The sequence below is a fragment of the Bradyrhizobium brasilense genome (assembly GCF_029714345.1).
GTDB classification, from domain to species: domain Bacteria; phylum Pseudomonadota; class Alphaproteobacteria; order Rhizobiales; family Xanthobacteraceae; genus Bradyrhizobium; species Bradyrhizobium australafricanum.
Genome location: NZ_CP121669.1, coordinates 5,020,702 through 5,077,520 on the forward strand (window position 1 = coordinate 5,020,702; position 56,819 = coordinate 5,077,520).

The 56,819-nt window shown below is 64.3% G+C and carries 56 protein-coding genes (2 of these 56 only partly in view); 26 read left to right on the plus strand and 30 right to left on the minus strand.

The window, feature by feature from the left end; all coding sequences use genetic code 11:
- The 5 genes from QA635_RS23635 to QA635_RS23655 form a co-directional block, all read right to left on the minus strand.
- Nucleotides 1-1,287: the 5' portion of an efflux transporter outer membrane subunit gene (locus QA635_RS23635; RefSeq protein WP_076832244.1), read on the minus strand. Its footprint begins 186 nt before the window's first position; 1,287 of the gene's 1,473 nt are visible here — the first part of the coding sequence; it begins with the start codon at nt 1,285-1,287; the stop codon falls past the left edge of the window.
- Nucleotides 1,288-4,572, minus strand: a complete 3,285-nt coding sequence (locus QA635_RS23640) for an efflux RND transporter permease subunit (RefSeq protein WP_283061719.1) — start codon at nt 4,570-4,572, stop codon at nt 1,288-1,290. It abuts the gene before it with no gap.
- Between the two features lie 3 nt (nt 4,573-4,575).
- Complete coding sequence (locus tag QA635_RS23645; protein WP_283061720.1) at nt 4,576-7,683, minus strand: MdtB/MuxB family multidrug efflux RND transporter permease subunit; 3,108 nt, start codon at nt 7,681-7,683, stop codon at nt 4,576-4,578.
- Nucleotides 7,680-8,996, minus strand: a complete 1,317-nt coding sequence (locus QA635_RS23650; RefSeq protein WP_425249048.1) for an MdtA/MuxA family multidrug efflux RND transporter periplasmic adaptor subunit — start codon at nt 8,994-8,996, stop codon at nt 7,680-7,682. The genes QA635_RS23645 and QA635_RS23650 overlap by 4 nt, the downstream gene beginning before the upstream one ends.
- A 178-nt stretch (nt 8,997-9,174) precedes the next feature.
- The gene (locus QA635_RS23655; RefSeq protein ID WP_225162515.1) at nt 9,175-10,620 is read right to left on the minus strand and encodes a DASS family sodium-coupled anion symporter; all 1,446 of its coding nucleotides are present in this window, start codon (nt 10,618-10,620) and stop codon (nt 9,175-9,177) included.
- A gap of 221 nt (nt 10,621-10,841) precedes the next feature.
- On the opposite strand from QA635_RS23655, the gene aat reads away from it, so the two are divergent.
- Nucleotides 10,842-11,522, plus strand: coding sequence for a leucyl/phenylalanyl-tRNA--protein transferase (aat, locus tag QA635_RS23660; protein WP_283061722.1), 681 nt, complete (start codon nt 10,842-10,844; stop codon nt 11,520-11,522).
- A gap of 107 nt (nt 11,523-11,629) precedes the next feature.
- Here the strand turns inward: aat and QA635_RS23665 are convergent, their stop codons facing one another.
- On the minus strand, nt 11,630-12,628 hold the full coding sequence (locus QA635_RS23665) for a DUF2155 domain-containing protein (protein ID WP_283061723.1): 999 nt from the start codon (nt 12,626-12,628) through the stop codon (nt 11,630-11,632).
- Nucleotides 12,629-12,885: 257 nt separating this feature from the next.
- On the opposite strand from QA635_RS23665, the gene QA635_RS23670 reads away from it, so the two are divergent.
- The 4 genes from QA635_RS23670 (at nt 12,886) to QA635_RS23685 (ending at nt 16,581) form a co-directional block, all read left to right on the plus strand.
- Nucleotides 12,886-13,665 (plus strand): SDR family NAD(P)-dependent oxidoreductase, encoded by a 780-nt coding sequence (locus QA635_RS23670; protein ID WP_283061725.1) that lies wholly within the window; start codon nt 12,886-12,888, stop codon nt 13,663-13,665.
- 36 nt (nt 13,666-13,701) lie between these two features.
- Nucleotides 13,702-14,643, plus strand: a complete 942-nt coding sequence (locus tag QA635_RS23675; protein ID WP_283061726.1) for an alpha/beta hydrolase — start codon at nt 13,702-13,704, stop codon at nt 14,641-14,643.
- 165 nt (nt 14,644-14,808) lie between these two features.
- Nucleotides 14,809-16,032, plus strand: a complete 1,224-nt coding sequence (locus tag QA635_RS23680; protein ID WP_016844518.1) for an SLC13 family permease — start codon at nt 14,809-14,811, stop codon at nt 16,030-16,032.
- Between the two features lie 9 nt (nt 16,033-16,041).
- Nucleotides 16,042-16,581, plus strand: a complete 540-nt coding sequence (locus tag QA635_RS23685; protein WP_225162509.1) for a hypothetical protein — start codon at nt 16,042-16,044, stop codon at nt 16,579-16,581.
- 247 nt (nt 16,582-16,828) lie between these two features.
- Here QA635_RS23685 and QA635_RS23690 read toward each other — a convergent pair whose 3' ends face one another.
- Complete coding sequence (locus tag QA635_RS23690) at nt 16,829-17,047, minus strand: hypothetical protein (protein WP_016844520.1); 219 nt, start codon at nt 17,045-17,047, stop codon at nt 16,829-16,831.
- 123 nt (nt 17,048-17,170) lie between these two features.
- Nucleotides 17,171-18,109, minus strand: a complete 939-nt coding sequence (locus tag QA635_RS23695; protein WP_016844521.1) for a GlxA family transcriptional regulator — start codon at nt 18,107-18,109, stop codon at nt 17,171-17,173.
- A gap of 155 nt (nt 18,110-18,264) precedes the next feature.
- On the opposite strand from QA635_RS23695, the gene QA635_RS23700 reads away from it, so the two are divergent.
- On the plus strand, nt 18,265-18,951 hold the full coding sequence (locus tag QA635_RS23700; RefSeq protein ID WP_076832220.1) for a DJ-1/PfpI family protein: 687 nt from the start codon (nt 18,265-18,267) through the stop codon (nt 18,949-18,951).
- Between the two features lie 371 nt (nt 18,952-19,322).
- Here QA635_RS23700 and QA635_RS23705 read toward each other — a convergent pair whose 3' ends face one another.
- Nucleotides 19,323-19,733, minus strand: coding sequence for an NADH:ubiquinone oxidoreductase subunit NDUFA12 (locus tag QA635_RS23705; protein WP_225162506.1), 411 nt, complete (start codon nt 19,731-19,733; stop codon nt 19,323-19,325).
- Nucleotides 19,734-20,002: 269 nt separating this feature from the next.
- Between QA635_RS23705 and QA635_RS23710 the strand changes: the two genes are divergently transcribed.
- Nucleotides 20,003-20,566, plus strand: coding sequence for a BA14K family protein (locus QA635_RS23710; RefSeq protein ID WP_283061729.1), 564 nt, complete (start codon nt 20,003-20,005; stop codon nt 20,564-20,566).
- A 66-nt stretch (nt 20,567-20,632) separates the two neighbouring features.
- Here QA635_RS23710 and QA635_RS23715 read toward each other — a convergent pair whose 3' ends face one another.
- Nucleotides 20,633-21,529 carry a DMT family transporter gene (locus QA635_RS23715; protein ID WP_225163069.1) on the minus strand — a complete coding sequence of 299 codons (897 nt, stop codon included), beginning with the start codon at nt 21,527-21,529 and terminating at the stop codon, nt 20,633-20,635.
- A gap of 180 nt (nt 21,530-21,709) precedes the next feature.
- Between QA635_RS23715 and QA635_RS23720 the strand changes: the two genes are divergently transcribed.
- A complete protein-coding gene (locus tag QA635_RS23720) occupies nt 21,710-22,114 on the plus strand; it encodes a response regulator (RefSeq protein ID WP_028332273.1) in 405 nt (134 codons plus the stop codon).
- A gap of 19 nt (nt 22,115-22,133) precedes the next feature.
- Entirely contained in the window at nt 22,134-24,371 is a 2,238-nt protein-coding gene (locus tag QA635_RS23725; RefSeq protein WP_283061732.1) for a CHASE3 domain-containing protein, read from the plus strand.
- Between the two features lie 212 nt (nt 24,372-24,583).
- On the opposite strand, the gene QA635_RS23730 is transcribed toward QA635_RS23725, so the two are convergent.
- On the minus strand, nt 24,584-25,477 hold the full coding sequence (locus QA635_RS23730) for a DMT family transporter (protein ID WP_283061733.1): 894 nt from the start codon (nt 25,475-25,477) through the stop codon (nt 24,584-24,586).
- 820 nt (nt 25,478-26,297) lie between these two features.
- Here QA635_RS23730 and QA635_RS23735 point away from each other — a divergent pair.
- Complete coding sequence (locus tag QA635_RS23735; protein WP_283061735.1) at nt 26,298-30,071, plus strand: vitamin B12-dependent ribonucleotide reductase; 3,774 nt, start codon at nt 26,298-26,300, stop codon at nt 30,069-30,071.
- Between the two features lie 89 nt (nt 30,072-30,160).
- Nucleotides 30,161-31,828 (plus strand): AAA family ATPase, encoded by a 1,668-nt coding sequence (locus QA635_RS23740; RefSeq protein WP_283061736.1) that lies wholly within the window; start codon nt 30,161-30,163, stop codon nt 31,826-31,828.
- Between the two features lie 84 nt (nt 31,829-31,912).
- Here the strand turns inward: QA635_RS23740 and QA635_RS23745 are convergent, their stop codons facing one another.
- Nucleotides 31,913-32,539: a ClpX C4-type zinc finger protein gene (locus tag QA635_RS23745; RefSeq protein WP_283061737.1), complete on the minus strand. Its 627-nt coding sequence runs from the start codon at nt 32,537-32,539 to the stop codon at nt 31,913-31,915.
- Nucleotides 32,540-32,680: 141 nt separating this feature from the next.
- Here QA635_RS23745 and QA635_RS23750 point away from each other — a divergent pair, with 141 nt between their 5' ends.
- Nucleotides 32,681-33,094, plus strand: a complete 414-nt coding sequence (locus QA635_RS23750) for a DUF952 domain-containing protein (protein ID WP_283061738.1) — start codon at nt 32,681-32,683, stop codon at nt 33,092-33,094.
- Here the strand turns inward: QA635_RS23750 and QA635_RS23755 are convergent.
- The 3 genes from QA635_RS23755 to QA635_RS23765 all read right to left on the minus strand — a co-directional run bounded on the left by QA635_RS23755 (nt 33,091) and on the right by QA635_RS23765 (nt 35,286).
- On the minus strand, nt 33,091-33,276 hold the full coding sequence (locus QA635_RS23755) for a hypothetical protein (protein ID WP_283061740.1): 186 nt from the start codon (nt 33,274-33,276) through the stop codon (nt 33,091-33,093). The genes QA635_RS23750 and QA635_RS23755 overlap by 4 nt on opposite strands.
- A 251-nt stretch (nt 33,277-33,527) precedes the next feature.
- A complete protein-coding gene (locus QA635_RS23760) occupies nt 33,528-33,923 on the minus strand; it encodes a lysozyme inhibitor LprI family protein (RefSeq protein WP_283071779.1) in 396 nt (131 codons plus the stop codon).
- 238 nt (nt 33,924-34,161) lie between these two features.
- Nucleotides 34,162-35,286, minus strand: a complete 1,125-nt coding sequence (locus tag QA635_RS23765; RefSeq protein ID WP_283071781.1) for a metallophosphoesterase — start codon at nt 35,284-35,286, stop codon at nt 34,162-34,164.
- Nucleotides 35,287-35,723: 437 nt separating this feature from the next.
- On the opposite strand from QA635_RS23765, the gene QA635_RS23770 reads away from it, so the two are divergent.
- Complete coding sequence (locus QA635_RS23770) at nt 35,724-36,554, plus strand: hypothetical protein (RefSeq protein ID WP_283061741.1); 831 nt, start codon at nt 35,724-35,726, stop codon at nt 36,552-36,554.
- Between the two features lie 451 nt (nt 36,555-37,005).
- Nucleotides 37,006-38,001 (plus strand): LLM class flavin-dependent oxidoreductase, encoded by a 996-nt coding sequence (locus tag QA635_RS23775; RefSeq protein ID WP_283061742.1) that lies wholly within the window; start codon nt 37,006-37,008, stop codon nt 37,999-38,001.
- 18 nt (nt 38,002-38,019) lie between these two features.
- Here the strand turns inward: QA635_RS23775 and QA635_RS23780 are convergent, their stop codons facing one another.
- Nucleotides 38,020-39,237, minus strand: a complete 1,218-nt coding sequence (locus QA635_RS23780) for a S1C family serine protease (RefSeq protein ID WP_283061743.1) — start codon at nt 39,235-39,237, stop codon at nt 38,020-38,022.
- 273 nt (nt 39,238-39,510) lie between these two features.
- Between QA635_RS23780 and QA635_RS23785 the strand changes: the two genes are divergently transcribed.
- A complete protein-coding gene (locus QA635_RS23785) occupies nt 39,511-39,861 on the plus strand; it encodes a zinc ribbon domain-containing protein YjdM (RefSeq protein WP_283061744.1) in 351 nt (116 codons plus the stop codon).
- Nucleotides 39,862-39,872: 11 nt separating this feature from the next.
- Here the strand turns inward: QA635_RS23785 and panD are convergent, their stop codons facing one another.
- From panD to QA635_RS23820, 7 genes are all read right to left on the minus strand, one after another.
- On the minus strand, nt 39,873-40,262 hold the full coding sequence (gene panD / locus QA635_RS23790) for an aspartate 1-decarboxylase (RefSeq protein ID WP_157346549.1): 390 nt from the start codon (nt 40,260-40,262) through the stop codon (nt 39,873-39,875).
- 240 nt (nt 40,263-40,502) lie between these two features.
- A complete protein-coding gene (locus tag QA635_RS23795) occupies nt 40,503-40,805 on the minus strand; it encodes a putative quinol monooxygenase (RefSeq protein WP_057019963.1) in 303 nt (100 codons plus the stop codon).
- Between the two features lie 113 nt (nt 40,806-40,918).
- Nucleotides 40,919-42,202, minus strand: a complete 1,284-nt coding sequence (locus tag QA635_RS23800) for a cystathionine gamma-synthase family protein (RefSeq protein WP_209945436.1) — start codon at nt 42,200-42,202, stop codon at nt 40,919-40,921.
- 183 nt (nt 42,203-42,385) lie between these two features.
- Nucleotides 42,386-42,646: a PepSY domain-containing protein gene (locus QA635_RS23805; protein WP_283061745.1), complete on the minus strand. Its 261-nt coding sequence runs from the start codon at nt 42,644-42,646 to the stop codon at nt 42,386-42,388.
- A gap of 128 nt (nt 42,647-42,774) precedes the next feature.
- On the minus strand, nt 42,775-43,512 hold the full coding sequence (locus QA635_RS23810; protein ID WP_283061746.1) for an ROK family protein: 738 nt from the start codon (nt 43,510-43,512) through the stop codon (nt 42,775-42,777).
- A 228-nt stretch (nt 43,513-43,740) separates the two neighbouring features.
- Nucleotides 43,741-44,478 carry a DUF6065 family protein gene (locus QA635_RS23815; protein WP_141342626.1) on the minus strand — a complete coding sequence of 246 codons (738 nt, stop codon included), beginning with the start codon at nt 44,476-44,478 and terminating at the stop codon, nt 43,741-43,743.
- Nucleotides 44,479-44,487: 9 nt separating this feature from the next.
- Entirely contained in the window at nt 44,488-46,200 is a 1,713-nt protein-coding gene (locus QA635_RS23820; protein ID WP_283061747.1) for an outer membrane beta-barrel protein, read from the minus strand.
- A gap of 5 nt (nt 46,201-46,205) precedes the next feature.
- On the opposite strand from QA635_RS23820, the gene QA635_RS23825 reads away from it, so the two are divergent.
- Both QA635_RS23825 and QA635_RS23830 read left to right on the plus strand, forming a co-directional pair.
- Complete coding sequence (locus QA635_RS23825; RefSeq protein ID WP_283061748.1) at nt 46,206-46,388, plus strand: hypothetical protein; 183 nt, start codon at nt 46,206-46,208, stop codon at nt 46,386-46,388.
- A 565-nt stretch (nt 46,389-46,953) separates the two neighbouring features.
- Nucleotides 46,954-47,376 carry a hypothetical protein gene (locus tag QA635_RS23830; RefSeq protein WP_283061749.1) on the plus strand — a complete coding sequence of 141 codons (423 nt, stop codon included), beginning with the start codon at nt 46,954-46,956 and terminating at the stop codon, nt 47,374-47,376.
- A 106-nt stretch (nt 47,377-47,482) separates the two neighbouring features.
- Here the strand turns inward: QA635_RS23830 and QA635_RS23835 are convergent, their stop codons facing one another.
- Nucleotides 47,483-48,421, minus strand: a complete 939-nt coding sequence (locus tag QA635_RS23835; protein ID WP_283061750.1) for a LysR family transcriptional regulator — start codon at nt 48,419-48,421, stop codon at nt 47,483-47,485.
- A 116-nt stretch (nt 48,422-48,537) separates the two neighbouring features.
- On the opposite strand from QA635_RS23835, the gene QA635_RS23840 reads away from it, so the two are divergent.
- Complete coding sequence (locus QA635_RS23840) at nt 48,538-49,341, plus strand: alpha/beta fold hydrolase (RefSeq protein ID WP_283061751.1); 804 nt, start codon at nt 48,538-48,540, stop codon at nt 49,339-49,341.
- 273 nt (nt 49,342-49,614) lie between these two features.
- On the opposite strand, the gene QA635_RS23845 is transcribed toward QA635_RS23840, so the two are convergent.
- Both QA635_RS23845 and QA635_RS23850 read right to left on the minus strand, forming a co-directional pair.
- Nucleotides 49,615-50,283: an FMN-binding negative transcriptional regulator gene (locus tag QA635_RS23845; RefSeq protein WP_283061752.1), complete on the minus strand. Its 669-nt coding sequence runs from the start codon at nt 50,281-50,283 to the stop codon at nt 49,615-49,617.
- An 86-nt stretch (nt 50,284-50,369) separates the two neighbouring features.
- A complete protein-coding gene (locus tag QA635_RS23850) occupies nt 50,370-50,612 on the minus strand; it encodes a hypothetical protein (RefSeq protein ID WP_283061753.1) in 243 nt (80 codons plus the stop codon).
- A 587-nt stretch (nt 50,613-51,199) separates the two neighbouring features.
- Here QA635_RS23850 and QA635_RS23855 point away from each other — a divergent pair.
- The 7 genes from QA635_RS23855 (at nt 51,200) to QA635_RS23885 (ending at nt 54,362) form a co-directional block, all read left to right on the plus strand.
- A complete protein-coding gene (locus QA635_RS23855; RefSeq protein WP_016840760.1) occupies nt 51,200-51,373 on the plus strand; it encodes a hypothetical protein in 174 nt (57 codons plus the stop codon).
- A 10-nt stretch (nt 51,374-51,383) separates the two neighbouring features.
- Nucleotides 51,384-52,256 (plus strand): pyridoxal kinase PdxY, encoded by an 873-nt coding sequence (pdxY, locus tag QA635_RS23860; protein WP_283061754.1) that lies wholly within the window; start codon nt 51,384-51,386, stop codon nt 52,254-52,256.
- An 18-nt stretch (nt 52,257-52,274) separates the two neighbouring features.
- A complete protein-coding gene (locus tag QA635_RS23865; protein ID WP_283061755.1) occupies nt 52,275-52,904 on the plus strand; it encodes a LysE family translocator in 630 nt (209 codons plus the stop codon).
- Complete coding sequence (locus QA635_RS23870) at nt 52,904-53,248, plus strand: tRNA-binding protein (protein WP_229163130.1); 345 nt, start codon at nt 52,904-52,906, stop codon at nt 53,246-53,248. The genes QA635_RS23865 and QA635_RS23870 overlap by 1 nt, the downstream gene beginning before the upstream one ends.
- Before the next feature lie 140 nt (nt 53,249-53,388).
- Nucleotides 53,389-53,619 carry a DUF6894 family protein gene (locus QA635_RS23875; protein ID WP_028332292.1) on the plus strand — a complete coding sequence of 77 codons (231 nt, stop codon included), beginning with the start codon at nt 53,389-53,391 and terminating at the stop codon, nt 53,617-53,619.
- Between the two features lie 9 nt (nt 53,620-53,628).
- The gene (locus QA635_RS23880) at nt 53,629-53,802 is read left to right on the plus strand and encodes a hypothetical protein (RefSeq protein WP_283061756.1); all 174 of its coding nucleotides are present in this window, start codon (nt 53,629-53,631) and stop codon (nt 53,800-53,802) included.
- Nucleotides 53,803-54,125: 323 nt separating this feature from the next.
- A complete protein-coding gene (locus QA635_RS23885; RefSeq protein WP_016840755.1) occupies nt 54,126-54,362 on the plus strand; it encodes a hypothetical protein in 237 nt (78 codons plus the stop codon).
- An 85-nt stretch (nt 54,363-54,447) separates the two neighbouring features.
- Here QA635_RS23885 and QA635_RS23890 read toward each other — a convergent pair whose 3' ends face one another.
- A complete protein-coding gene (locus QA635_RS23890; protein WP_016840754.1) occupies nt 54,448-54,633 on the minus strand; it encodes a hypothetical protein in 186 nt (61 codons plus the stop codon).
- 128 nt (nt 54,634-54,761) lie between these two features.
- On the opposite strand from QA635_RS23890, the gene QA635_RS23895 reads away from it, so the two are divergent.
- Nucleotides 54,762-55,490, plus strand: coding sequence for a class I SAM-dependent methyltransferase (locus QA635_RS23895; protein ID WP_283061757.1), 729 nt, complete (start codon nt 54,762-54,764; stop codon nt 55,488-55,490).
- A 104-nt stretch (nt 55,491-55,594) separates the two neighbouring features.
- On the opposite strand, the gene QA635_RS23900 is transcribed toward QA635_RS23895, so the two are convergent.
- From QA635_RS23900 to QA635_RS23910, 3 genes are all read right to left on the minus strand, one after another.
- Complete coding sequence (locus QA635_RS23900; RefSeq protein ID WP_057019948.1) at nt 55,595-55,801, minus strand: hypothetical protein; 207 nt, start codon at nt 55,799-55,801, stop codon at nt 55,595-55,597.
- Between the two features lie 104 nt (nt 55,802-55,905).
- Nucleotides 55,906-56,310, minus strand: a complete 405-nt coding sequence (locus QA635_RS23905; RefSeq protein ID WP_283061758.1) for a hypothetical protein — start codon at nt 56,308-56,310, stop codon at nt 55,906-55,908.
- Between the two features lie 218 nt (nt 56,311-56,528).
- On the minus strand, nt 56,529-56,819 hold the 3' portion of the coding sequence (locus QA635_RS23910; RefSeq protein WP_283061759.1) for a septal ring lytic transglycosylase RlpA family protein. Its footprint extends 291 nt past the window's final position; the window shows 291 of its 582 coding nt (coding positions 292-582); its start codon lies off the right edge, out of view; its stop codon occupies nt 56,529-56,531.

The window sequence follows — 56,819 nt, forward strand, 5'->3', positions numbered from 1 at the left end:
GGCGACCTCGAACGCCTTGCGCGAGGCGGCGACGACGTCGGACTGCAGGCGCTCCTGCAATGTGTACTTCTGCAACGCGATCAGCGCCTTCTCGACATCGGCGAAGGCCGACAGCACCGCCTTGCGATAGGCCTGCAGGTTTTGCAGCTGCTGGCCCTTGGCGAGCTTGAGCTGGCTCTCCAGCAGGAAGCCGTCGAACAGCGGCTGGGTCAGCCCGGCGGCGAGCGTGTAGTACCAGGCGCCGGGCGCGAACAGCGCGGCAAGCGCCGCGCTCTGGAAGCCGGTGGTGCCGGTCAGCTGGATCTGCGGAAAGAATGCCGCGCGCGCCGCGTCGACGCTGAAATTGGACGACGCCAGCTGCGCCTCGGCCTCGCGGACGTCAGGCCGCTGGTAGAGCAGTTCCGACGGCAGTCCCGGCGTGACGCGCGGCACCGCGATCTGCGTGGTGGAGCCGCCGCGCACCTTGAAATCGGCCGGCGCGCGCGCCACCAGCACGGCGAGCGCCGCGGTGTTCTGCCCGACCGTCACCTCGAGCGGCGGGATCGCCGCGCGCTGCGTGGCGACCAGCGCCTCCTGCTGCGACAGATCGAGCTGCGAAGCGGTGCCGCCGGCGAATTGCGACTTGATCAGCGCAAGGATGCGCTCGGCCGCCGCGAGGTTGCGGCGGGTGACCTTGATCTGGTCCTGCGCCGCCAGCAGCTGGAAATAGGTATTGGCGACCGTCGCCATCGTGGTCAGCGCGACTACCTCGCGATTGTAGCGCGCGACGGTCGCACTCTCCTCCGAGGCCGACAGCGTCGCGCGGTTCTTGCCCCAGAAATCGACGATGTAGCTTGCGCTCAGCCCCAGGCTGTACTGCGAGAAAGTGCCGCTGGTGCCGAACGACGAACTGGATCCCGTTGCCACACGCTGACGCTCGGCATTCGCCGATCCGGAGATGGACGGCAGCAGCGCGGCGCCGGACACGCCGACCTGGGCGTCGGCCTGCACGATCTGGGCGATCGCCACCGCGATGTCGAGATTGTAGAGCTGCGCGGACTCCATCAGCCCGGTCAGCTCGGGCGAGCGGAAGCCGCGCCACCAGGCAAGCGCCGGAACAGCCGCGTCGGCATCGCCCTTGGCCGCAGTCTTGTAGCTCGCCGGCACTTCGAGGCTGAGCTCCGGCTTCTCCGCCCCGGGAATACAGCCGGACAGACCGAGGCTGAGGCCGCCGAACGCCGCCACGCGCAGAAACCGGATCGGCTTGCGCATCAACTGAAGATTTCGCAACGCTGTACCTGTCGGCATTTACTCGCCCGGTTGAAGTGAGGAGCCCGGTGTCCGCATCGCGCCGCCGCGGCGCACGCGCTGGGCCCACAGGCGGAACCGGTCGAGATAGAGGTAGATGATCGGCGTCGTGTAGAGCGTGAGGACCTGGCTCAGGATCAGGCCACCGACGATGGCGATGCCGAGCGGCTGCCGAAGCTCGCCGCCGTCGCCCATGCCGATCGCCAGCGGCACCGCCCCGAGCAACGCGGCCATCGTCGTCATCATGATGGGGCGGAAGCGCAGCAGGCAGGCCTCCCGGATCGCCTCGAGCGGTTCCAGCCCGCGCCTGCGTTCCGCCTCCAGCGCAAAGTCGATCATCATGATGGCGTTCTTCTTCACAATGCCGATCAGCAGGATGACGCCGATCAGCGCCATGATACTGAACTCGGTCTTGAATGCCATCAGCGCCAGCAAGGCGCCCACACCCGCCGAGGGCAATGTGGACAAGATGGTCAGCGGATGGACGTAGCTCTCATAGAGCACGCCCAGCACGATGTAGATCGCCACCAGCGCCGCCAGGATCAGGAACGGCTGGTTGCTCAGCGAGTCCTGGAACGCCTTGGCGGTACCCTGGAAGGTGCCGCGGATCGTGGCCGGGACCCCGATCCGGTTCATGGTCGCCTCGATGCTGCCGACCGCCGTGCTCAGCGACACGTTCGGCGGCAGGTTGAACGAGATGGTGTTGGCGACCAACAGGCCCTGGTGATTGACAGCAAGCGGCGTCGCGCCCTGCTTGAACGCTGCAACTTCCGACAGCGGGATCATGGTCTCGCTGCTGGTGGAGACGGCCGATCCGGTCGAGGCAACGCCCTTCCCGGTCGAACCGATCGAATTAGTTGCCTGGTTGCGCGCGGCCTGGGCGTTGGCCGCACTGGCCGCACTCGAGCTGCCTGGGGTGACGACCGTGCCTGCCACCGCGTTGGTCGATTGCGAGCCGCCGACCGAACCGCCGGACGTGCTGATATAGACGTCCTTCAACGTCTCCGGATTCTGCCAGTAGCGCGGCGCGACCTCCATGATGACGTGATACTGGTTGCGCGCGACATAGATCGTCGACACTTGCCGCTGGCCGAAGGCGTCGTAGAGGGTGTTATCGATCTGGCTCACCGTGATGCCGAGCCGGGCCGCCGCGTCGCGGTCGATCACGAGATCGGATTCCAGGCCCTTGTTCTGCTGGTCGCTGTTGACGTCGGCGAGATCAGGATCGCGCTGCAGGGCCGCCGCGATCTTCGGCGTCCATTCATTGAGCTCCTCCAGCGTCGATCCCTGCAGCGAGTACTGATACTGCGCGTTCGAGACCCTGCCCCCGACCCGGATGTCCTGCACCGCCTGCAGGAACAGGCTCGCGCCCGGCACCACCGACATCTCGCGGCGCAGCCGCGCGATCACGCCGTCGGCACCGATCTTGCGCTCATCGAGGGGACGCAGCGAGACGAACACGAAGCCGGAATTGGTCTGCCCACCGCCGGTGAAGCCGACCGCCGTCTCCACCGCCGGATCGCGCTTGATGATGCCGACGAACTGCGCGAGCTTCTGCTGCATCAGCTGGAACGACACGCTCTGGTCGGCCTGGATCGAGCCGACCAGCCGGCCGGTGTCCTGTTGCGGGAAAAAGCCTTTCGGGATCACGTCGTAGAGATAGAAGTTGAGGCCGAACACCGCCGCCAGGATCAGCATCACCGACAGCGGATGCGCCAGCGCCGCGGTCAGCGTTCTGCGGTAGAAATTCAGCATCGCCTCGAAGAACCGCTCGCTCGCCCAATAGAGCCGGCCATGGCTGCCGGCGTCGGGCTTGAGCAGCACGGCGCACATCATCGGCGTGGTCGCCAGCGAGACCGCGAGCGAGATCAGGATCGAGATCGAGATCACCATCGCGAACTCGCGGAACAGCCGCCCGACGATGCCGGCCATCAGCAGGATCGGGATGAACACCGCGATTAGCGAGATGCTCATCGACAGCACGGTGAAGCCGACCTCGTTGGCGCCCTTCAGCGCCGCCTCGAGCGGGCTCAGGCCGTCCTCGATGTAACGGGTGACGTTCTCCAGCACCACGATGGCGTCGTCGACCACGAATCCGGTCGCGACCGTCAGCGCCATCAGGGAGAGATTGTCGAGGCTGTAGCCGAACAGGTACATCGCCCCGAAGGTCGCGACCAGCGACACCGAGACCGCCACCACCGGAATGAAGGTGGCCCGCGCATTGCGCAGGAACGCGAACACCACGATGATGACCAGCAGCACCGCCAGAACGAGGGTTCGTTCGACGTCCCGGAGCGAGGTGCGGATGGTGGTCGAACGGTCGACCGCAAAGCCGATGTCGATCGCCGGCGACACCGATGCCTGCAGCTGCGGCATCAACCCCTTCACGAGGTCGACGGTACTGATGATATTGGCGTTCGGCTGCCGGTAGAGGATGATCAGCACCGCCGGCTTGCCGTTGGCGAGCCCGGCATTGCGCAAATTCTCGACGCCGTCGGCCACCTCGCCGACATCGGAGAGATGAACCGGTGCGCCGTTGCGGTAGGCCACGATCAGCGACTTGTAGTCGTCGGCCTTGTTGGCCTGGTCGTTGGCGTAGACCTGGTAGCGCTGGTCGCCGACGTCGATGCCCCCCTTGGGGCTGTGGGCGTTGGCGCTCGACAGCGCCGCGCGGACGTCTTCCAGCCCGATGCCGTATTTGTAGAGCGCCTGCGGGATCAGATCGACGCGCACGGCCGGCAGCGAGCTGCCGCCGACCACCACCTCGCCGATGCCCTCGACCTGCGACAGCTTCTGCGCCAGCACCGTGGAGGCGGCGTCGTAGAGATCGCCGCGCGTCAGCGTATCCGACGTCAGCGTCAGGATCAGGATCGGCGCGTCGGCCGGGTTGACCTTGCGGTAGGTCGGATTGCTGCGCAGGCTGGTCGGCAGGTCGGCCCGCGCCGCATTGATCGCGGCCTGCACGTCGCGCGCCGCGCCGTTGATGTCGCGGTTCAGCCCGAACTGCAGCGTGATGCGGGTCGCGCCCACCGAGCTCGACGACGTCATCTCGGTGACGTCCGCGATCTGGCCGAGATAGCGCTCGAGGGGACTTGCGACCGTGGTCGCGACATCCTGCGGGCTGGCGCCGGGCAGCGTCGCCTGCACCGAGATGGTCGGGAAATCCACCTGCGGCAGCGGCGACACCGGCAGCTTGAAGAACGCGACAATGCCGGCCGCCGCGAGCCCGAACGTCAACAGCGTCGTTGCGACCGGCCTACGGATGAAGGGCGTTGACGGATCCATGGCTCAACGCGACCCGCTCGCCTCGCCGATCTCGTCCGCCCGCCCGGCAAACCGCAGCGCGAGGCGATCGAACCAGAGGTAGATCACCGGTGTCGTGAACAGGGTCAGCAGCTGGCTCACCAGGAGGCCGCCGACGATCGAAATGCCGAGCGGATTCCGCAGCTCGGACCCCGCGCCGCTGCCGAGCATCAGCGGCAGCGCGCCGAGCACAGCTGCCATCGTCGTCATGACGATCGGCCGAAACCGCAGCAGGCAGGCCTGATAGATCGCCTCCCGCGGCGGCTTGCCCTCGTTGCGCTCGGCATCGAGCGCGAAGTCGATCATCATGATCGCATTCTTCTTCACGATGCCGATCAGGAGGATGATGCCGATGATCGCGATGATGGTGAGATCCTGTCCGGCCATCATCAGCGCCAGCAGCGCGCCGATCCCGGCCGAGGGCAGCGTCGAGAGGATGGTTAAAGGATGGATGAAGCTCTCATAGAGCACGCCGAGCACGATATAGACCGTGATGATCGCGGCGAGGATCAGGAACAGCTGGTTGGACAGCGAGGACTGGAACGCCAGCGCTGCCCCCTGGAAGCTCGTGATCATGCCGAGCGGCTGGTTGATGTCGGCCTGCGCCTGCTTGATCGCCGTCACCGCCCCGCCGAGGGAAGCGCCGGGCGCCAGGTTGAACGACACCGTTGCCGACGGGAACTGGCCGAGATGCGAGATCTGCAGCGGCGCGGTCTCCACCCGCATCTTGGCCATGACCGACAGCGGCACTGGCGTCGAGCCCACCGATGACGGCAAATAGATCGACGACAGCGAATCCAGCGAAGTCTGCAGCGACGGATCGGCTTCCAGGATCACGCGGTACTGGTTCGAATTGGTGAAGACGGTCGAGACGATGCGCTGGCCGTAGGAATCGTACAGCGCGTTGTCGATCGTCGCCGGCGTGATGCCGAACCGCGCCGCCTGGTCGCGGTCGATGTCGACGAATACCGAGAGCCCCTGCGCGGAGATGTCGCTGGTGACGTCGCTGAGCTGGGGCAATTCCCGGAGCTTGTCGACCAGCTTCGGCGTCCATTCCGCAAGCTCGTTCGGATCGGCATCCTGCAGGATGAACTGGTACTGCGTCCGGCTCACCGTGCCTTCGATGGTGAGGTCCTGGACCGGCTGCATGTAGAGCGCGATTCCGGTCAGCGCCGCTGTGCTCGCCTTGATCCGGTCCATGATCGTGGAGACATTGGCCTTGCGCTGCGCATGCGGCTTCAGATTGATCAGGATGCGGCCGCTGTTCAGCGTGGTGTTGGTGCCGTCGACGCCGATGAACGAGGACAGGCTCTGCACGTCCGGATCCTTCAGGATCGCGCTGGCGAGCCGCTGCTGCCGTTCGGCCATCGCCGCATAGGACACCGATTGCGGCGCCTCCGAGATCGCCTGGATCACGCCGGTGTCCTGCACCGGAAAGAAGCCCTTGGGAATGACGACATAGAGCAGCGCCGTCAGGCCAAAGGTGGCGAGCGCGATCAGCAGCACGAAGGTCTGGCGATCCAGCACCCAGTTGAGCATCCGGGCGTAGATCGCAATGACGGCATCGAAGCCTTCGCGGCTGAGCCGCTGGAAGGTGTTTTCCCGCGCCATGGCCTCCGGCTTCAGTAGCTTGGCGCAGGCCATCGGCACCAGGGTCAGCGACACCACGGCCGAGATTAGGATCGTGACCGACAGCGTGATGGCGAATTCGCGGAACAGGCGGCCGACGACGTCGCCCATGAACAGCAGCGGGATCAGCACCGCGATCAGCGATACCGTCAGCGAGATGATGGTGAAGCCGATCTGCTCCGACCCTCGCAGCGCCGCCTCGAGCGGCGACTCGCCCTCCTCGATGTAGCGCGAGATGTTCTCGATCACGACGATGGCGTCGTCGACCACGAAGCCGGTCGCGATCGTCAGCGCCATCAGCGACAGATTGTTCAGGCTGAAGCCGAACAGATACATCGCGCCCAGCGTGCCGACCAGCGATAGCGGCACCGACAGGCTCGGGATCAGCGTGGCGCGGGTCGAGCGCAGGAACACGAAGATGACAAGCACGACCAGGATCACGGCGAGCGACAGCTCGTATTCGACGTCGCGCACCGAGGCCCGGATCGTGACGGTGCGGTCGGTCAGGATATTGAGGTCGATCGCGGCCGGCAGCGTGGCCTGCAGCTGCGGCAGCAGGTCCTTGATGCCCTGCACCACCGAGATCACGTTGGCGCCGGGCTGACGCTGGATGTTGAGGATGATCGCCGGCGTCTCGTTCATCCAGGCGCCGAGCTTGTCGTTCTGCGCGCCGTCGACGACGTTGCCGACATCGCTGAGGCGGACCGGCGAGCCGTTCTTGTAGGCGATGATCAGCGAGCGGTAGTCACTGGCATTGCGGATCTGGTCGTTGGCATTGATGGTGTAGGCGCGCATCGCGCCGTCGAAATTGCCCTTCGGCGTGTTGACATTGGCGTTGCCGAGCGTGGTACGGAGATCGTCGATGTTGAGGCCGTAGGCCGCGAGCTTGCGGATGTCAGCCTGGATGCGCACCGCCGGCCGCTGGCCGCCGCTGATGCTGACGAGGCCGACGCCGGGCAGCTGCGAGATCTTCTGCGCCAGCCGCGTATCGACGAAATCCTGCACCTGGGTCAGCGGCATGGTCTTCGAGGTCAGGCCGAGGGTCAGGATCGGCGCGTCGGCCGGATTGACCTTGGCGTAGATCGGCGGTGCCGGCAGGTCCGACGGCAACAGATTGCCCGCGGCATTGATCGCGGCCTGCACCTCCTGCTCGGCGACGTCGAGCGAGATCGACAGGCCGAATTGCAGCGTGATCACGGACGAGCCCGCCGAGCTCACCGAGCTCATCTGGGTCAGATTCGGCATCTGGCCGAACTGCACCTCGAGCGGCGCCGTCACCGACGAGGTCATCACGTCGGGGCTCGCGCCCGGATAGAAGGTCTGCACCTGGATGGTCGGATAGTCGACCTCCGGCAGCGCCGCGACCGGGAGAAATCTGAACGCCAGCATGCCCGACAGCATGATGGCGATCATCATCAGGGTCGTCGCTACCGGCCGCAGGATGAATGGCCGCGACGGGTTCATTTCTTCTGCCCGTCCTCGGACCGCTTGTGGCCGCCTCCGGGATCAGCGCCGTCCTTGCTATCTCCCTTGCCGTCTCCCTTCGTCGCGCCACTCGCCGTCCCCTTGGCCGCAGCGGCCGGATTGGCGGCATCGGCGGCGGAGCGCACGACCACCTTCGCACCCTCGCGCAGCTTGTCGGCGCCGTCGATCACGATGCGATCGCCGGCCACGAGCCCGGACAGCACCTCGACCCGGTCGCCGTCGGTGACGCCGAGCTTGACCGGCCGCACCGAGACCGTGCTGTCGGCGTTGACGAGATAGACGAAGGTGCCGGGGACGCCGCGCTGGATGCCGGCGGTCGACATCGTCGTCGCATCCTTGTGGGTATCGAGCAGCAGGCGGACGTTGACGAACTGGTTCGGAAACAGTGTGCGCTTGTCGTTCTCGAACTGCGCGCGCAGCTTGATGGTGCCGGTGGTCGCATCGATCTGGCTGTCGAAGGTCTGCAACGATCCCTCGGCGAGCTTGTTGGCGCCGCTGCGGTCATAGGCCGCCGTCGGCAGCACCGCGCCCTCCCTCAACCGCTTCGAGACCGCCTGCAGATTGTCCTCCGGCAGCGTGAACAGCACGCTGATCGGCTCGAGCTGGGTGATCACGACGAGGCCGTTGGTGTCGCCGGGCGTCACATAGTTGCCGAGATCGACCTGGCGCAGTCCGACGCGCCCGTTGATCGGCGACACGATGCGGCAATACTGCAAATTCACCTCGGCCGACTTCACCGAGGCGCGATCGGCTTCTACCGTGCCCTGGTACTGCGCGACCAGCGCGACCTGGGTGTCGAGCGTCTGATGCGGCACGGCGTTCTGCGCGGCGAGGTTCTGGTAGCGGGTGAGATCGACCTGGGCGCCCTTCAGCTGCGCCTCGTCGCGGGCGAGCTGTCCCTTGGCCTGCGCCAGCGTCGCCTCATAGGGGCGCGAATCGATCTCGGCGATCAGGTCCCCTTTTTTGACCTCATCGCCCTCCTTGAAATCGATCTTCATCAGATAGCCGCTGATCTGGCTCCTGATCGTCACCGTCGCGAGCGACGTCACGGTGCCGAGCGCATTCAGGCTGACGCCGATATCGCCCTTGCCGATCGTCTCCGGTACGATCGACATCGGTCCGGCGTTGCGCCCGCCACCGGCCTGCGGCGGCGCGGCCTGCTGCCGCGTCCACCAGACGATGCCTGCCAGCACCGCCAATACGAGACATCCCGTCAGAAACCCCCGCCAACGCGATCCTCGCCTGGTCCGCTCGGGCGCCACAATCGACGGGTCTTTGATCTGCTGGTCCATAACCTGCCCACGAAGAAACACGAATGAGCTCGCGCGGCTCTATGTGTCCCCTGAACTCCGCGCGCGCCACATCCGACGAAGCATTTTGAAGGCTTCTGCCGGACAAAGCGCGTTAAGAATTGTAAAGGATAGCGGCTCTTCCCGGTCGGCCGCTGTTTCTCGCTGGATTGTGGCTATTTTACCCGATCATTTGTAACCAGGGCAACACGATCAGCAACAATCCGGCAAAGTAGATCAGGCCGAAGATCAGCCCGAATTTCCAGAAGTCGCCTTTGCCGATATAGCCGCTGCCGTAATACATCGGCGCCGGTCCCGTGGCATAGGGCGAGATCACGCCCATCAGGCCCAGCGAATACACGCAGAGCAGCATCAGGGTCTGCACCGACAGGCCGGGAATGCTGGAGCCGACGGCGAGCACCACCGGCAGCACCGCGGCGGTATGCGAGGTGATGCTCGAGAAGAAATAGTGGATCCAGAAGAAGAAGGTGACGAGCAGGATCATCCCGACCATCGGCGACGTGCCGGAAAGCGGCTTGGCATAGCCCTCGGCGACCCATTTGATGAAGCCGATCTCGTTGAGGCCCGACGACAGCGTGAGCAGCGAGGTGAAATAGAAAAATACCTCCCACGCGCTCTTCTCCGCGACGATGTCCTCGAACGCGATCACGCCGGTCAGCAGCATCAGCGAGATCACGACGAACACGACCGTGGTCGCGTTGATGAAGTTCGAGCCGAGCAGCGGCACGCTGATATTGGGATTGGAGCCGCAGATCCACAGGAACATCGCGAGCACCACCAGCACCGCCATGATCCATTCGTGCCGCGACGGCGGCCCCATCTTGGCGAGTTCGCCCTCGCTCCAGGTCACGATCTCCGGGCTCTCCTTGATCTCGGGCCGGCAGACCAGATAGCTGAGCAGCGGCACCAGCAGCAGCAAGAGGATCCCGAGCGGCGCGAAGCCGATGAACCATTGCGACCAGCCGACCTCGATGTTGACGAGCTTCTTGGCGATCGAGAGCGCGGCGGCGTTCGGCGCCAGCGCGGTCAGGAACAGCGAGCTGGTGACAGCCGTAGTCGCGAACGCGGTCCACATCACGAAGGTGCCGATCTTGCCCGCGGTCGGGCCGGGCTCGGAGCCGTAGATGCGCGGAATGTTGCTGACGATCGGATAGATGGTGCCGCCCGAGCGCGCGGTGTTGGACGGCGTCGCCGGCGCCAGCACGAGATCGGAGAACGCCACCGCATAGCCGAGCCCGATGGTGCGGCGGCCGAGGCCGCGCACCAAGAGCAGCGCCAGCCGACGGCCGAGCCCGCTCTTGCGGTAGCCGATCGAGAACACGAAGGCGCCGACGATCAGCCACACCGTGCTCTCGGAAAAGCCGCCGAGCATCCAGCGCAGCGACTTGTTCGGGTCGTGCTCGACATAGCCGCCGATGCCGGCGACCGTCAGGCCGATCAGACCGACCGCGCCGACCGGCATCGATTCAAGGATCAGCCCGGTGATCACGGCGGCGAACACCGCGAAATAGTGCCACTGGTTGGCGTTCAGCCCCGAAGGCACCGGGACCAGATAGATCACCAGCCAGACCAGCAGCGGCGCAAACGTCCGCCATGACCATTTCATGCAGCGTCCCCCTCCTGTGTCGATTGTCGGGCGCGCAAGCCACCGTGTCCCGGCAGCGCCGCCATGTTTTTGTTGCAATCTAGCACGACCGCGCAGTCCGTCTCGGGAAACTGCGGCGGAACGGCGCGGCTTGTGGAGGAACCGGCGCGTTTCGTCAACACGTAGCGTCCCGGTGGCTGCCCCCATCGCAAGACCGCCCGCGCTTTGCTATCCTTGGCGGTATGACGTCACGCGACTCCGCCTCCTCCGAGATCACGCCCGAGGTGCTGCTGCGCGCCTATGCCTGCGGCATCTTCCCGATGGCGGAGAGCGCCGACGATCCGACCCTGTTCTGGGTCGAGCCGGAATTGCGCGGCGTGATTCCGTTCGACGGCTTCCGTGTCGCCTCCCGCCTGGCGCGCACCGTGCGCTCGGATGCCTTCACCGTCACCGTCGATACCGCGTTCAAGGCCGTGATCGCCGGTTGCGCGGCGCCGCAGCCCGGCCGCGACGACACCTGGATCAACAGGCGCATCCGCGATCTCTATGTCGGGCTGTACGCGTCGGGCCATTGCCATAGCGTCGAGGTCTGGCAGGACGACAATCTGGTCGGCGGGCTCTACGGCGTCAGCCTCGGCCGCGCCTTCTTCGGCGAAAGCATGTTTCACACCACGCGCGACGCATCGAAGGTCGCGCTGGTGCATCTGGTGGCGCGGCTGATCGCGGGCGGGTTCGAACTGCTCGACACGCAATATGTGACGGAGCACCTGAGGACGTTCGGCGCGATCGAGATCTCGCGGCGCCGCTATCGCACGCTGCTCGACAAGGCGATCACGGGCGCGCCGGCGGATTTCCGCAAGTTCGACGCCACCCAGCCGGTCAAAGGTGCCGACGCGCTGGCAATCATCGCCGAGCGCAATTGAACGGTGATCGCGTAGCCCGGATGAAGCGAAGCGCAATCCGGGGCGGTCTGTCCGCGCGGAGAAGACCCCGGATTTCGCTGCGCTCCATCCGGGCTACGAAGTGCCAATCAGTTCCCAAACAATCCGCCGAACAACCCGCCCGGCCGCTGCTGTTGCTGGGGCGGCGGAGGCGGCTGCTGCTGCTGGTATTGCGGCTGCGGCGGCGGACGCGGCGCGGCCTGCTTCGGCGGCGCGCGCTTCTGGGCCGGCGGCGGCGGAGGCGTCGGCGCCTTCGGCGGATCGGGCGCGGCGGTCACGATGGTCTGATCCGGCCCTTTGCAGTCGGTCAGCCAGATGTCGTAGATCGGATGCTCGACGCCGTGCAGGCCGGGGCTCGCCGCGAACATCCAGCCCGAGAAGATCCGCTTCACCTCGCCCTGCAGCGTGATCTCGTCGACCTCGACAAAGGCGTCGGTGTTGGCAGCTTCCGTCGACGGCCTCGTGTAACAGGCATCGGTCTTCACCCGCAGCGCGCCGAACTGCACAGTCTCGCCGATATCCTCGTCGAAATTGATGATGCGCCCGGTGATCTTGTCGAGACCGGAGAAGCTCGCCTTCTTGTTGGTGATCTTGGTCGACGGCGGCTCCTGTACGACCTCGTCACCCGGCTGCAACGTGGCAGGCGTCTGCGGCGGGGTGCCTGGGGGCGTGCCCTTGGGACGCTGCCCCGGCGGCAGCGGATTGGCACCGGGCGGCGTATTGGCAACGGCGGGACCGCCGGGTTGCGGCGGCTGCACGGCGACACCGGGCTGGGTGCCCTGCGGAGCCACCGTCGAGCCGGGCGGCGGCGCCAGCGGCTGCGACTGCACGCTGCCGGGCGGCGGCACCGCCTGGCCTGGCGGCAGCGCCCGCGGCTGTGTCGGCAACAGACGGCCGCGCGGCAATTCCGGCACTTCCTCGTCGTCGTCGCTGGGAGGAGCCGGCTGACCACGCGGGATCGAGCCGGGCGGACGCGGCGCGGGATCGGAGAAAATCGTTCCGATCTGCGCGCGCGCGGGCGGCGCAAGCGAGATGGTTGAGGCGGCAACCAGGGCCGCAAAGCCAGTCAGGGCAACGGTTCGAAGCATCTCGCGCGGCTTTAAAGGGCGAATCGGGCTCGCGACAGTCTACCTTGATATCGGCCGCTCGCAGGCCACCGGTTAACACGCCGAATACGGCGGGGAAAGGGCACCCGGCCACCTCTCCCCGGTCCACAGGGCAGCCTCTGGTCAGCCTCTGGTCACTCCTGGGAACACGTGTGATAGTCCACACGCTGAAGGCACGCGGCCACGCGTGAAAACCAGGAAAATCCGGATCGAACCGGACCAGCCAGAGGAAACCCACCATGCCCGATCGCATCAGGCTCGACGGCCGGGTCGCCGTCGTCACCGGGGCTGCCGGCGTCATCGGAACCGCCTCGCTCCAACTGCTCGCCGAACGGGGTGCGCGGATTGTCGCAGTCGACCGCAAGGGCGCTGATCTCAAAGCCGCCATCAAGGACCTGCCCGCCTCGGCCGAGGCCCTCGCAATCGAAGCCGACGTCACCGACGAGGACGAGGTCAAGGACTATGTCCGCGCCGCCGTCGACCGCTTCGGCACCATCGATGCCTTCTACAACAACGCCGGCGTCGAGGGCGACATCAGGCCGATCCCCGAATATTCGCTGGAGAGTTTCCGCCGGGTGCTCGACGTCAATGTCGTCGGCGTCTTCCTCGGCATGAAGCATGTGCTGCCTGTCATGCTGAAGCAGAACAAGGGCAGCATCATCAACACCGCCTCGATCGCGGGCCTGATGGGATCACCGATGATCGCGGTCTACAGCGCGAGCAAGCACGCGGTGATCGGGCTGACCAAGAGCGCGGCCTGGGAATGCACCGGCACCGGCGTGCGGGTCAATTGCGTCTGCCCCGGCATGATCGAGAGCCGGATGCTGAGCACGATCCTGCAGGGCCGCTCCGGCGGCAACGCGCCGCCGCCGATCGAGAAGATCGTCGACCGCATCCCGGCGCGCCGGCTCGGTCTCGCAAGCGAGGTTGCCTCCATCGTCGCTTTTCTTGCCTCCGACGAGGCGAGCTACGTCTCCGGCTCCGCCTACACCGTCGACGGCGGCCGCACCGCCGCCTGACATTTCAGCCCAGCATCACAAGAAGGTTTGCTGTCCATGCCCGTCGTTCTCGATCCCGATGCCGCTGCCGTCTACAAGGCGTTCCAGGAGGCCGGCCGTCCCGCCTATGAGACGCTGACCGCGCCGGAAGCGCGCGACTATTACCGAGCCGCCCGCGTCGTCTCCAATCCCGAGCCGCCTGCGCTGCAATCGAGCAAGCCGCTCGCGATCCCGGCGCCGCACGGCACGATCCCTGCCCGCATCTACACGCCGAACACGCTGCGCAAGAAAGACGGGCTCGCGCCCTGCCTGGTGTTCTTCCACGGCGGCGGCTGGGTGATCGGCGACCTCGATACCCATGAGGTGGTTTGCCAGAAGCTTGCCCATGAGGGCGAGTTGATCGTGATCTCGATCGATTATCGCCTCGCGCCCGAGCATCGTTTCCCTGCCGCGGTCGATGACGCCGTCACCGCGACCCGATGGGTCGCCGCCAATGCCAGGGATCTCGGCATCGACGCCGCGCGCCTGATCGTCGGCGGCGACAGCGCCGGCGGCAACCTCGCGGCGGTCGTTGCCCTGACCGCCCGCGACGGCGGGCCGAAGCTCGCGGCCCAGCTGCTGATCTATCCCGCGACCGATTTCTCGCGGAAGCATCCCTCGCATCGCGAGCCCGAGACCAGCATCCTCCTGACGCACTCGGTGATCGGCTGGTTCGCCAACCATTATCTCGGCGACGCCGACAACAACGACTGGCGTGCCTCGCCGGCGCGCGCGAACGACTTTGCCGGATTGCCGCCGGCCTATGTGCTGACCGCCGGCGCCGATCCGCTCCGCGACGAAGGCGACGAGTATGCGAAATTCCTCAAGGACGCCGGCGTGCCGGTGACCTACCGGCATTTCCCCGGCCAGTTCCACGGCTTCTTCACCATGGGCAAGCTGCTCAATCAGGCCAATATCGCGGTGACCGAGATCAGCGCCTGGCTGAAGACGCTGGGCTAAGCAATCGGATCAGCGGCGACGTGCCTGGCGTCATTCCCCGATCGGGGCTCGCGAGCGCATCGCGAGCCTGTTGCGGCGTTAGCGCGCCTTGAAGTTCCCGACGCCGCGCGATAGTGTCGCCGTCAGCGCTTCACGCCGCCGGGCACTCCAGCCATCGAGATCGTCTTGCTCACGCCAATCCTCGTCTACGGTATCCCGCTCGATTTCATCCTGTTCGCGCTGACGCTGCTCGGCGTCGCGATCTTCCATCACCACACGCTCGCGGTGGCGCTGACGGGCCTTGCTGCGATCGTCGCCTACAAGCTGCTGTTCGCGGGCTTTGCGAAATTCGGCGCCGGCCTGCCCGGTCTTGCGCATCACATGGAGCATGAGTGGGTCACGCTCGCCAACCTGTTCCTGCTCCTGATGGGCTTTGCGCTGCTGTCGCGCCATTTCGAGGAGAGCCGCATTCCCGACGAGATGCCGGCGCTGCTGCCCGATGACTGGAAGGGCGGACTGATCCTGCTGGTCATCGTGTTCGTGCTGTCGGGCTTCCTCGACAATATCGCGGCCGCGCTGATCGGCGGCACCGTGGCCCGCCACGTGTTCCGTGGCCGCGTCCATATCGGCTATCTCGCGGCCATCGTCGCCGCATCGAATGCCGGCGGCGCCGGCAGCGTCGTCGGCGACACCACGACGACGATGATGTGGATCGACGGCATCAGCCCGCTCACGGTCGTGGAGGCCTATGTCGCAGCCATAGTCGCGATGCTGGTGTTTGCGGTGCCGGCCTCGCTGCAACAGCACCGCTTTTCCCCGATCGTGAAGGATGCACCGTCCGGCCTCAGAATCGACTGGGCGCGGGTTGCGATCGTGGCCGTGATCCTGCTCGCCGCGCTGACGGCCAATGTGACGGCCAATCTGAAGTTCCCCGCGCTGCTCGATACGCTGCCCGTGCTCGGGCTCGCGGTCTGGGCCGCGATCCTGGTCACCTCGGTGCTGCGGCGGCCGGACTGGTCGGTGATGCCCGAGACGCTGAAGGGCACCGTCTTCCTGCTCGCGCTGGTGACGGCGGCCTCGATGATGCCGGTGGAGAAATTGCCTGCCGCATCGTGGCAGACCGCGCTCGGGCTCGGCTTCGTCTCGGCGGTGTTCGACAATATTCCCCTGACCGCGCTGGCGCTGAAGCAAGGCGGCTATGACTGGGGCTTCCTCGCCTACGCGGTCGGATTTGGCGGGTCGATGGTCTGGTTCGGCTCTTCGGCGGGCGTTGCGGTGTCCAACATGTACCCGGAAGCCAAATCGGTGGTCCGCTGGATCACCCAGGGCTGGCCGATCATGGCGGCCTATGTCGTCGGCTTCTTTGTGATGCTCGCACTGCTTGGCTGGCATCCCGACGCGCCACATTGACGCAACACAATGCTGCAGCGCACAATTGCGCTTGCCTCAAAACTGTGGAAAATCGAGACAATTCCGTTGACATTGCTAAACTCCATTCGCCGTAACAAGTTATGGAGAGTTCGCATGAGTGTTAGTGCAGAAGTCCTCGCCCGCGCTCCGTCGGAGCAGATGGAGGACGAAATCAACACGGTGACTTCGCATCGACCACGCAGCAACATCCGGCCCCTCTCGCCGATGCCGGACTATGTCGAGCATCGCAACGGCGTCAACGAGGTGGGCAAGCTGTCGGCCGAGGCGGTCGTGCGCGAATACGAAGCGGCAGTGAAAGAGATCGAGGCCCTTGGATCGGAACTGCAATTGGCCGCGAAGAACTGCGAGGTCATGGTCGCAGGCGTTCATGACATGATCGCCGAGATCAAGGAGTTCGCTGCCGGTTACCGCGATCAGGGCAAGCGCTTCTTCCTGCAGATCGAAGCCGTCTCGTTGATGACCGCGGAGGTCAGGGATACCTGCGAAGCACTCAAGAAGAAGATCGCAACCGATACATTGGGCCAGTGATCTTTCGGTTGAAGCACGGTTCGTGGTCAGAGCATCCGTGGATCTCTGCGATCGTGGGCTGATCCTGTATTGGTGAATGACTGCGCTATTCCGGCGCGGCGGAACCGTTAGTTCTATTCAAGACCAAGTCGCTCAAGACTAAGTCGTTCAACATCTTGCCCCGCTTCGGCGGGGCATTTTTTGTTGCGAGACGCGTGATCTCGGCACGGGTCGCGTGCTCGAACGGGCCGGACCTTTGTCCATGACCTCAGCGCGCGTCAGCGGCACGCCCGGTCATGTCCGTCGCCGGAGGCAAATCGGATATCGCGGACCAGCGGTCGCTGAAATCCTTGGCCGGGAGCGAGTCCGTGCCGGCGACGGCAATGCCGTCGGTCCGGGGCGCGTGCGACTTGATGGTCGCGGCGGTCGCGGTGACAGCCAGCAGGGCGACAGCCACGAACCCGGTAATCGTTCGATGCTTTGTCATTAGAACCTCCTCGGGTCCCCAATGCCCACTTAACGTGGGTCACGGGAACCCTCGCCAGGTTCATCACTGCAAAGACGAGATGGATCGGGTGAAATCGGACAACGAGCTTGTCCCAAACGCGCCCTACCCGGCCCGCGCCGCACGCCGCAACGATTGCGGCGGCTGGCCGAAGGCGCGGATGAAGGCGCGGCGCATCCGCTCGGGATCGCGGAAGCCGGTGATCTCGGCGACGCGCTCGATCGCCTCGCCCGACGATTGCACGCGCTGCCGCGCGACTTCGATCCTGAGCCGCTCGACCGCTTTCGATGGCGTCGTGCCGGTCTCCGCGATGAAGGCGCGGGTGAAATGCCGCGAACTCATCCCGGCCTTGTCGGCGAGATCCTCGACCGTCAGCGGCGCATCGAGATGCTCGCGTGCCCAGGCGAGCAGCGGCCCGAACCGGCCGTTCGGCGTCTTCAATTCCAGCAGCGAGGAAAACTGCGACTGCCCGCCGCTGCGCCGATGATACAGCACCAGTTGCCGCGCGGTGTTCTGCGCGACCTCGTCGCCATAGTCCTCGGTGATCATCGCGAGCGCGAGGTCGATGCCGGCGGTGATGCCGGCCGAACTCCAGATATTGCCGTCGCGAACGAAGATCTGGTCCGGCTCGAGCTTGATCTTCGGATAGGTCTTCACGAAATGCGGCGTGCGCTGCCAGTGCGTGGTGGCGCGGCGGCCGTCGAGCAGGCCCGCCTCGGCCAGCACATAAGCGCCCGAGCAGACGCTGGCGACGCGAATGCCGCGGCCCGCCATCCGCCGCACGAATGACAGCGTGGCTGGACAGGTCGCCGGCGTGCGTACGCCGTTGCCGCCCGCAATGATCAGCGTCGTGATCGCCGTCGCTGGCTTGAGGCCGCGCGCGAGCATCTCCACACCGGACGAAGAGCGCACCGGTCCAGCCTTCACCGCAAGCGTCCTGATCGCCGGCGCGTTGTTGGCGAAGCGCGCCGCGATCTCGAAGGCCGCGATCGGCCCGGCCGCGTCGAGCAGCTGGAAGTCGGGAAAGATCAGGATGCCGATCATCGCCAAATCCTCGCAGGTGACGTTACTTTCTTGGCGATCCTCTCTCGGGAGCCTTGCTTCAGGAGACCTGCGTCCGAAAATGAGGGAAATACGCCATTTTGGACGAGAGGCCATCATGACATCGTGGTTCCGTCAAGCGCTATTTGGAGCCCCCGATGACCGAACCCCTGCAGATTGGATTGCTCGTCTTCCCGAAGGTGACCCAGCTCGACCTGACCGGTCCGCTGCAGGTGTTCTCCTCGGTCCCCGGCGCCAAGGTGCATCTGATCTGGAAACGCATCGAACCCGTTCCGACCGATTCCGTCATGGTCCTGACGCCGACCACGACCTTTGCCGATTGCCCGCAGCTCGACGTGATCTGCGTGCCCGGCGGCTTCGGCACCGACGACATGGTCGGCGACGAGGAGATGCTGGCCTTCCTCCGCAAGCAGGCCGAGGGTGCGAAATACGTCACGTCGGTCTGCACGGGATCGCTGGTGCTCGGCGCGGCCGGCCTGCTCAAGGGCTATCGCGCGACCACGCATTGGAGCTCGATTGATTTCCTGTCGGGCTTCGGGGCCATTCCGACCAGGACGCGCGTCTGCGTCGACCGCAATCGCTTCACCGGCGGCGGCGTCACCGCGGGCATCGACTTCGCGCTGACGCTGGTGTCGGAGCTCGTCGACCGCAAGACCGCGGAAGCGATCCAGCTCAGGCTCGAATACAACCCGGCCCCGCCGTTCAACGCGGGCTCGCCGGATACCGCACCGGCCGAGATTCTCGCTTTCATGAAAGAGCGGATCGCGCCGTCGCAGGCGCGCCGCGCCGACTTGATGGGCCGTGCCGCGGCACGGCTGTCCTGACCTGATCGCCGCAAAGAAAAAGGCCGCCCGGTTTCCCGAGCGGCCCTTCCTGTCTCACGGTAGCCTCACATTTGCGGGCGATTTCAGGACGTCTGTACCGGGGGCCTATCTCCCGGCCGCATCCAACTCGGAGGCCGCTGCATATCGGGACAGTCGCGATCTGGAGCCCGATCCGACGCGATGGTTTCCCATCTCCGTAAGATGGCCCTATTGAGCCGCGAACCCGCGCCCGGCGCAAGCGGACAGCATCGGCTGCGGCCGATCTGTCCCCGCTGTTACCGTTGTTCACAGGCGCGCGTTTGCGCTGCCGGGCGTGTGCGATGCACGCGCGTTGTTACGCACGTGCACGTCAGAACAACAATGCGTGAAAGTCAGCTTCCCGGCGTCCAGGCGTGATAGTCGCCGGTCGCCTTGGGGCGGCGGCCGCTCGCCAGCGTCGAGCCGGACGGGCGGTAAGCCTGTGCGGTGCCGGTCAGGTTCGGCAGATGCGGCTTCTCCCATTCGCGCGCCTGGTAGCCCTCCTCGGTCGGCGGCACATCGACGGTGTGATGCAGCCAGCCGTGCCAGCCGGCCGGAATGCGGGAGGCTTCGGCGTAACCGTTGTAGACCACCCAGCGACGCTCGAAATGCAGGGTCGGATCGATCTCACCGCCCTTGGTGCGGTAATAGCGGTTGCCCTGCTCGTCCTCGCCGACCAGTTCGCCGAATCGCGAGGTCCACAATTGCGTGCCAAAGGTCTGGCCATTCCACCAGGTGAAGAATTTCAGCAGGAATTGTTTCATGCGTGGCCGGTCGTCGGTTCGAGACTATGCGGCTCTGATGCCACCTCATTCCCCAAATGTCCAGCCGCCGCCAAGGTAGCCCCGCACCCCTCGGACAGCCCCCGGTTTATGCACCCATTTGGCGACCAAATGACGCGCTCACGAGGAGTTTTGTTCAGCTGCCATACATGAGCCGCCGGCTACGCGAAGATGACCCACAATCAATGTGGAGCACGGGAACGTCCGACCACAGAGATGGTTAGACATTCACCGTTTTGATGGAGTCCAAAATGATCAATATGAAGGTTCTGAGCACCGCCGCGGCTCTGGCGCTTGCGCTGCCGTTGGCTGTGTCGCCGACCGTTTCGTTCGCCCAGTCTGCCGCACAGATGGGTGCGATGGGCGGCGGCGGCGGCCACGTTGGCGGCGGCGGCGGTGGTGGTGGCGGCTTTGGCGGCGGCCGCGGAGGCGGAGGTGCCATGGGCGGCGGTGGTGGCGGCGGCTGGCACGGCGGCGGTGGTGGCGGTGGTCACTGGGCCGGTGGTGGCGGCGGCGGTTGGCGCGGCGGTGGCGGCTGGCACGGCGGGTATCATCGTGGCGGCGGATTCTGGCCCGGCGCGGTGGCCGGTGCGGTCGTCGGCGGCGCCCTCGCCTCGGGCGCGTATTACGGCTCCGGCTATGGCTACGGCCCCGGCTATTATGACGACAGCTACGGCTATTACGATGAACCGTCTGTTGCCGTGGAGGTACCGAGTGGCGGCGGCGCCAGCTACTGCGCGCAGCGCTACAGGTCCTACGATCCTGCCTCGGGCACCTATCTCGGCTATGACGGCCGGCGGCATCCCTGCCCGTAATGAAGGCCTGAATTCTTGATTGCAAAAGGGCGGCGCCAGCGCCGCCCTTTTTCATGTACGCAAGTCTTATGTGCGCAAGGCGACCGCGACGGCCGCGAACGTCACCACGAGCGCTGCGATATCGCTCGCGCTGAGCGGCTCGCGCAGCATCGCCGCTGCCGCGAGCACGCCGACGACGGGGACCAGCAGCGTGCCGATCGACGCGGTCGCCGCCGGCAATCGCTCGAGCGCCGCAAACCAGCAGACATAGCAAAGGCAGAACTGGATCAGCGTCATGTAGATCATCGACGCCCAGCCGAACTGCGACAGCGCGGCGAGCTGCGGCTGCTCGATCATGATGCCGATGATCGCGATTGGCACGCAGCCGATCGCAAGCTGCCAGGCCGCGAGCGACAGCGGCGGCATCGCGAGCTTGAACGATTTGGTCAGCACCGTGCCGAGCCCGACACAGAGCGCGCCGGCGAGCGCGAACAGAATCCCCGGCAGCTTGCCGAGGCTTGCGTCGATGCCGCCGCCGCCGATCAGCGCCGCGATCCCGGCGAGCGCCACCGCAAGCGCAAGCGCACGCGGCAGCGACACGCGCTCGCCGAGCACCGGCCAGGCCACCAGCGCGACCCACACCGGAATCGATATGCCGAGCACAGCCGCCTCGCTGGCCCGCAGCCAGATCAGCGCGAGGCCCATGGACGCGACCCAGCCGCCGATCGACAGCGTCGACACCAGAGCGAGCCGCAACCACATGCCGTCAGGCACGCGCAGCGTCTGTCCCCGCATCAGCGCGACCAGACCGAGCGCAACCGCGCCGACCACGCCGCACAGCCCGCGCGCGGACAGCGGCGGCCACTCCGTGAGCAGGAACTTCATGATCGGGAAGTTGAGTCCCCAGCCGATCGAGGCAACGACCAGGAATGCGAGGCCAAGCGGTGACAGCGGGGCGCGGCCGGCGACGGGAACTGCAGTCATGGACCTGTCGTAAAGGGGATGGACAAATACAGGTGATGTGTCACGGCTAGCTGGAAATCTGCTTGTCAGCAAACAGCATATGCATTCTATGATACAGACTTTCCGTCTAGGTTCCGCCTTAATTGACGAACAGGCCAAGCGAGTCGCCGGCACGCGAGGCCGTTAGAAAGAGGATGCATCGTGCCGAGCGTTCTCGTGGTTGATGACGACCCGATGGTGTGCGTTGCCATCGAGGTGTGTCTGCAACGCCAGGGCTTCGAGGTCACCGTCGCCGATGGCGGTGAAGCCGGCATGCGCGCGCTCGAGCAGGCCACCTTCGACGTCATGCTGGTCGACGTCTTCATGCCGCATATGCGCGGGTTCGAGGCGATCCGCGTCTTCCACGAGCGCGCCCCCGAAATTCCCGTCATCGCGATGTCGGGCTATGCCTTCGCCAATGCCGACCGCGCGCCGGACTTCCTGCGGATGACGATCGAGCTCGGCGCGTCCGCCTGCCTGCGCAAGCCGTTCACCCCGCAGGCGCTGATTGCCGCCGTTAACGAATGTCTTGCGAAGTATGCACCTTCCGCTCGTCTTTCGAAATAATTGCTCGTACTAATCGTCGATGGCTTCCCAGCGTCTCATTCTCGGCAGCGGCCTTGCGATCCTCCTCGTCATCAGCGCGGCGTCGATCGGATTGGACGTCAAGTCGCGCAGCGAGATTGATTCGGTCGACCGCACGCTCAGCATCCTCAAGCGCATTTCGGATGCGCGTCAGCTGCCGCGCAGCGTCGAGAGCGCGGCGCGCGGTTTCGCGCTGACCGGCGATGCGTCCTTTGCCGACGAGTTTCGCGAGCAGAGCGCAGCCCTCACCGCGGCCTTCGACGATCTGATGGCCGCGGTGACGTCGGCCCCCGAGGAGGCGCAGCTGATCACGGGCACCAGGGTCGAGGTCCAGCGTGCCATTGCGCTCGGCGCCGAGCTGATCAGGTTGCGCAGCGCGGGCGACACGGCCGGCGCCGCGGCGCTGATCTCCGCGGGCGAGAGCCGCGCGCTGACCGACAAGGTCGGCGCGGCGCTCGACCGCCTGGTCACCGAAGAGCGCCGCCTGCTCCGGATTCGCACCGACCAGTCCAAGACCAATGGACGGCTGCTGCTGATGATCGATCTCGCCGGCGTGGCGATGATCCTGCTGCTCGCGATCGCGCTGACGCTGACGGCCCGGCGCGCCAGCCGCGAACTGCAGGGCGCGCTCAGCGCGACCAAGGCGACCAATCTGTCGCTCGAGGGCAAGGTCGCCGATCGCACCAAGGATCTCGGCGCCGCGCTCGAAGAGCTCCGCCGTTCCACCTCGGTGATGGAAACCACCTTCCGCACCATGGCGGAGGCGGTGCTGGTGATCGACAGCACCGGCACCGTGCTGCTGTCAAACCCGGCCGCCGAGAAGATGCTGCGCTACAAGCCGGGCATGACGGTCCGGCAGCTGCGCGCCATGAGCAACGTGTTCCAGTCCGACGGCGTCACGCCGATGCAGGCCGACGACATGCCGTCGGCCAGGACGCTGCGCGGCGAGGAATTCGACGGGCTGGAATTCGTCGCCAAGCCGGTGCGCGGCGCGCCGGAGATTCACCTCGTGGTGTCGGGCCGGCCGCTGCGCGATGGCGACGACACCATCACCGGCGCGGCGCTGATCTATCACGACATCACCGCCTCGCGCGAAACCGAGCACAAGCTGCAGCAGGCACAGAAGCTCGACGCCATCGGCAAGCTGACCGGCGGCGTCGCGCACGACTTCAACAACATGCTGACGGTCATCACCGGCACCACCGAGACGCTGGTCGACAGCCTGCGCGCCCAGCCGCAGCTCGCGAAAACCGCCGAGCTGATCGACCGCGCCGCCGAGCGCTGCCGCGAGCTGATCCAGCATCTGCTCGCCTTCGCGCGCCGCCAGCCGCTGGAGCCGCGCACCGTCGACATCAACGGCACCGTGGTCGACATCGCCAAGCTGCTGCGGCCGACGCTCGGCGAGCAGATCGAGATCAATTCGGTGCTGGCGCCCGATGTCGCCAGCGTCCATATCGATCCGTCGCAGCTCGCCAACTCGCTGCTCAACATGGCGATCAACGCCCGCGACGCGATGCCGAACGGCGGCAAGCTGCTGTTCGAGACCAGCAACATTGTGCTCGACGACGCCTATGCGGCTGTCAATCCCGACATCACGCCGGGCCGCTACGTGCTGCTCGCGGTCAGCGACACCGGCACCGGCATGTCGCACGCGGTGCAGGACAAGGTGTTCGAGCCGTTCTTCACCACCAAGGAGGTCGGCAAGGGCTCCGGCCTCGGCATGAGCATGGTCTACGGCTTCGTCAAGCAGTCCGGCGGACACATCAAGATCTACAGCGAGGAAGGCCACGGCACCACGATCAAGCTCTATCTGCCCCCTGCCCGCGGCCAGGTCGAGGTCGAGGCGCCCCCGCCGGAGCCGGTGCGGCGCGGCAGCGAAGTCATCCTGGTGGTGGAAGACGACCAGCTGGTGCGCAACTACGTCGTCACGCAGCTAGGCGCGCTCGGCTACAAGACCATCGCCGTGCCCGACGCCCGCGCCGCGCTGGCGCTGGTCGACAAGGGCGAGAAGTTCGACCTCCTGTTCACCGACGTGATCATGCCCGGCGGCATGAACGGCCGCCAGCTCGCCGACGAGGTGCAAAAACGGCGGCCCGGCATCAAGGTGCTCTACACTTCGGGCTACACCGAGAACGCGATCGTGCATCACGGCCGCCTCGACGAGGGCGTGCTGCTGCTGGCCAAACCCTACCGCAAGGCGCAGCTCGCCAGCATGCTGCAGCAGGCGCTCGGCGAGTGATGTGAGCTAGACCAGCGCGATGGATGAGGTCGGGTAGCAACCACAACGGCGCTTTGCTCCCTCGCCCCGCTCTTGCGGGGAGAGGGTTGGGGTGAGGGGCCGTCTCCGCGTATTCGCTGCTAGCTGCGTCTGCGGAGACTCCCCTCACCCGGAACGCATCTAACGATGCGTTCCGACCTCTCCCCGCAAGCGGGGCGAGGTGGAGTCCATCGCTACCTCGTCGCGAGCGCGACGCCGGCGAGGGTGAACAGCAGCGCGACGATCTGGCTCGGCCCCAGCGGCTCGTGCAATGCGATTGCGGAGGCCACCACGCCGATCACAGGCACCGCCATGGTGCCGATCGCCGCGACCGAGGCCGGCAGGCGCGCGAGCGCGGCGAACCAGGCGACATAGGCGACGCAGAACTGGATCAGCGTCGAATAGACCAAGAGCCACCAGCCGACCGTCGTGATGCGGTCGAGATGCGTGGTCTCGATCAGGAGACCGACGATCGCGATCGGCACGCAGCCGAGGCCGATCTGCCAGGCCGCGGCCGGGATCGGCGGCATCACCAGCGGATATTTCTTGGCCAGCACGGTGCCGAGCGCAAAGCCGAAGGCGCCGCCGAGCGCCATGATGATTCCCGGCAGCTTCTCCTTGCTTGCGGTGATGCCGCTGCCGCCCATGATCGCGGCGAGACCTGCAAAGGCCATCACCAGCGCGATGGTCCGCAGCAGCGTCGGCCGTTCGCCGAGCACCGGCCAGGCCAGCAGCGAGGCCCATACCGGCATGGTGTAGGCGATCAGCGCCGCCTCGCTCGCCGGCAGCCAGAGCAGCGCCAGCCCCATCAGCACCATCCAGCCGGTGACGTTGAGCGCCGCATACAGCACGAGCCGCGGCCACAGCCGTTTCTCGACATGCAGGCTCTGGGCACGGATCAGCGCCAGCACCGCGAGCAGCACGGCGCCGATCACCCCGGTGGTGCCGCGCAAGGTCAGCGGCGGCAGCTCGCCGAGCAGGAACTTGGTGGACGGCCAGTTGAACCCCCAACCCACTGAGGTGATGGCGAGGAACATCAGGCCGGCGGGCGCAAGGCGCGGCCGCGCGGAAGGCTTCTGGACTGTCATGGAACCCGGCGGGGATGTGAGTCGGCCTCACCTTGCCCGCGATTTTGTCGCCCGACCATCACGGCTCTGACATGCCTGATCCGTACTTTGCCCGTAGGCCTACGTGAGTCCCCAAAATTCAATCCGGGACCGCGAATAAAAACTTCGCCTGTGAACAGCGGGGCGAAGCTCCGATCCACAGGCGACAGGAATTTTTTTGGCTTGGGAATCCCTGAGGACTCACCGATAGTTGGCCCGATCACAGGCGCGGCACCGACCCCTGTTATCCCCCTCTTTCCACCATATTTAGTGTTTGATTCAGAAACTCGTACTAGTCCTTGACGGGCGTGACGGACATGGCCTAGCTTTCAACCTGTTCGGCGCGAGTGTGTTTGGGTCCCCGCCGGTCGCTCCCACAAGGGTTCCAAAATGACCACTCCGCCAGGCCTTCGGGCCGCGGGTGAAGGGCTTCTCTGCCCTGATTTTGGGCCCGAGGTCTTTCGAGTCCGGGGACGACAGAACGGGCCGCGAAGGACCCGGAAACAGAGGCCGTAACCGGCCCGGAAGAAGCGTACGCGTGACGTGTCGCGTGAAGCGTTTTGGGGCGTTGAATGCATGACCCGGAGCACCCGACCAGTCGGGCGCCGCGCCGGGACGATGCCGCCGCAGGACCGGTCATACCGGTGCCCAGCGGATGAGAGAAAACAGGCCGGATCCACCGGCTGAGCTGCGGATGACGGGAGGCGTGCTGACGCGTGTTCCCTTAAGTCCGCGAACAGACAACATTCCGGCACCTGCGGACAAACGTGGGGCCGGGCAGAAGAAGAGACGGGGCTCGACCATGCGAATCGAACGACGCAACACCACCAGCGGACAATCTCCCTATGCCGGGATCAACTTCCGCCTGACCACATCAGAGATCCGCAATCCGGACGGCTCGGTCGTGTTCCGCGCCGAGAACGTCGAGGTTCCGGAGTTCTGGTCGCAGGTCGCCTCCGACGTGCTGGCGCAGAAGTATTTCCGCAAGGCCGGCGTTGCCGCGCGCCTGAAGAAGGTCGAGGAAGAGACCGTGCCGTCGTGGCTGTGGCGTTCGGTGCCCGACACCGAGGCGCTTGGCCTCCTGCCGGAGAACGAGCGCATCGTCGGCGAAACCTCGGCCAAGCAGGTGTTCGATCGCCTCGCCGGCTGCTGGACCTATTGGGGCTGGAAGGGCGGCTACTTCTCCACGGAAGAAGACGCCCTCGCCTTCTTCGACGAGCTCCGCTTCCAGCTCGCAAAACAGATGGTCGCGCCGAACTCGCCGCAGTGGTTCAACACCGGGCTGCATTGGGCCTATGGCGTCGATGGTCCCGGCCAGGGCCACTATTACGTCGACTGGAAGACCGGCAAGCTGACCAAGTCGAAGTCGGCCTATGAGCATCCGCAGCCGCATGCCTGCTTCATCCAGGGCGTCGGCGACGACCTCGTCAACGAGGGCGGCATCATGGACCTCTGGGTGCGCGAGGCGCGCCTGTTCAAATATGGCTCCGGCACCGGCTCCAACTTCTCGAGCCTGCGCGGCGAAGGCGAGAAGCTGTCCGGCGGCGGCCGCTCAAGCGGCCTGATGAGCTTCCTCAAGATCGGCGACCGCGCCGCGGGCGCGATCAAGTCGGGCGGCACCACGCGACGCGCCGCCAAGATGGTCGTGGTCGATGCCGATCACCCCGATATCGAGACTTATATCGACTGGAAGGTGAAGGAGGAGCAGAAGGTCGCCGCTCTCGTCACCGGCTCCAAGATCAACCAGAAGCACCTCAAGGCCGTGATGAAGGCCTGCGTGAACTGCGAAGGCAGCGGCGACGACTGCTTCGATCCCGAGAAGAACCCTGCGCTCCGCCGCGAGATCAAGCTCGCGCGCCGCGCGCTGGTGCCCGACAACTACATCAAGCGCGTCATCCAGTTCGCCAAGCAAGGCTACAAGGACATCTCGTTCGACACCTACGACACCGACTGGGATTCCGAGGCGTATCTCACCGTCTCCGGCCAGAACTCCAACAACTCGGTGTCGCTGAAGGACGATTTTCTGCGCGCGGTGGAAACGGACGGCGACTGGAATCTGGTCGGCCGCACCACCAAGAAGGTGACCAAGACGCTGAAGGCCCGCGACCTCTGGGAGAAGATCGGTTACGCCGCCTGGGCGAGCGCCGATCCCGGCCTGCACTTCAACACCACGATGAACGACTGGCACACCTGCAAGGCGTCCGGCGACATCCGCGCGTCCAATCCGTGCTCGGAATACATGTTCCTGGACGACACGGCGTGCAACCTCGCTTCCGCCAACCTGCTGACGTTCTACAGCACCACCACCAAGCGGTTCGACATCGAATCCTACGAGCATCTGTGCCGGCTCTGGACCATCGTGCTCGAAATCTCCGTCATGATGGCCCAGTTCCCGTCGAAGGCGATCGCCGAGCTGTCCTACGAATTCCGCACGCTCGGCCTCGGCTTCGCCAACATCGGCGGCCTCTTGATGACCATGGGCCTGCCCTATGACAGCAAGGAAGGCCGTTCGCTGTGCGGCGCGCTGACCGCTGTGATGACCGGCATCTCCTACAAGACTTCGGCCGAGATGGCGGCCGAGCTCGGCACCTTCCCGGGCTACAAGAAGAACGCCGCGCACATGCTGCGCGTGATCCGCAACCACCGCCGCGCTGCCCACGGCAATGCGGCCGGTTACGAGGCGCTCTCGGTCAACCCGGTGCCGCTAGATCACGCCTCCTGCCCGCAAGCCGACATCGTCACCCATGCCAGGCTGGCCTGGGACGACGCGCTGGCGCTCGGCGAGGTCAACGGCTATCGCAACGCCCAGACCACGGTGGTGGCGCCGACCGGCACCATCGGCCTCGTGATGGATTGTGACACCACCGGCATCGAGCCCGACTTTGCGCTGGTGAAGTTCAAGAAGCTAGCCGGCGGCGGCTACTTCAAGATCATCAACCAGGCGGTGCCCTCCGCGCTACGCGCGCTCGGCTATCGCGAGAGCGAGATCGCGGAGATCGAGGCCTACGCCGTCGGCCACGGCTCGCTGTCCAACGCCCCGGGCATCAACGCCTCCACCCTCAAGGCAAAGGGCTTCACCGATGAAGCCATTGCCAAGGTGGAAAAGGCGCTGCCGACCGCGTTCGACATCAAGTTCGCCTTCAACAAGTGGACCTTTGGCGAGGATTTCATCCGCGACCAGCTCGGCATCGGCGCGGAAGCGATCGCAGCCCCCGGCTTCGACCTGCTCTCGGCGGTCGGATTCAGCAAGCGCGAGATCGAGGCCGCCAACGTGCACATCTGCGGCGCGATGACGGTGGAGGGAGCTCCGCACCTCAAGCCAACCGATTACGCGGTGTTCGATTGCGCCAATCCCTGCGGCAAAATTGGAAAACGCTACCTCTCGGTCGAGAGCCACATCCGGATGATGGCGGCCTCGCAGCCGTTCATCTCGGGCGCGATCTCCAAGACCATCAACATGCCGAACGACGCCACGGTGGAGGACTGCAAGTCCGCCTATCTGTTGTCGTGGAAGCTGGCGCTGAAGGCCAACGCGCTGTACCGCGACGGCTCAAAACTGTCGCAGCCGCTGAACTCGCAGCTCATCGCCGACGATGAGGACGAGGACGATGCGGTGGAAGCGCTGTACGAGAAGCCGATGGCCGCGCGTGCCGCCCAGGTCTCGGAGAAGATCGTCGAGAAGCTGGTCGAGCGCATCGTCGTGATGCGCGAGCGCGAGAAGATGCCCGATCGCCGCAAGGGCTACACCCAGAAGGCGGTGGTCGGCGGCCACAAGGTCTACCTGCGCACCGGCGAATATGACGACGGAAGGCTCGGCGAGATCTTCATCGACATGCACAAGGAAGGCGCGGCGCTGCGCTCCTTCATCAACAATTTTGCGATCGCAGTGTCCCTGGGTCTGCAATACGGCGTGCCGCTGGAAGAATATGTCGACGCCTTCACCTTCACCCGCTTCGAGCCCGCGGGTCCGGTGCAGGGCAACGACTCCATCAAGTACGCGACCTCGATCCTCGACTATGTCTTCCGCGAGCTCGCGGTGAGCTACATGGCGCGCTTCGATCTCGCCCATGTCGATCCGAACGAGTCTGGCTTCGACGCGCTCGGCAAGGGCGTCGAGGAAGGCAAGGAGCCGGATGAGGCCCCCGCCCAGCACCAGGCCACCAAGTACCTGTCGAAGGGCCTGACCCGGTCGCGCACCGACAACCTCGTCGTCATGCGCGGCGGCTCGGCCGCGGTGAGCCCGGGCGCCGACAACGCGCCCGCCGGCAACCGCGTCACCGCGCTCGCCTCCCACGGCGCAACTTCGCGCGGCGCCTCCGACACCGTCGAAGGCGCGGTCGCCCTGAAGCAGGAAGTCAGCCACGACCTCTCGCCGACCGAGAAGCTCGAGGCCCTGAACTGGAGCAAGCCCGGCACCGCCGCAGCCGCCGCCCCGTCCAAGGCGGAGCGCCGCGCCGAAGCCAAGGCCAAGGGCTACGAAGGCGAGATGTGCTCGGAGTGCGGCAACTTCACGCTGGTGCGGAACGGCACGTGCATGAAGTGCGATACGTGCGGCAGCACGACGGGGTGTTCGTGAGGCAACCGATACACTCAGATCGCTAAACAAAAGGGCCGCTCAGAAAGCGGCCCTTTTTCTTGCGGTTTGAAGCTACGCTATACTATAGGTTGAGCAAATTTATCGCGATGATTGCAGTCCGACCTCAGCAACAATATTGGGTAGCTATGACGTTCAGTTTTTCAATTCCCACCCCGACTGGCGACATGAATTTTCAGATCGGCTCTGGAGCATCAATTCTGTTCGTCGGCGCGAACGGCGGCGGCAAGACCAGGCTTGCCGTGAAAATTGAAAACGAACTGGGGGAACAAGCGCATCGCATCTCTGCTCACCGAGCCCTCAATCTAAATCCCTTGGTGCCCAAACTTAGCGAACAGGTGGCCATTAGGGGGCTTCGGACCGGAATTATTCACGAGGGCTCTCGCACTTTCGATTACCGGACTGGCAATCGCTGGAACAACAACGCAGCGATCTTCCTATTGAACGACTACGACTTCCTAGTCCAAGCCCTCTTCGCTGATCAGGCAAACGTCTCGCTTCAAACGCACAAGAACGCCCGCGCAGGCGCTCATGTCCCTGCATCGCCCACTAAGTTCGAGCAACTTCTTGAGATTTGGGATCGTATCCTTCCAAATCGGAAACTAGATATCACAGGCGACAATATCGAAGCGTCGTTAACTGGTGGCGGCCCGAAATATCCCGCCGCGGAAATGAGTGACGGCGAGCGCGCGGTATTCTATCTGATTGGACAAACACTTGCCGCCGCGGCCAACAGCGTACTTATCTTCGATGAACCCGAGCTACATATCCATCGCTCGATAATGTCGCGCCTCTGGGATGAACTCGAGGCGGCGCGTCCTGACTGTGCGATGATTTTCATATCGCACGATCTCGAATTTGTAGCATCGCGCGAAGGTCAGAAGTTCGCCTTGCGCGACTACAGTCCAACGAATCGCTGGACAATTGAGCCGGTGCCTGACGACACCGGGTTCAGCGAAGACATCGCAACGCTTATCCTAGGCAGCCGAAAGCCCGTACTCTTTGTGGAAGGACAGGGAGGCAGCCTTGATCAAGCTATCTACCGAGCCTGTTATCCCGAATGGACCATCATTCCTCGCGGCTCATGCGAAGAAGTTATTCACGCAGTAGCAACCATGCGGGCCAACGCCGCTCTAACGCGCGTCACGTGTGGCGGCATAGTCGACTCCGACGCCTATGACTCGTTGGAGATTGAGCTATTGAAAAACAAGGGTATCGCAGTCTTGCCCGTTTCGGAGATAGAAAATCTCTTTCTTCTGCCCAGTGTCATTGTGGCTATAGCAAAGGCCGAGGGTTATTCTGAGCTCGCCTTGCCGGCCAAGATATCCCGTGTCCTGGACGAATTGTTCGCGCATGCAGCGGACCCCAAGAATCAGGCGCCAATTGTGATGCGATACTGCCGGCGAAGGATCGATCGCACTTTAAAAAAAGTCGACCTCAGCGACGCTTCCGACGTGGCAACACTTGCAGAAGATTACAAGGTGAAAACAGACGCCCTAGACGTGACAGCGTTGGCGAGGCTGGCCTCGGATAGCCTTCAAAAATCCATTGCAGAAAAGAACGCGCCCGAATTGCTCAAATGGTATGATAACAAGGGAATACTGAGTATCGCCTGTAAGGCGAAGGATACGTCGAGAGCATCGTTCGAACAGTGGATCGTGCGAGCATTGCGAAACAATACCGCCCCCGACGTCTCAGCTGCAATTCGAGCGGTGTTGCCAGTTATCGAAGCTAGGTAGCATGCAACCAGGGATTGCTCGAAGGTGAACTCGTCCTTCTTTGCGATCCGATCGGCAGTACGCTTCGCTAATCCGCCCTACTCGCTATTGCGCCCGCTCCTCGATGATCGGCGTCGCCGTCCGTTGAACCCGCTCATAGCGGCCGATTTGATCTTGCGAGATTTTCTTCATGGCAAGCAATTCATCTGAGGTCTTGGCCTTGAGCTGAGCGAAGACGGCCGACTGCGGCACCTCCTCGTCCGTCGGCGATGGATGCGATCGAAGCGCGATCATCCGGTCAATGCGTTGCAGCATCGAACGATGGCGCTCCACGATCTTGCGCGCGAGCTCGACATAGTGCAGCAATCGATCGGTCGACAAGGCGCGCGCGCCCTCCTCGTTTTCTGCAATCAGCTGGTTTAGATTCTCGTCGACGATATCGGTGCACAGGTCGATGCATTCGTCGCAGATGAAGACGGCAGGACCCGCCACCAATTTGCTCACGTCGTGCTGGTTCTTGCCGCAGAATGAGCAGTACAGCAGACCGCCCTGGACAGCCGGCTTCTGAGCGCCGGCGGCATCGATCCTGGCAGACAGGATATTCCAGGTCTCGCAGCCGAACGCCTTCGCGATCAGCTCCAGGGATTCGCTGTGAGTGGTTTGGATCGCTCTGGCATTCAAGGCGTTGCGCAGCGACCGCGCCATAGCCTTCGCATCGCGAAAATCGCGCATGGGTACACCCCTATCGGCGAACGGAGGAGATCGGTGCTTGCCTTGCCGACCCGCTCGCCAATAGCGAGGGTGTGGCGGACTTTGATACGTTCACTATCCACAAAGGGCGCAAGCAGCGGGTGTATCAACCCGACACCATCATTGGCCGCGATCGACCTGTTGTCAATCCCGACAAGCACGCCGCGCCCTCGACATCATAAGGCGACTATGGAGATGAACTTGCAGCCTTCAGTGATTTATCACATCTGTTCGCCTGCCGCGTGGGCAGCAGCGAGCAACGGCGAATACCGCTCTGCTTCGTTCGACAGCGAGGGGTTCATTCATTGCTCGACGCCCGAGCAACTCGTTGAAGTCGCGAATTACCTGTTCCGGGGTCAACGAGGCCTGATCTTGCTCGTCATCGATCCGGCTCGCGTGATCCCGCCCATACGGTACGAAGACGCGGGTAACGGCAAACTGTACCCGCATATCTATGGTCCTCTCAACGCAAGTGCCGTTGCTGCCGTCCAACCATTCGAACCGGACGCCGACGGTACGTTTGATCTGCAAACTTAGGTTCTCGGCTCCAGTTGCTCGCCATTGAAAATATGGAGCATCCCCGCAAATCCGGGATGATCGGCCTCCACGACGTAACGCACAGCACCGGCGCGCGTCGTGAAAACTGAAACGATGATGCCAGGATACTCATAACCGGCACGCTTCCTGACGAGATCGCCGACCTTGAAAGACTGGGACATTGTTCCTCGTAAAGTTGCGAGCGACCGTTGCTGAATCACTGAGGTGAGCTGCCATAATAGCAGGTCACAACGGCATGTCGCTGAGCATCAAAGGTCAGCGGAGGGGCATTTCGACGGGTTCAGCGGGGATGGCAAACCTCAGCAAGCATAGCCCGGATGAGCCAACGCGTCGCGCGAACGCGCGCCCGATGACAGGCTCTGCGATATCCGGGACGCAAGATCAGTCCCGCATCTCGCTTCGCTCATGCGGGCTACTGGCTGGCACGCTTTTCAAGAAGCAGCGTGCGGTCGGCGATGTCCTTCAATTCGAATGCCTGGGAGTCGAGGAACGCGACGGACCCGTTGTTGGGGTCCGCGGCGAGGCGATGGGTTTCACCCAGATGATGCTTCAGCCAGGCCCGCTGCTCGGTCTGCAATTGCGCGTGCGCTTCGCCCTGCGACCTTGCGAGAAGCGCTCGATAAGCGGTGTTGAGCCTGATGTCCCACTTCTCGATTGCGGCCTTGCCGCACGCCAGCATCTTCGTTGACGCCCCTTCGGCCTTGTCCATGCACGTATCATACTCGGTGCTTTGCTGCGCGCGCACCGACCAAGTTCCGAGCACGAGCGTAGCTGCAACGATGACAAGCCTTCGCGACAGCATGACCACGTCCAAATCACTCCACCCGGATCTTCGGACAACCATCGTCGCACAGGAGTGCCCGAAACAAAAGCCAGCAAGCGTAGCCCGGATGAGCGAAGCGATATCCGGGACCAAACGTCACCAGACGCACGATCGGCCCCGCATATCGCTTCGCTCATGCGGGCTACTACTACCGCGACGCGTTCATACCTGAGGTATTGTTTGACGGCGATGCGTTTGCATCATCGCACGCGAAGCAAATCACTCAGGTATCGTCAGCCACACGCAACGTGATCCGCGTCAATTCCGACGGGCGGCCGAGCCGCAAGGCAAAGCCCGGCCAGAGCGCGGTGCCGTTGTTGACGTAGAGCGTCATCCCGTCGACGTCGTAGCGGCCCGAGACGAAGCCGGCGTTGGCGCGCGCCGCGAGGCGGTCGATCCCCAGGATCAATCCGCCATGGGTGTGTCCGGAGAGTTGCAGGGCGACGCCGAGCCGGGCTGCCTTTCGTGCGTCGCTCGGCTGGTGGTCGAGCAGGACGATGGGCGCGCCCTTGGGGGCGCCGTCGAGAACCGCGGCAAGGTCGCGGATGGAATGCCCCCGGTGGCGCGACGCGCGGTCGGTAATCCCTGCGATCACCAGGCGGCCGCCGCCGCGTTCGAGCACGATGTGCCGGTTCTCGAGCGAGCGCAGGCCGAGCGCTTCGTAGTGCGCCATCCAGCCGTCATAGCCGAAGATATATTCGTGATTGCCCGAGATCACGTAGACGCCATCGGCCGCCATCAGGTCGCGCAACGGCGCGATGTCGCCCCGCCGCGCATCAATGGTGCCGTCGATCAGATCGCCGGTGATCGCGATCAGGTCGGCGCCGAGCTTGTTCGATCGCTCGACCACGGCACGCGCCCATGGCGCGGGAAACAGCCGGCTGATGTGAAGATCGGTCAGTTGCAGGATGGTGTAGCCGTCGAACTGGAGCGGAAGTCCGCGGATCCCGACCTCGACGTCCCTGAGCGGCGGAATGCGCATCGCCTGATGCACGCCGATCGCGGCGGCTGCGGCCGCCACCGCAGCAAGTGCGTAGCGGACGCCATCAGGCGCGCCGACGAAGCCGCCGTGGATCAGCGCGGCCACCAGCAGCCCGGCATCGAGCGCCAGTTGCAGCAGCGCCAGCAGCATGATCGCGCCGAACGCCCAGTTGAACAGGACTACCACCGGACGCGGAAACTCCGGCGAGAATTCCGATCCCGACGACAGCCTGTTCCAGCGGTGAAACTGCAAGGCGACCAGCACCAGCAACGCGGCGACGACCTTTGCCGGCAGCGGCCAGTCGAGCGGCCAGATGAAGCGGGCCAGGATCAATAGACTGGTCAGGCCGAAGATGAGTTGGGGAATAGGTCTCGCTCCGGATCGGATCGGTGAAGACTGTGCGGGTCGGCGCCCAGCGAACGTAGGGTGGATCGGCCGCGCGCGTAAGCCGCATCTTCAGCACATTTTCGGCAAGTTGCGCGTCGCCGAAACGCCTTGCGCTTTTGCCCGGTGGCCCGGATGAGCCAACGGGTCGCGCGAACCCGCGCCCGATGACAAGCTCCACGACATCCGGGATCCGCCTCGCAAGAACACACCACCGGCCCCCGCATATCGCTTCGCTCATGCGGGCTACGGGCAGCGCGTTGCTGTGGAGCGCAAGCCGGAGACCGCGTTGACGCCTCGGCGGAGGTCTCCTGACACCTTCCCCATCAGCATGATCGGCCCCTCCCGAAAAATGAACTTGAACGTCGCTCATTTTTATACCAGATATTGAACATTGTTCATTTTTGTCGGAGCCGACGATGCAAACGACCTTCCGGATCGACGGAATGACCGGGTCCGACCGGCCGGTGAAACCGTGGATGAAAGTCGCCCCGACGATCATCACGATCGGCATCATCGCAGCATTCGCGGCGCACGGGCGCATCGCGCAGCCGGCCCACTACAACGATTTCGCCGACCACTCGGCCCTGTCAGGCATTCCCCACGCAGGCGATGTCTTGTCGAACATCGGCTTCGCCCTGGTCGCGATCTGGGGCTGGCTGGCGCTGCGCCCTCACCGCAACAGCGATCGGCTGCGCGCCGGCTGGCCCGGCTATCGCCTGTTCCTGATCGGACTGTTCCTGACCGCGTTCGGGTCCGCCTTCTTTCACCTCGCTCCCGGCAATGGCCGGCTGACCTGGGACATGCTGCCGATTGCGCTTGCCGGCGCGGGCCTGCTGGTCGGCGTCCGCGGCGACACCCAGGCGGGATCGAAAACGAACGTCGAGGCGATCGTTCTCGGGCTTTACGCCGCCGCCAGCGTCGCGTGGTGGGTTTATACCGATCGGCATGGCGCGGGCGACCTGCGGCCGTATCTGCTGCTGCAGGTCCTCCCGCTCATCCTCATCCCGCTCTGGCAGTCGATCTATCGTGCGCCGCGCGCCGACCGCATCGCGTTCGCCGCCGCGATGATGCTGTACGTGCTGGCCAAGATCGCCGAGGTGCTCGACCATCAGATCGCAGACACGCTTCAGTTCATCAGCGGACACACCTTGAAGCATCTGCTCGCGACTTCAGCCACAGCCGCGATCGTCTGGGGCCTGACGCGACGCGTCTCCGATGGCGGTCGAGCGTACGGATCAGGTCTGTAGGATGGGTAGAGCGAAGCGAAACCCATCAGGCTGCAGCCGAGTGGCGAGATGATGGGTTTCGCGGAGTTTATCATCGGGCCGCGCGTTGCGCGGACCCGTTAGCTCTACCCATCCTACGCTGCCCTGCACTGTCGGGTTCGGCAGATTGACCCACACTTTCGCGTGGCGGCGGGCGTCTTCGCAATTTCGGAATAATGGAAAAATGCCACCGATTTGCCCGACGCGTCAAGTCGTACTTCCGAGTGCCGGCTGCAACCTGCTCCTTTGCATGGGGTTGTTTTCGATATTTTGGATGGGCAGCCCTGCTTCGTCGATCGCATCAGGCGGATTGACCGGCATGGCGACCGCATCCATATGCATCTGCATGAACCGGCTGTTGCCCGCCGTTTCGCATCCACCTGGACACAGCCAAATACCATCGGCTCCCCGTCCCTAACGCTCCGGAGTCGCCGTGGCCGCTCTCTCCATTCTCGATCTCGTCCGCGTCACCGAGGAAACCGACGCGCGCGGCGCGCTCTACAACGCGCGCGATGTCGCCGCGCATGCGGAGGCGCTCGGCTATCGCCGCATCTGGGTGGCGGAGCATCACAACATGGCGGGCATCGCGAGCGCCGCGACGTCGGTCGTGATCGGGCACATCGCGGCGGGAACCAAGACCATCCGGGTCGGCGCCGGCGGCATCATGCTGCCCAACCACGCGCCCTATGTCATCGCCGAGCAGTTCGGCACGCTGGCGCGGCTGTTTCCGGATCGTATCGACCTCGGCCTCGGCCGCGCGCCGGGTACGGACCAGCTCACACTGCGCGCGCTGCGCCGCACGCCGGAATCCGCCGAGAACTTTCCGCAGGACGTGCTCGAGGTGCAGGCCTTCCTCGCCGCCGCCGGTCCCAACCAGCGCATCCAGGCGGTGCCGGCCGCGGGCACCGACGTGCCGCTGTGGATTCTCGGCTCGAGCAATTTCGGCGCGATGCTGGCCGGCGAGCTCGGCCTGCCCTACGCCTTCGCCTCGCACTTTGCCCCCGAACTGCTGAGCCAGGCGCTGCAGATCTATCGCGCCCGCTTCAAGCCGTCGGAGCAGCTCGACCGTCCCTACACCATGGTCGGCGTCAACATCATCGCCGCCGACACCGACGAGGAGGCGCGGCGGCTGGCGACCACGCAGCAGATGTCGTTCACCAACATCTTCCGCGGCGCGCGCGGCCTCAGCCAGCCACCGATCGACGACATCGAGAGCTACTGGTCGTCGGCCGAGAAGGTGCAGGCGATGCGGATGCTCGCGCGCTCCATCATCGGCTCGCCCGCGACGGTGCGCGCCGGTATCGACGCGCTGGTCGTCGAGACCGGCGCCGACGAGCTGATGATCGTCTCCGACGTCTATGATCACCAGAAGCGGCTGCGATCGTTCGAGCTGATCGCCCAGGCCGGCGGGATCGCGCCGCAGACGTAGCCTGCAGGATGGGTGGGATCACTTCGGCGCGCCGGCGGGCGCCTGCGACTGTGCGAGTTGGCCCAGCGTCACGCTCAGCGAATTCGGCGCATTGTCTCGCAGCATCGAAAGCTTGACCGAACTGCCCGGCGCTCCCGCATAGACCTTCTTGGTCAGCTCGTTGGCGCTCTTGATCGGCTCGTCATTGACCGAGGTGATCACGTCGCCCCGCCTCAATCCGGCCTTCGCGGCCGGCCCGCCGGTCTGCACGCCGACCACGACCGCGCCGTGCAGGTTGTTCGCACCGAGGCTTTCGGCAATGCCGGGGGTGATCGATTGAATCTGGGCGCCCATCCAGCCGCGCGTGACCGAGCCCTTGTCCCTCAGCTGCGGGATCACCGTCTTCACGGTATCGGCGGGTATCGCAAACGCGACGCCGACCGAGCCGCCGGAGGGCGAGAAGATCAGGCTGTTCACGCCGATCACCTCGCCATGCGTGTTGAAGCTCGGGCCACCGGAATCGCCGCGGTTGATCCGCGCGTCGATCTGGACGAAATCTTCCGAAGACCCGGTCTCCAGATCGCGCGCACGCGCCGAGACGATTCCCGCGGTGACGGTGTTTCCGAGACCGAATGAATTGCCGGCCGCGAGCACCCAATCGCCGGTGCGCGGCGCTTGATCCGCGAGCTTGACATAACTGAAGTCGGTCCGCCCATCGACCTTGAGCAGGGCCAGGTCGCTGACCGGATCCTTGCCCAGCACCTTCGCCTTGTAGACCTTGTTGTCGCTGGTGCGGACATCGGCGCGGTCGCTGCCGCCGAGGACGTGATTGTTCGTCACCGCATAGCCGTCCGCCGAGATGAAGAAGCCCGAACCGATCGAGGTCATCTCACCCAACTTCGGCAGATTGCCCGGTCCGCGCCTGCCGGGATTCGGAACGGCCCTCCCCGGCGTGTCCTGATCGGGCGAGCCGTCCGGCCCGAGAGAACCGCCTGGTGAGTCGCCGGGAGACGAGTCGTCGTCATCCGCCGCCGCCGCCACCTTGGCGTTGACGCCAATCACGGCCGACCCGACCTTCTCCGCAAGGTCGGCGAACTCGCCGGGACCACCATTGCCATGTTCCGCGCGCGAATTCACCGGCTCTGCGTGGGCAAGACTTGCGCTCACAAGACTAGCGCCCACCAGCAACGCCGACGTGAAGGCGGCGGTGACGAGCGACGTGCGAAGGCAGACGAAGGCCGGATTTCTCTGATTCATCTTCCGCGTCCATGTTTGGGATCAGCCGATTGCTCCTGGATGAATTGCCGGCCCGGACGCGACGATCAGTGAACCGTTCCCTGCAGCACAGGGGCGCAATGCCGAGCGACGGACGGCAACGGATAGAGGCGCAGACCGTTCCACCGGCATCCGCGGGTGGACGAGTGGCTCGCCACCTTTGCGCCGCTTTGCGCATCAAATCGCCGGGTTTTTGCTTGCTTTGGCTGCCTGTGCCTCTACGGTGCGCCCGCAACGACGGAGACGATCTCGACCATGGACGCCACAATGAACTGCCCGAAATGCAATTCCGAGCATGCCTATCAGGACGGCGCTCTCTGGGTTTGCCCGGAATGTGCCCATGAGTGGAGCAGCGATGCGGCCGCGGCTGCCGAGAGCGCGCAGCAAGCGGGCGTGCGCGATGCGCATGGCAACCCGCTGACGGACGGCGACAGCGTCATCGTGATCAAGGACCTCAAGGTCAAGGGCTCGTCGTCGGTGGTCAAGGGCGGCACCAAGGTCAGGAACATCCGCCTCACCGAGGGCAGCGACGGACACAACATCGCCTGCAAGATCGACGGCATCGGCGCGATGAATCTGAAATCGGAGTTCGTCAAGAAGGCCTAGCGTAGCCCAGCTTACGCATCCGCCAATGCTTTCGCCGGTGAGGCGGCAGCCTTCGCGATGTGCCGGTTCTTGTCGTCGACCAGCACGACCCGCGGATGAAATTTGCGCGCCTCGTCGGCGTCGAAGCTGGCATAGGCGACGATGATGACCTTGTCGCCGGCCATGGCGAGCCGTGCGGCCGCGCCGTTGAGGCCGATGGTGCCCGATCCCGCCGGCGCCTCGATCACGTAGGTCGAGAAGCGCGCACCGGTGTCGATGTTATAGATGTCGACGCGTTCATTGATGAGGAAACCGGCGGCCTCGATCAAATTGCGGTCGATCGAAATCGATCCCTCGTAATGCAAGTCCGCTTCGGTGACGTGCGCGCGATGAATCTTGCCCTTCATCAAAGTCACTTGCATCGAGACCATCCCGTGTCGTTGCGTCGGAATTTTCCGCGCCGCCAATAACGGCGCGCCGCCTCCGCGTCAACGTTGTCCGGGCGTACGCTCGCTTCAAGCGCAGTTCCGCCGCGATGGGTTTGTCCTGAAATTGCCGACCGCGCCGGTCTGCAATGCTCCGCGCCACTCAAATCGGAGAATGAATGCGCTGCGGCGGAGCCCTTCCGGAGCAGGCTGTTATTTGTGACCAGGCGGCGAGCCCTACTCCCGCTTGCTCGCAATCTCGTTCGCCAAGACCACTATCACCTCGCCGTCGAGGATCGGCTTCGCGACCTCAAAGAAGCGCGCCACAGCCGGCGAATTGTTGTGCCGGTCCATGGCCGCCTGATCCAGGTATCGCTCATACGTCGAAAATATCCGCGGACTGTCGACATCCTGCGAGACGTAGTAGCCGACGGTGGACGGCTCGTTGGCGCGGACATGCTCGACGACATCGAGCAATGCCTGACGCATCGCCGCCTCATGACCCTTCTTCGCGCGGATGATCGCCGTGATTGCCAGCATGCACTCTCTCCGGAGGTTTGGTAGCCCGTAGGACGGGTTTCGCTTAGTTTATCATCGGGCCGCGCGACGCGCGGCCCCGCTGGCTCGACCCATCCTACACGCTTTTGACTGGCTCACACCCTGCTCAACGCCTGCGCGATGTCTGCCACCAGGTCGGATGGATGCTCGATCCCGATCGAGAGCCGGATCGTCGAATCCAGCACGCCGATCCGTTTGCGTATGTCGGCCGGCACGCCGGAATGCGTCATGGTAGCCGGCAGGCTCGCGAGCGACTCGGTGCCGCCGAGGCTGACTGCGAGCTTGAAGATCTGCAGCGAGTTGAGGAATTTCTCCGCCGCCTGCTGCCCGCCGACGATGTCGAACGAGAAGGTCGAACCGGCGCCGCTGCTTTGGCTCGCGAACACGCGCCCCGCAGGCGACGCAGGATCGTGATGGCCGAGATAATGCACCTGCGCCACCTTGGGATGGTCGCGCAGATAATCGGCGACGATCCGCGCGTTGCGGTCGGCCTTTTCCATGCGCAGGCTGAGCGTTTCCAGCGAACGGCTGATCATCCAGCAGGAATGCGGATCGAGCTGGGTACCGATCGCGCCGCGCAGCGCCTTGACGTCCTTCATCAGCTTCTTCGAGCCGAGCGCCGCACCCGCGATCAGGTCGGAATGGCCGCCGACATATTTCGTCAGCGAATACAGCGAGAGATCGGCGCCGTGCTCGATCGGCCGCTGAAACACCGGCCCGAGCAGCGTGTTGTCGCAAGCGATGATCGGCGTATGGCCCTGTGCCTTGCCGATCGCGTCGGCGATGCGCCGCGTCAGCGCGATATCGACCAGGCCGTTGGTCGGATTGGCCGGCGTCTCGATGAAGATCATCGCGACACGGCCCTTCTTCATCGCCTCGTCGGCAGCGGCGCGGATGACACTCTCGTCGAGGCCGTCGGCGAAGCCCACGGCGTGAATCGAGAAGCCCGCCAGTGTCCTGGTGAACAGCGTCTCGGTGCCGCCATAGAGCGGCTGCGAATGCAGGATCACGTCGCCGGGCCGCGCGAAGGCCAGCACCGTGGTCGAGATCGCCGACATGCCGGAGGAGAACAGCGCGCAGCTCTCGGTGCGCTCATAGATCGCAAGCCTGTCCTCGACGATCTCGCTGTTCGGATGGTTGAAGCGCGAATAGACCAACCCCGCCCCCATGCCTTCCGGAGGCTCGCGCCGGCCCGCGACAAAGTCGAAGAAGTCCTTGCCGTCCTCGGCGGTGCGGAACACGAAGGTCGAGGTCAGGAACACGGGCGGCTTGACGGCGCCCTCCGACAGCTGCGGATCGTAGCCGTAGTTCAGCATCTGGGTTTCCGGATGCAGCAGGTGATTGCCGATATGGGTTTTGGACGGAAACGGTTTTGTCATGGCCGGTCTCCTGTTCACGGGCCGCCGCGCTGGCGGCGATTCCCGGAATGATGGGACCAGCATACCCCAGCTTTATGCCATTCAGCCAAAGCACGGCATCAGACAGTTCTGGATAACGAACGGCCGGCGTGCGCCCTGCTCCGCCGGCCGTTCCGAATTTTCACGCAGTGGTGAAGTCGCGGGCTACCAGCCGCGATCCACGTTGCGCACCTCGCCGGTCCGCGCGTCCACATCGACCTGCATCCAGCGGCCGAGGCGGTCACGCCCCTCGACCTCCCACTCGTCGCCGAGGAACTGGGTATTGGACACCGTCACGATGCCGAGACCGGTCGCGACATCGAGCGCGGCCTCCATCGAGATCTGGCTACCGGAATCGTAGGCCATCGCCGGCGTCGTTGCGCCGATCGCCAGGGCCGCGATCGCGGGAATAATGAAACTTCGCATGGCTCACTCCTCATGGAACAGGATGTTATGCCGCATAAAACGAGCGGCGCACCCATCAGTTCCGACAACAGGAGTGCGAAGCAGCGCGAAACTTCGGCAGTTGCGGCGATTTGGTGGCGGTTCCGGTTTCATCGACGCGCGCCGTTCGCCTTGCGCGCTCTCTTCCTCCACATTCGAAATCCGCCCTCGAATGCGTTGGCGTTGTCGCCGAACCTCACCTTGGGCGGCGGGTTGTCGACCTTGTCGGCATTGCCGCCGCCGAGCACGATGTACTCGGGCTCCAGCGCGGCGGACAGCCGCGCGATGACGTCGTCGACGCTCTTGCGCCATTTCTTCCGGCCGCGCCGCTCGAGACCCGCGGCGCCGACATAATCCTCGAACGTCGCGCCCTTGCGGTACGGCAAATGACCGAGTTCCATCGGCTCGTAAACGCCGTCCACGATCATCGCGGAGCCGAGGCCGGTGCCGAGGCCGAGAAACAGCATCCGCCCGCCCTGATAGCTGCCGATCGCCTGCATCAGCGCATCGTTGACGACCCTGGTCGGGCGGCCGAACGCCCGGTGAAAATCGAAGCCGGCCCAGCCGCGGCCGAGATTGTGCGGCTCGGTCAGCGGACGGTTGTGAACGACGGGTCCCGGATAACCGACCGAGATCACATCATAGGACCAGTCCTTGGTGAGCAGCTTGACCTGCCGCACCATCTCGGTCGCGGACAGAGTTGGACCTGACTCGAATTCGCGCTTGATGCGCTCCTTGTCGGTCATGACCTTCACATGCGTGCCGCCGACGTCGATCACGAGCACCGTGCGCCGCGACGCGGGCCTGTTCGCTTTCTTGCTGGACTTGTTGCCTGCCTTCTTGGCCATCAATCCGCTCTCCTATGCGCGCCGAGTGGAGCAGAGAAACGCATCGCGCACCACAGCGACGTTCTGCATCTGACTCCAATTTGTTCGCCAAGAACGAATCGGAGTCGAACAAGTCAGGAGAGTCCAAACATTAAGAAGTCGTGCGCATCATCAACGGCGCGTAGCGATTGCGCTGCGGGGCGATGTGGGGCCGTGCGCTGTCCGCACAAATTCGGCCCGTCGGCCGGACTAATCCTTTGACACGAAATCCTTCAAGCGAAGCCGGCTCCGGTGATCCGCATGCGTTTCCTCGCCCGAGGGATTGAGGCCCCGAAAATAGGTCTTTTGCCACCGCTGCTGCGTTGCCCCCGATCCCGGGTCCTGCAAGTCGGTATTGAAGGCGTTGCGGCCTTCGGACCACAGTCTGTGCTCGCGCTCGATGTCGGGCGCTTTCGATAATGGCAACGTCTCCGGCTCGATCCGCTCAAGACTGCCACGCTCAATCGGAAAAAGATGGCAATAGGGCTCCCCCCGCTCAAATCGTATCTTTGTGTTTGAACGCGTGAATCGCCAGTTCATCGTGAAGGTGTACGGTGACCAATCCGTCTCGATGACCCCGCTCAACGGCGCAATGGCGTCTTTCGGCCTGTTGATGGGTCCGGTGACAAAAAGGTCGAAACCAGGATCGGTGCGGAACAGGCACGGGACGTGGAAGGTCAATACACCATGTCCGAAGTGGCTCACAGCCGGCGCGTCGGTGCCGAGATCAGCCTTGACCCGAATGGTCTCCTTATGATTGAGCCCGTCCCAACGAGCCGAGAAGCCTGACGGACAGAGCAGTTCCCAGCCATGGGCGTTTGCAATGTTGAGTGGCAGGCAGCGGTACGCATAGCGCTGGTCGGAAGCATCCATCCAATCGCGCTCGGGCGATGCAGGCCGGATGTGAACTGCATGGCCGTCCATCGTATAGGCAATGAGCTTTGGCATCACCCAGCCTTATCGCGAGAACCAGCTGCTGCCGCTGCTTGGCGGACCAGTCAACTTATAGCTCAACCCTACGCGAACAATGTTTTCAGTCAATTTCGCCGAGTGGTCCCAAGCGTACGCGCTGAGCCCACCAATGTTCTGCGGTGCCGGGGCCGTCCGATCGCCGAGATCGACATAGAGATATTCGAACTTCGCGCTCCAAGGGCCGCTCACGACGGCCTCCCAGCCGACGCCCGCCGTCCAGCCCGGCTTCACACGGGAGTCGGAGCCCGCAAATCGAAAGCCACTGAAGCCGGGAAAATCTGTTGCCGTCGAAAATGCATAATCCGCATAGGCGAGGCCCGCGGTCACGTATAGCATGTTCGATTGATTGGCCAGGAATCCCAGACGCCCACGGACCGTGCCGAGGTAATTCGAGCGAAAACTGTTTTCCCAGGTGGTTGATACGCCGGCCGCCAGCGGAAACGGCCCGCGCAGCTGGGACGATTGCAGATCTGTGTAGTTGATGTCGGTCTCTAGTCCGATGACCGTCTTGTCATACTGCACGTTGCAGGAAAGGCCGCCGCCGGCAGTCAGCCCGCCCGCGTTCCGGGTACTGATCGAGCCCGCCTGCTGAGCGGCGATTTCGGGAAGGACGCCGTTACGTTGCGCGAAATCGATGATGGCGCCATTTGGATCGGAAGAGAATTGCGCCTTGGCTGAACCATACCCCGCATTCACGCCGACACTGCAGCCAGTCCAGCTGAACTGGGCGACTGGCGGCGGCGCCTTGACCGGCATATAAGCGGCCAACGCCGAGTTCGTCTCGTCGAAGCGCATCCGGAAATGCGCTTTCGCCTCCCAGGCATCGATCCCGGGTGTGAAGAATGACAAATAGCCGCCCGATAGCCACAGTTCGGCTTGCGATCCAAGTTGGGCGCGAACGCCGCCACGCAGCTGTCCATGCCAGCGCGTGAGCCCAATGTCGGTGCCGTCGATCGTGGTAACGGTATCGACAAGCTGTTGCGTGTCGTATCGCAACGTTGCCTGGACGAACGGCTGCAGTAGGAAACGCTGGTCGACCACGAAATCTCGATTGACCTCCACAGAACCTTCGACGTGGCCCCAGCTGTAGGCTTGGCCGGGGATGGGAAATCCCTGGCCGCTTGTAACGCCCCCGACGTCGTCATGAGCATGAAAAAACGTGAACCGGGGCACGACGCGCGCCCATGGCGTATCGACAATCTGGGTCAGACTCGCCGATAGAAACACGCGGTCGACAGGCATATTGGCACCATGGCCGAAAACGTCGAAGGCACGATCAAGCCGTGCGTAACCGAGCCAGGCATCAAACAGTGTCGTCGGGCTGACGAGCCATCCTAGGTAGGGTCCGCCGCCGATTCCCGACTGGTAAATCGATGCATTCAGTCCGTCGTAGGTGACTTTGGTGCTTTCAGGATTGAACGCAAAGCCGGCAACGAGATCCGGGCTGACACGGTAGTCGAGCCCGTATGTGAGTTCAGACAGCGTGCCGTACGACGTGAGTCCGACGATGCGGTCGGTGAAATTGACCTGGCGCGGTGTTACCCAAGCATGCCAACCGTGGCCGATCGACGCATAGGAAGGATTGGTGGCGATGCTTGCGTACTGGTTGAACCCCGCAAGGATCGCGTCCGAGATGAAGTAGCTGCGCGCAAAGTCCGTCCCCAACGCGCGTGCGAGGTTCGCATGGGGCACCGGCATTGGCGATGGCGGCGGAGGTGGTGGCGGCGCCGGTGGTGGTGGCGGCGGTGGCCCCGGCGGAGGCGGTGGCGGCGGTGACGGTGGCACCGGAGTGGGTGGAGGTGGAGGCGGAGGTGGCCCCGGCGGCCCTGGTGGCGGTGGCGGCGGCGGTGGCGATATCGAACAGACCTGGTCACGGAACGCATTGACATCGTTTGATATGGATTTTTCGCCGATCAGAGGTCCTAGGACGCTGCCCCAGGCCCTGAACTTCTCATGATCGTCGAACGATGGCGGAAACACCTCGGTTGCAGTGTCCGTTCGCAGATCGAGGAAGGTAGGTCCTCCGGTGAGCGTTCCGCTCTTGCTGAAGCGCCACATGAATCCAGTCTGCGGATCGCCCTGCACGCTGCTCGCATTGATGCAATAGTCATTGGTCGCGGAGCGATAGCCGTCGAAGCCCAGATGGATTCGGTCCGCGGCGACCGCGACGTTGCCGGAAACGAGCGACGCCGCGGTCCCCAATAAGAAGGGACGAACTCGCGTCTGCCAGTATCGCTCCGTCGGAGCGGAACATGCGTGCTGTCGGTTGGATCCTACCGAGGCTTCGGTTGGCATCGTTGATGGAATCAAGGCCGAACGAGTTCGCGGTGCATCCATCCGCGGTCTCCACAAATCAGCCCCACTGCACGCTAGCGCTTGGGGATGAAATATTCAGTCACATAATTGCGGCGTGATGAATTGCTACCTGAAATAGTTTCCTGATGTTGCCGCGTGGCAACGATTCACTACAATTTCCACGATAGTTCCTCGCAACCTCGCGCGATCGGCGCCGAACTCTCCGCATCGTCGCGCAAGCCATGGCACGAACTGCACCTTGCTCCCGTGGGCCGCACAACGATCGCGTTCGCGATCCGACTCCAATTTGTTCGCGAAGAACGAATCGGAATCAGAAAAATCGACGCGATTCAGATGTTAACAACGCACATACATCGACCGCATCCGAACAATCGATGTTGTATCATGATGGGATTATTGCTCTCGGCGCGCAACATCGCGGCGCATCTCAGGCACACTGCGTTCTCCCGCATCACTGATCGATCGATGAGTCGCACCACGGCCACGTTCCCGATCCGACTCCAGTTTGTTCGCGAGGAACGAATCGGAATCGAAAAATCGACGCAAAACGATTCTTAACAAGACGTTTGCGCGCTCTATGCCGCGGCACTTTGTATGGCGGATGAGCGCAAGCGTAATCGGACATCCATCGACGACATCACTGCGTCGGATTACTCCGCGCCCATTATCGGCCGCGCCTTGCGCGGTCCGGTCGGGTCGCCCGCCCTGCACGCTGCGCGAGCCGCCAGCTCTTGAGGTGAAGCCAGAGCGCTTCGGCGACCGGTCCGTGCGAATGCTGGCGATGGCGGACTGCCGCAAGATTTTCCTCGCGGCCCGGAAAATTCGGTCCAGCGATGCTGATCAGCCTGCCGTCCCGCAGCTCGTCCTCGATCAGCCATGCGGGCAGATGGCCCCAGGCGAGACGATGCAGAATCAGCTCCTTCTTCATCATCTGGTCCGGCACGCTACACTGGTGCGCACCTTCGATCAGGAAGAAGTTTTCCGACGACGCTCGCCGCGCCGTGTCGCGGATGACGCACTGCGTGAAGGGGCGCATCTGCTCCGGCGTGATCCGCTTCGTCCACGCAAACGGCAGAAAGCCGGGAGCGACGACCGGCACCATGGTCGTGCTCGAGAGCTTGATCTGCTCGAAGCGCGGATCGGACGGCTCCGCGCGATGAAACACCAGATCGGCTTTATCATCGATCAGGCGCTCGAGCGGTCCGCCGACCGCCTCATATTCCAGGTGCAGGCGCGTGTTGGGATAGCGGGCAAAGAACGCCGAGAGCATCTGCAGCACCGGCGGCCGCGGGCACAGGTCGCCGATGACCACACGCAGGACGACCTCTTCTCCGCCGGCAAGCTGCTCCGCATACCCCTGCAGCAGATCGAGTTCGCGCAGCGTCACCTGCGCGCGTGCGTGAAACGTCCGGCCGGCGTCCGTCAGCCCGATACGGTATCCGCTGCGATCGAACAGCGTGAGGCCGAGCTGCTGCTCGAGCCGGGCGACCGCCGCAAACACCGACGGGTGCGACCGGTTCAGCGCCGTGCCGGCGGCCTGGAAGCTTCCCTTGGTCGCGACAGCGTCAAAGCAGCGCAAATCGTGCAGCTTGATCCGATCCATTGTCCAAAGAACCTACAGAGATTGATCGATCTTAGTAATTTTTCTTCGAAGGCGCGAGTCCTAGCCTGGGTCGACGCGAAGCCTGCCGGCTTCCACCAGCACAAGGGACTGACGAGATGAGCAGCGATGGACACTTCACCACGGCGGATGGCTGCCGGATTGCGTACCGTATCGACGGTCCCGACGATCGGCCGGTGCTCGCGCTGTCGAACTCGATCGCCACCAACCTGCACATGTGGGATCGTTCGATGCCGCCCCTCAGCCGGTCGTTTCGGGTGCTCCGCTACGACACCCGCGGTCACGGCGGCTCGGACGCGCCCACGGGCGCCTACTCGATCGACCGGCTCGGCCGCGACGTGGTCGAACTGCTCGACGCCCTCGGCATCGATCGCGCGCATTTCCTCGGCCTGTCGCTCGGCGGCTTCGTCGGGCAATGGCTCGGCATCTTCGCGCCTGACCGCATCGACCGCCTGATCCTCTCGAACACCTCGTCCTATCTGGCGTCCGAACTGCCGTTCGACGAGCAGATCCGCGCGGTGCTCGCGGCCAAGGACATGAATGGAATCGCGGACGGCTTCATGCGCAACTGGTTTCCGGCGACAATGCTGGCCGCGCCGAACGAGGTCGTCGACGAATTCCGCAACATGGTGCTGACCACGCCGCCGCGCGGTCTCGCCGGATGTTACGCCGCACTGCGCGACGTCGATCTCCGCCGCATCATCTCGCTGATTGCGGCGCCGACCCTGGTGATCGGCGGCGAGAGCGACACCGTCACACGGGCCAGCCACAGCGCTGATATCGCCGCGACAATCACCGATGCCAAGCTCGTTCTGCTGCCCGGTGTTCATATCCTCAATATCGAGCAGGCGGATCGATTCAACCGCGAGGTCGTGAGCTTCCTCGAGTTTTCCGCCACATGACTGTGTAGCCCGGATGAGCGAAGCGACATCCGGCACCGCTCTGAGAGCACGCGATCGGGCCCCGCATATCGCTTCGCTCATGCGGGCTACATGGATCACGCACCACATGTTCCCCATTCGACTCCATTTTGTTCGCAAAGAACGAATCGGAATCGAGCAAATCAGCGCGGAGCGATTCTTAACAACAGGTTTGCGGATTCGATGCCGATCGGCTCTATGGCGCGGATTAGCGCAAGCGTAATCCGCCCTCTGCCGCGTAGAGACAGCGCCGGGTTACACGGAGCTGACCCGCCTTCCGCACGGTCCAACGTCGTATTCGAGCTCCGGCCGCAGCGCGCGCATCTTCTCCGCCAGCCTTTGGCTCGTCGTCTCCTGCTCTTGCGCAAGGCGGTTGACCAGCGCGACATAATCCGCATCGCTCTTGTGCTGGTTGAGCTTTGACTGGCCCTCGATCTCGTCGACGACGATGTCGATCACCCTGATCCCCGCCAGCATCGCTTCGCGCTTGCCGGGCTCCATCTGCGTCAGGTCCCAGGGCTGCTTCGGCAGCCGCGCCTCGGAGACCGCCAGCAGCGCATCGCCATGACCGCGGTTCTCGCCGTGATCGCGCAGATGCGCGACGCCGGACAAATGCACCGCCTCGTAGAGCCAGGTCGAAACGTTGTCGGGTGAGACATACCAGTCGTTCGAGATGTAGGCGTCATCGCCGGAGACGATCAGGAGGAAGCGCCTGACACCGTCGGCGAGCTCGACCAGCGGATTCTTCGCGGTGAGATGGATCTGCACGATCACGCGATCGTCGCGCCTCTCGATCACGAACGGCACGTGGGACGCGCGCGGGCCGCGTGCATCGGCGGCGACGATGGCGCCGAAGCCGCGCGCCGCCGCAAAGGCGAGCGCGCGGTCTTGCTCGATGCGAAACTGGGGACGGAGGATGTGCATGGCGGCGGCGCTCGCGAGCTGGAGGGAGACGACCCAGCAAGGCTAGCGCAACTTTCGCCGGAGATCACCGCCATGCACGATCCGGCTCAGCAGATCATGGCATTGTCGCCGTGATCGCAGACGCCGCCGGGCTGGTCGCGCGGCAGCGCCTCGGACTCGCCGAAATGCGGGACCGCCATGCGCGGCGGACCACCGCTCCAGCGGCCGGCGGCGGCATGGCTCTTCGCGAGCGCGGATGGGCCCGCCGCCGGCACTTCGTGTGCCATGGCCGACGCCGTCAGCATGGCGAGCGCGGTCAGCGCGGCCGCAACCTGTTTGATCCTGGACATCAGTTGCTCCTGTTGGATTCGGCACGCCGGCACATTGTTCGCCGCCCGCCGATCGGTTCGCGCTCACATCATGATCGATCGCTCTGCCGTCTTGTTCCGACGCCATGAGGCAAGCGTTTGGATGCAGGACAGTCCACCCGCGCATCTTCTTCCACGTCGATCCGACACGATCGCTTGATCGCAGCGTGACAGACGAGGTTGCGACGCGAACCCGGAAGTCAAACCGGGCTCCGCCGCCTGCGACAAAACAGCCCGACGGGCAACTCAGCAAAACCTGTCGATATCAGAGTAAGAAAATATTCCGCTTGCTGCGCTTTGCTCGCGGCCCAGGGTGCGATCAGACAAAACATGTCGCGAGAATGCGGATATATGACTCGCAGCGAACCACACATTCGATGTCGTCCCGGCGAATGGAGAAAGATGCGCGCACCGACTCCATCACCGTCATGCCGGCAGCAGAGGCGAAGCCTTTGCCCGGGAATGATGGAGCTTAGCAATGCCGCGGAATTCCAATCCGCCGTTGAACTGACGGCAACTAGCAGGTTACGCTGCCTTCACGCTCACGCCCTCCCGCTGGAAGGATCACCATGAACGGCAATCGATATTATGGCGTCCGCGTCGAGGGCGCGAAATACGGCGTGGGGTTCGGCTCGGCGCTGGCGATCGCGATCTCCTACACCAAGAACCATTCGATCCTGTGGGCCATCATCCACGGTATCCTGGGCTGGCTCTACGTCATCTACGCCGCACTGTTCGGGTGATGCGCACAAGATGACGGTCATCTCAATCCAGTCACAGGTCGCCTGGGGCCACGTCGGCAACAGCGCCGCCAGCTTTCCGATCCAGCTGCACGGCATCGATGTCGTCGCCGTGCCGACCACGCTGCTCAGCAATCGGCCGGGCTATCCGACCATCCGCGGCCGGGTGCTCGACGTGCAACTGGTCGCTGACCTGCTGCGCGGCATCGAGGAGCGCGGCGCGGTCGAGGCCGCGCGGCTGATCCTGTCGGGCTATCTCGGCTCGGCCGACATCGCGATGGACGTGGCCGACTTCGTCGAGCGCGCGAAGGAGGAGAACCCGGCCCTGCTCTATTGCTGCGATCCCGTGCTCGGCGACCGCGACCGAGGCATGTTCGTGCGATCGGACATTCCGCCGCTGGTGCGCGACCAGCTCTGCCCGCTCGCCGACATCATCACGCCCAATCATTTCGAGTTCGAGTTCCTCTGCGGCGCACGCGTGACGACGATCGACGACGTCGTCGCGCAAGCGAGCGCGCTGATGGCGCGGGGACCTGCGACCGTCGTCATCACCAGCGCCGAACTGGCCGGCACGCCGCACAGCGAGATCGAGACGCTGGCGATCGAGCGCACTCAATCCGACAAGACTTGCGCCTGGCGCGTGCGCACGCCGCGGGTTCCGATCAGCCCGTCCGGCACCGGAGACCTGTTCGCCGCGCTGTTCGTCGCCGCCCGCGCGCGCGGCCTGGCGACGCCGGATGCGCTCAGCCACGCCGCCTCAGGCATCCACGGCGTGCTGGAGCGCACGGCGCAGAGCGGAACCGAGGAAATGCGCATTGTCGAAAGCGCCGGCGTGATGCTTGATCCGAAGCCGCGCTTCGCGGCGGTCGCCATCGCCGCATCCTGACATCCGGGACGGGTCTTCATGATCGACATCACCACCCTCCTCACCTACGCCGCCGTCGTGCTCGGCCTGTTCCTGATCCCCGGGCCGGCGGTGCTGCTGGTGCTCGCGCGTTCGGTCACCGGCGGAGCACGCGTCGGCGTCGCGACCGGGTTCGGGATCGCGCTCGGCGATCTCGTCCACACCGCGATGGCGACATTCGGCCTCTCGGCCGTGCTGATGACCTCGGCGCTGGCGTTCTCGGTCGTGAAATATGCCGGCGTGATCTACTTGATCGTGCTCGGCGTCCGCGCCCTGTTCGAGAAGAACGACGACCTGGATGATTTGCCGGCGGCGCAGCCGGTCGATCCGCAGCGTGCGTTCCGGCAGGCGATCTGGGCGGAAATGCTCAATCCGAAGACCGCGCTGTTCTTCCTCGCCTTCCTGCCGCAGTTCGTGCATCCCGGCCACGGCTCGGCGGTGGCGCAGTTCGCGACCCTCGGCCTGATCTTCGTCGTCATGAGCGCGGTCTACACCTCGCTGCTGGCGCTCGCCGCCGGCCAGATCAGCCCGTGGATCAGGCGGCATCGCCGCATCGGGCAGTGGCAGGGCCGCTTGGTCGGCACGATCTATATCGCGCTCGGCGTCCGCCTTGCGTTCCAGGAGCGCTGATGTCCCCGCTCAAGCCGCAGGCCAGCTACGACGACTTCGCCCGCCTGGATATTCGGATCGGCAAGGTCGTCGAGGTGCAGCCGTTTCCGCGCGCCCGCAATCCGTCCTACAAGGTCGGCGTCGATGTCGGCGCCGGGCGGACCATGTGGTCGAGCGCACAGATCTCGAATTACGAGCCGGCGGCGCTGGTCGGCTCGCTGGTCGTGTGCATCTGCAATCTCGGGCCGAAGAACATCGCGGGTTTCACCTCGGAACTCCTGATCCTCGGCGCCAAGGACGCCAGCGGCGAGGTGATCGTGCTCGGCCCGCGCAGCGAGGTTGCGATCGGCGAGCCGATCTTCTGACGTCGGGCTGATCACGGCCGCGTGATTCAAATCGTCTGGATTCCCCGTAGTTTACCGATGGGGGATCACCCGGATTCTCAGTGCCCGCGCGCGCTGCTATTGCAGCGCGCGAGAATCGCTTCGGCATGGGAATCGGAAGAATGTCCGCAGTTTTCTTTCACTGCTCCGACGACAAGCACGTCATCCTGGATCGCACCGGCGCCGCGATGGATCTGGCGGAGGCGCGCGTGTATGCGGAGCAATTGGCACGCAGCTTTGTCATGACACCGAGCGTGGAGGACTGGCGCAACTGGGCAGTCCACGTCACCGACGACATCGGAACCGAGATCTTCGAGCTGCCGTTCACCGCCATCCTCGGCGAACTGCACTGAGGGCATGCCATGAATTCGATGGAACTTGCCCTGCAGCCGTTGCGGCGCCGCCTCGCCCGCCTCGTCGCGCGCTGCGTCACGCTGATCGATGGCGTCATCAATCCCTATCGCCCCGAACTGTACTACATGCGCGGACCAGGCCCGAAATGCCGCGCCCGGCGGCAAGCCACACTGCGCGACTAGCTTCGCGGCATCCACAGCGAGAAAAGGCCGGCGGGCGTTACGCCACCGGCCTTCTCCTGCAGCTGCCGGTTCCCGGAGTCCGGTTCCGCTGCGATTCCACTTGGTCCTGAGCTTGCGACGACTGTTTTAATCAAATCTTAACGGCATGGCGGTGAGCTGGTTCAAAGGACTCCTTCGCCGTGCGGCGTGGCTTGTTCGTTCGTCGTGCTTGATGCGCTGCACATCGTTTTTGCGCCGATCGCACGCCGATTGTGCGCCACGCATCTTAGGGAATGCTCGACTCAGTGTTACCCTGTGATGCAAACCGAAACGGAGACTTCGGAATGCCGTACTACACCTTCGATCTCGTGGTGGGGGACGAGTTCCGCAATCAAGGAACCATCATCCTCGAAGACATCAGCCTCGCCTCCGACCGCGCCGACCAGCTCGCCAACGAGTTGTCGCAGGTCAAGCCGGAGCTGAAGGCGCGCGGCTGCGCCGTGCGCGTCACCGACATCGACCGGCGCGAACTCTATCGTACGCCGCTCGATCCCGTGCCGCGGTGGCGCAGGGCGGGCTAGCGTCCGTCGGTTAGATCTGCGGCGACCGCGCTCGCGCGGTCCCTGTGTCGTTGCGCGACGGCGGGGTCGCCTAGCCCGCCCGCCGTCAGCTCTGATGCGGTCCGCGCATCATCTTCAGCGCGTCCTCGATATGGCGCCAGTCGCGCGCGTCGTCGGTCTCGCCCTTGCTCTCGCAAGCCACGGCGTTCTGCGCGGCTTGGGCGATCGCCTCCGGACCGTGCTTCAACAGCATCTGCCGCGCGATGGTGTGGATTTGCATCTCGGCTAACATGGCGCTCTCCTCGGCTGTCGACTGCTGACATCAGAAACCACCGAGCGCCGCGTCTGGTTCCAGCAGCGCGCCGGGCGCGACACAATCAGCGGTTCCCACGCGGTGCGGCGGCGGTTACAGAAAGAGCCATGGCGCAGAACATCTACGACGATCCCGGCTTCTTCGCCGGCTACAGCCAGTTGCCGCGGCAGGTCCGCGGACTGCTCGGCGCGCCGGAATGGCCGGCGATCCGCGCCATGCTGCCCGATGTCGCGGGCAAACGCGTGGTCGATCTCGGCTGCGGCTTCGGCTGGGTGTCGCGCTGGATGCGCGAGCAAGGCGCATCCGACGTGCTCGGCATCGACCTCTCGCAGAACATGATCGCCCGCGCCGCGGCCATGACGCAGGATGCGGCGATCACCTACGAGATCGCCGACCTCGAGACGCTGGAGCTGCCGAAATCGACATTCGATCTCGCCTACTCCGCCCTCGCCTTCCACTACATCAGGGATTTCGATCGCCTGGCGCGCATGCTGTATTGCGCGCTGGTCCCGGAGGGGCATCTGATCTTCACCGTCGAGCATCCGGTCTACATGGCGGCCGTCCATCCGGACTGGGGGCAGGACGAAGACGGCCGCAAGACCTGGCCGGTCAACCGCTACTTCATCGAAGGCGAACGCCGGACCGACTGGTATGTGAAGGGCGTGCTGAAATATCACCGCACCATCGGCACCACGATCAACGCGTTGATCGCCGCCGGCTTCACGCTACGCCATGTCGAGGAATTCTGCCCGACGCGGGAGCAGGTCAAGGCCGCGCCCGAACTGGCCGACGAGTTCGAACGGCCGATGATGCTGCTGGTGTCAGCGCAACGCTAAAGCATGATCCGGAAAAGTGCGAAGCGGTTTTCCGAAGAGATCATGCTCTAACTGAAGAGCTAAAGCGCGATGAAGCTTCAACCCGAACTCATCGCACTTTGGCGTCAAGCCGCGAGCAGCTTGTCGAACTCCTCGGGCGGGTATGATTTCCCGTCCTTGTCGGTGATCACCACCTGCCACCCCTCGCTCGCCCAGACCTTGGCCTTGGCGATGATGATGAAGGTGCTCTCGCGCTCGATCCTGACCGTTTCGTTCTCGCGTTCTGCGATCATCTTGTAGGCCAACGCTTGTCCCTCGCCGACTTGGTCCATCCGGCGTTTGTTGGCAGCGGCTTTGGGCCGGATTTCGCTGGGACTGTGACAATTTGGTGGAACCGCCGGCGCAGGATCCGCCAGCGCGCAACGTTCGGTCGCGCCTATGCGAGCTTTCCCATCAAGGTCGGCATATCCAGCGCCAATGAGTTGACGTTGACGCTGCGCGCGAATCGCATCTGCGGTCCCTCGAAGGTGCAGGTCACGGTGTCGCGAAACGCCGATTCCACGCAGGTCCAGGTCATCACGAAGGTGCGGAGGTCGCGCCAGCTGCCGCTCGCGACCACGCGCATCACGTCGGGCTGGTACTCGTGATGCAGCTTGTTGCCGGTCATCGTCGCGGTGCCCTCGCGCGGCGCATCGAGGCCGACCTCGATCCGGTGCGTGCCTCTGCCGTCCTCGAGCGTGTGAAGCCGTCCGTTTCTTGATCGTTGTTTGGCATGGCCGCCCTCCAAAGCAGAACGGAGGTTATGGCGCCGGCTCGCCCTGTCGACGCATGCGGCGCGCATGGCGGCCACAAGAAAAACCCCGCCCTGGAGGGACACCAAGGCGGGGAAGGTTCATTGGGTAGAAATCCACGCGCCTGGAAATGGAGAGCGCGGGGAAGTAGCGGCAACAATTCTATTTGCCGCCATCGTTCGGACAACAGGATTAAAGCGCGCGCAGCGCCGGGACTTTTTCCCGATCCAGCTGGCAAAAATCCCGGACCTCGCCTGTGAGGCGCGGTTCACTGCACCACGTCGAGCCTGACATTCGTGATGCCCTTGCCGATCATGCCGAGCGATTGCGCCGCAGAATGAGAGACGTCGACGATGCGCCCGGGGACGTAGGGTCCGCGGTCATTGACGCGCACGGTGACCGAACGACCGCTCTTGACGTCGGTCACGCGCAGCTTGGTGCCGAATGGCAATGTCGGATGCGCCGCGGTCAACTCGCGCCCGTCGAACTTCTCGCCGCTCGCGGTCGGCTGCTCCTCGCTGTAGAAGCTCGCGACGCCCTGCGACGCAATCTTGGTGTG

Coding starts and splice junctions, on each gene's coding strand:
- QA635_RS23840 (WP_283061751.1), top strand. CDS start 48,538: ATGAGCAGCGATGGACACTTCACCACGGCGGATGGCTGCCGGATTGCG.
- QA635_RS23655 (WP_225162515.1), bottom strand. CDS start 10,620: ATGAAATGGTCATGGCGGACGTTTGCGCCGCTGCTGGTCTGGCTGGTG.
- QA635_RS23785 (WP_283061744.1), top strand. CDS start 39,511: ATGGACGCCACAATGAACTGCCCGAAATGCAATTCCGAGCATGCCTAT.
- QA635_RS23710 (WP_283061729.1), top strand. CDS start 20,003: ATGATCAATATGAAGGTTCTGAGCACCGCCGCGGCTCTGGCGCTTGCG.
- QA635_RS23800 (WP_209945436.1), bottom strand. CDS start 42,202: ATGACAAAACCGTTTCCGTCCAAAACCCATATCGGCAATCACCTGCTG.
- pdxY (WP_283061754.1), top strand. CDS start 51,384: ATGACGGTCATCTCAATCCAGTCACAGGTCGCCTGGGGCCACGTCGGC.
- QA635_RS23825 (WP_283061748.1), top strand. CDS start 46,206: ATGGCGGCGGAGGTGGTGGCGGCGCCGGTGGTGGTGGCGGCGGTGGCC.
- QA635_RS23880 (WP_283061756.1), top strand. CDS start 53,629: ATGAATTCGATGGAACTTGCCCTGCAGCCGTTGCGGCGCCGCCTCGCC.
- QA635_RS23795 (WP_057019963.1), bottom strand. CDS start 40,805: ATGCTGGCAATCACGGCGATCATCCGCGCGAAGAAGGGTCATGAGGCG.
- panD (WP_157346549.1), bottom strand. CDS start 40,262: ATGCAAGTGACTTTGATGAAGGGCAAGATTCATCGCGCGCACGTCACC.
- QA635_RS23885 (WP_016840755.1), top strand. CDS start 54,126: ATGCCGTACTACACCTTCGATCTCGTGGTGGGGGACGAGTTCCGCAAT.
- QA635_RS23855 (WP_016840760.1), top strand. CDS start 51,200: ATGAACGGCAATCGATATTATGGCGTCCGCGTCGAGGGCGCGAAATAC.
- QA635_RS23715 (WP_225163069.1), bottom strand. CDS start 21,529: ATGACTGCAGTTCCCGTCGCCGGCCGCGCCCCGCTGTCACCGCTTGGC.
- QA635_RS23645 (WP_283061720.1), bottom strand. CDS start 7,683: ATGAACCCGTCGCGGCCATTCATCCTGCGGCCGGTAGCGACGACCCTG.
- QA635_RS23665 (WP_283061723.1), bottom strand. CDS start 12,628: ATGCTTCGAACCGTTGCCCTGACTGGCTTTGCGGCCCTGGTTGCCGCC.
- aat (WP_283061722.1), top strand. CDS start 10,842: ATGACGTCACGCGACTCCGCCTCCTCCGAGATCACGCCCGAGGTGCTG.
- QA635_RS23905 (WP_283061758.1), bottom strand. CDS start 56,310: ATGCGCGCCGCATGCGTCGACAGGGCGAGCCGGCGCCATAACCTCCGT.
- QA635_RS23865 (WP_283061755.1), top strand. CDS start 52,275: ATGATCGACATCACCACCCTCCTCACCTACGCCGCCGTCGTGCTCGGC.
- QA635_RS23890 (WP_016840754.1), bottom strand. CDS start 54,633: ATGTTAGCCGAGATGCAAATCCACACCATCGCGCGGCAGATGCTGTTG.
- QA635_RS23755 (WP_283061740.1), bottom strand. CDS start 33,276: ATGTCCCAGTCTTTCAAGGTCGGCGATCTCGTCAGGAAGCGTGCCGGT.
- QA635_RS23900 (WP_057019948.1), bottom strand. CDS start 55,801: ATGGACCAAGTCGGCGAGGGACAAGCGTTGGCCTACAAGATGATCGCA.
- QA635_RS23850 (WP_283061753.1), bottom strand. CDS start 50,612: ATGTCCAGGATCAAACAGGTTGCGGCCGCGCTGACCGCGCTCGCCATG.
- QA635_RS23835 (WP_283061750.1), bottom strand. CDS start 48,421: ATGGATCGGATCAAGCTGCACGATTTGCGCTGCTTTGACGCTGTCGCG.
- QA635_RS23815 (WP_141342626.1), bottom strand. CDS start 44,478: ATGCCAAAGCTCATTGCCTATACGATGGACGGCCATGCAGTTCACATC.
- QA635_RS23650 (WP_425249048.1), bottom strand. CDS start 8,996: ATGGACCAGCAGATCAAAGACCCGTCGATTGTGGCGCCCGAGCGGACC.
- QA635_RS23690 (WP_016844520.1), bottom strand. CDS start 17,047: ATGACAAAGCATCGAACGATTACCGGGTTCGTGGCTGTCGCCCTGCTG.
- QA635_RS23745 (WP_283061737.1), bottom strand. CDS start 32,539: ATGCGCGATTTTCGCGATGCGAAGGCTATGGCGCGGTCGCTGCGCAAC.
- QA635_RS23675 (WP_283061726.1), top strand. CDS start 13,702: ATGCCCGTCGTTCTCGATCCCGATGCCGCTGCCGTCTACAAGGCGTTC.
- QA635_RS23845 (WP_283061752.1), bottom strand. CDS start 50,283: ATGCACATCCTCCGTCCCCAGTTTCGCATCGAGCAAGACCGCGCGCTC.
- QA635_RS23780 (WP_283061743.1), bottom strand. CDS start 39,237: ATGAATCAGAGAAATCCGGCCTTCGTCTGCCTTCGCACGTCGCTCGTC.
- QA635_RS23670 (WP_283061725.1), top strand. CDS start 12,886: ATGCCCGATCGCATCAGGCTCGACGGCCGGGTCGCCGTCGTCACCGGG.
- QA635_RS23735 (WP_283061735.1), top strand. CDS start 26,298: ATGCGAATCGAACGACGCAACACCACCAGCGGACAATCTCCCTATGCC.
- QA635_RS23805 (WP_283061745.1), bottom strand. CDS start 42,646: ATGCGAAGTTTCATTATTCCCGCGATCGCGGCCCTGGCGATCGGCGCA.
- QA635_RS23875 (WP_028332292.1), top strand. CDS start 53,389: ATGTCCGCAGTTTTCTTTCACTGCTCCGACGACAAGCACGTCATCCTG.
- QA635_RS23700 (WP_076832220.1), top strand. CDS start 18,265: ATGACCGAACCCCTGCAGATTGGATTGCTCGTCTTCCCGAAGGTGACC.
- QA635_RS23685 (WP_225162509.1), top strand. CDS start 16,042: ATGCTGCAGCGCACAATTGCGCTTGCCTCAAAACTGTGGAAAATCGAG.
- QA635_RS23895 (WP_283061757.1), top strand. CDS start 54,762: ATGGCGCAGAACATCTACGACGATCCCGGCTTCTTCGCCGGCTACAGC.
- QA635_RS23695 (WP_016844521.1), bottom strand. CDS start 18,109: ATGATCGGCATCCTGATCTTTCCCGACTTCCAGCTGCTCGACGCGGCC.
- QA635_RS23810 (WP_283061746.1), bottom strand. CDS start 43,512: ATGGCCAAGAAGGCAGGCAACAAGTCCAGCAAGAAAGCGAACAGGCCC.
- QA635_RS23820 (WP_283061747.1), bottom strand. CDS start 46,200: ATGCCGGTGCCCCATGCGAACCTCGCACGCGCGTTGGGGACGGACTTT.
- QA635_RS23640 (WP_283061719.1), bottom strand. CDS start 4,572: ATGGATCCGTCAACGCCCTTCATCCGTAGGCCGGTCGCAACGACGCTG.
- QA635_RS23870 (WP_229163130.1), top strand. CDS start 52,904: ATGTCCCCGCTCAAGCCGCAGGCCAGCTACGACGACTTCGCCCGCCTG.
- QA635_RS23725 (WP_283061732.1), top strand. CDS start 22,134: ATGGCTTCCCAGCGTCTCATTCTCGGCAGCGGCCTTGCGATCCTCCTC.
- QA635_RS23705 (WP_225162506.1), bottom strand. CDS start 19,733: ATGAAACAATTCCTGCTGAAATTCTTCACCTGGTGGAATGGCCAGACC.
- QA635_RS23770 (WP_283061741.1), top strand. CDS start 35,724: ATGCAAACGACCTTCCGGATCGACGGAATGACCGGGTCCGACCGGCCG.
- QA635_RS23730 (WP_283061733.1), bottom strand. CDS start 25,477: ATGACAGTCCAGAAGCCTTCCGCGCGGCCGCGCCTTGCGCCCGCCGGC.